Raw genomic sequence first — 45501 nt, 5'->3', positions numbered from 1 at the left:
CGCCCAGCTCAAGTCATGGCGAATCCTGCGGAAGCTGCGCTGCTGCCCCCACCGCGCCGGCCGCCTCGCCAAAGCCATCCACACCCTGCAACTCCGCGAGACCGCATCACACTGAAAAAGGCTCAGTTCATAGACGGCACCGTCGGTTTCCATGACACCAGGTTCGCGGGAAGCACAGTCAACTTCCAGGGGGCCCAGTTCGTGGGCGGTCCGGGCGATGACTTCATGTACAGCGCTGCCGAGTTCCACCGCGCCCGGTTCGAGGCCGGCGAAGTCGACTTCAGGGCCGCCCACTTCGAGGTGAAAGGAGCCGACTTCAGGGAGGCCCACTTCGGGGGGTGCGTTCTCAGCTTCGACTCCGCAACCGGAAGTCGTCCCCGCGAATTGCCGTCGCACCTGGCTCCGCATCTTTCATAAGACCGTGTCTTGATTGGTGATGGCTTGTTGGATCGGTCGCGGCGAGATTCAACGAGCGATTGGTCCCTGACGAGTTGTGGGAGTTGTTCCAGCGGGTGACGCCGCCTGCGCCGACCCGGCCGCAGGGTGGTGGACGGCGCCGGGCCGATGAGCGCGACGTGCCGGCGGCGATCGTGTTCGTGGCAACGACCGGTTGCACCTGGCGGCAGCTCCCTCCGATCTTCGGTGCGTCCTGGCAGACGGTGCACCGCCGGTTCACCGAGTGGATCCAGGCGCGGCTATGGGCCAAGCTGCTTCGGGATCTCAGCGGCCAACACCCATGACGAACTCGGGCTCGAGCCGCTGGTGCGCAGCATCCCGCCGGTCCGCTTCCGGCGCGGGCCACGGCGTCGACGTCCCGCAAACTGCAGCCCGACAAGGGCTACGACCATGCCGACCTGCGCAGGTTCCTGCACGACCGGGGCATCGTCACGCAGATCGCCCGCCGCGGTGTCGAACGCTCGGATCGCCTTGGCCGACACCGCTGGGTGGCCGAGCGCACGATGTCGTGACTGAACGGCTTCCCCCGCCTGCACCGCCCCTACGAAAACAAACCCGAGCACTTCCTGGCCTGCGCCGGCATCGCCGCCACCCTCATCTGCAGCCGTCGCCTCGCCAATCGAGACGCCGTCTAAACCCCGCCACCACGGCATCGACCACACCGTCCACTGGCAGAACCGGCGAGGCCGGCACCGAGGACGGGTCCGCTGGTACCACCAGCGGACCCGCCTCCGCTGCCCACTCGAACACGCATATCCGCAGCTCATCTAACGAAATGTTGCTGCCGTACCAGCGGTGGCCTCGGGTTGGGATGGTGTTGTGCCCCGCGACCCCGACCGAACTGATGGTCTATCGGGAGGCGAGGTATTCGCGCAGGGTCAATGGTGGGCGACCAGCGAACTCCTCGATTGTCTCGGTGACGCGGAAAAGCTCGTGGCCGGATCCGATGGCGGCGAACATCGTCCACAGATGGGTCAGGTGCTCGACCGTTACCTCGTCGCGGTAGATCGACATCGCCTGCTTTGCCCAAACGTTCGGGTCGACGTCGGCGTAGGGGACGTCGAAGGTGGAGGCTGCCGTACCGGCTGTGAGGATTTCACCCGCCAGCCAGAGCACGGGGTCGACAGGGCCCTGGGTGCGCAGCACACCGGCGGCGACGCGGGCGACGTCCTCGGCCGCGATCAGCGGGACCACGGTGGCCGGGGACCCGAGCGGCAGGGCCAGTTCGCCACGGTCGCCGATAGCGACGCGCAGGTTTTCGAAGAACACCGCCGCACGCAGATGCACCGCACCGATACCGGCACGGTCGAGAGTCTGTTCGGCCACCCAGTGCCGGCGCATGTGCGGGGTGCCGGCGTCGCGCGCCGAACCGAGTTGAGACACCGCGACCACCCGCTCCAAACCCGCGTCGCGTGCCGCGGCGGCGAAAACGGCCGCCGCATCGAGCATTCCGGCGGTTACCGGATAGGTGAAGTAAGCACGCCGCACGCCCTGCAGCGCAGGCAGCACCTGGGTGATCTCGCGCAGATCACCGACGACGACCTCGGCGCCGAGGTCCTTCAGTTCCGCAGCAGGGGCATTGTCGTTGTGTACGAACGCGCGCACCGGAAGGCCCGCGCGGACGAGAATTTCGGCGACCATGCGGCCTGTGCCACCTTGACTGCCACCGCCGGCACCTGTGACGAGGATGGGTTCCATTCCTGTTCTCCTACGGCTGTTCTGGTAGTTCGAGTGTGAATGCTCCATGGTCGACGAGAGCGGTTAGGAAATCGGTCGCGTCGAAAGCCTCTGCAGGACTGGCGACTCCGCTCTTGGCGCGGCCCTCGGTGAGCCGGACGGCTGCCTCCACCGAGGCCAGCGCGGCGGCTCGCCACAGGTCGCGGCCCCGCAGGCTGCCCGCCGCCGAACCGTGCGCGGCGAGAACCTGTGCGGCGACGGTGAATTCGCTGGCGGCGCGCGCATCGGCCGTAACGTGTTCGCTGGTGAATGCCTGTTCCTCCGCGAACGTGTTGGCGGTCAGTTGGGCCTCCACCGACCGGGTACGAGTATGCCGGGGTACGGTGACGGCCTCCGGGAACGGCACTGGAGCGATCATGGGCCGCGGGCCGACCGGAGGCGGAAAAGCGAACACGGCACTGCGCGGCTCGACGAATCCGGTTTGCAGTGCGCCATCGGCGAAACCGATTCGCTCGGTATCGGCGAACAGCAGGCGCGCCGTCTCCACGGCACCGTGTGTCATCATCCAATTGCTCACGGCGTAAGCCACTGTGATGCGGTCGATCTCGGAGACACCGCGCGCGACGGCACCGGCGAGCAGGTCACCTATACCCCCGTAGAAGCTCACGCTGGGCAGCACGGTGACGCCAGCGCTCTGCGCGCGCGCGGGAAAAGTATCGAACAGGTGTTTGACCGTATGTACCTCGACAGAGTGATCGATATAGTGGCAACCGCCCTCGACCGCGGCCGTGGCAACCGGTAGCGCGGTGGTGGCGAAGGGGCCCGCGCAATGGATGATGACGTCGGCCATCTCGGCGAGAGTACGCAAGGCTGCGGGGTCGTCGAGCCCCGCTGGCAGAATCCGCTCCTGCCCCAGCGCGGCGAGCGCAGCAGGATTCCGGCCGGACAGGACGACATCCTTTCCGCGGGAAAGGAGTTCGGCGGTGACGAGACGACCGGTGTGGCCGGTGGCCCCATAAATGGCGAAAACGGTCATTGACATTAACTCTCTCTTGGTTCCAGGTGGCGGCCATTTGTGTCTTTGGAGCGCCTGTCGCGCGGTTTGATGATGCAACCCTACGCAGATAGTGGCGGACAGTATTTTCGCGAAACACCTAAGGGGCTGCGGACGTGACAGGTCGACCTTCTGCATCAACCAATTGCATGGCTCAGATTCACCTTGCCTGCTCGTAGAATGGCACGGGGAGCGAGCAGTTCCGTCGGAGTGATGAGGCGTGAACCAAATCGGTAGAGGTGAGAGGCCATTTCCTTGTCGCGGGCGGCGGCAGAGAACATGAGTCGCTCGGCGACGTTGAATCCTCGCGCCTTCGCATATCGCCGGATCTGGGCTTGGTGACCGCGAAGTGCTCGGGTGTGGCGAGCGCCGTAACGCTCCAGCGCGGAGTCGAGCTCCTGCTGGTCATTCAAGGAGTTGGCGACGGCGTCGACAAGCCATTGAGCGGACAACAGGGCCCATGACCCCCCGATCCCCCAGACCGGGTCGGTGGCCAGGGCGGCATCACCGATGAGAGCCAGACCTGGCCGCGACGGTTCCCGCTGGAGCAGTGGGAAATTCGTGGTACCGATGATCTTCGAGATCCGCTGGGCGGCCTCGATGCGGGGAGCATCGGGAAGTGCGTTGATGTAATCGCGAAACGACGTCGCGAGGTCGGCATTGAAGGCAGAGAGGTGGTCGGCTCTGTTGGGGGCCGCGACGATAACGCGGATCCCGTCCTCATTGACGAACGAAAATGCGCAGTCCGGGCCCATGAACCAGGCGCGGCTGAGACCGTCGTCCTCCGGGAAGTCGCGAAAGTAGGAAAAGAACCCGAACCGCAGATTGCGTGATTTCCTGGTCCGGATACCCGCTGCCGCGGCTACCGCGGAAGAGCGGCCGTCCGCACCGACGATCAGGGGCGCGGTCAGATCGATCTCCTTGCCGCGGTGGGTAGCTCGAACCCCGTGGACGCGTCCGTCACGCTCGAGCACCGCCGTCGCCGCATGGCCGAGCATGAGGTCGACACCGGTCGCGGCTGCGGCGCGGCGACGCAACAGCGGATCGAGAGTCTGCCTGCGCAGGTTCAGGCCAAACGGCACCGTGCCATCACGTTCCGGCGTGATCCAGCCCCATTCGACCCACCAGGATGCGTGGTTCGGTGCGGCGCCCGCAGCCCACAGCGCTGCGACCAGGTCGAGCCGTTCGAGTACCGGCATGGCGCTGGCGTGCAGGGAGTGGGTGCACAACACCTTGTACGCGTCCACCGATGATCGCTTCTCCAGCAGCGCGACCCGGGCGCCCATCGATGAGAACAGCAGCGCCGCAGTGCACCCCGCCAAACTTGCGCCGACGATCGCCACGTCATAGTCGTCCTGTGCCACAGGCACCTCCTCAACGGTCCTACATGTCTAGACACCTCGAGCAAGCCAAACCGATCGGTGGCGCGGCGACTGTTTTCGGATCGGCACGCGCGACGTAGGTGGAAATCGGCGGTGCAGCATCAGCGACTGGCAACCACATCGCGACCCGCAGCGAGCCGGCGCAGCGTCGATAGGTGATCGAGCACGAGGATCTGGGCGACGGCGGCGTCGACGTGCTCGCCGTGCGCTTCCCGGTGGTCGCCCGGCTCGATGAGGAGGTGAAGCGGGCACTGGACGGCAAGATCGTCATTGACGTCACCAACCCCGAGTCACCCGACTTCATGTCCCTCACCATCGGGCACACCACCTCGGCGGGCGAGCAGGTCGCCGAAGCACTGCCCGGGGCCAGGGTGGTCAAGGCCTTCAACACCGTCTTCGCCGCCAACACGGCCACTCCAGACCTCGGCGGCAGGACGCACCTCCTGCCCGTGGCCAGCGACGACGACGCCGCCAAGAAGACCGTCCTCGACCTGGGTGCGCAGCTCGGGTTCGACCTGGTGGACGCGGGGCCGCTGGCCAACGCCCGCTACCTGGAGCCGGCCGTGGAACTGCTCGTGCACCTGGCCTTCGGCTCTGGGCTGGGCACGGGCATCGGCCTCACTCTGGCCCGGGCGGCGTAAGGGGTCCCGGACAGCGGGCCAAGTGGCGGGGCGGGCTTCCGGTACGTGATCGTCGGCCGGGGCCATCGCGCGCTTTCCGGCGGCGACCGGCTTGAGGACGGTCTCGGTCAGCCAGGACAGGGCGCCGGGGCCGATGCAGTCGGAGGCGCGTGCCCCGGTGGTGCGTAGCCGCCCGGCCCGGTGGGCTTGGATGGCGTCGGTCCACATCCGTGCCCGTGCCCGTCCCTTCCTGGTAGCGGCGGTGAGCGGCACGTCCTTGGTGATCGGCTCGGTGACGGGGGTGTAGCCGTACAGGTTGCCGGCGTTGGCGAGCACCGCGCCGGTCGCTTCGGCGGCGGCCAGGACGGACCGCCACGGAGGTGGGGACTCCTCCGGCCAGCGCCAGTAGGGCGGTGCGGCGCAGGTCGGCGGGGGCGCTCGCGTCGGCGGCGACGCGCTCGACCGCGGGGTCGTCGGGGCCGGTGCCCCGACGGGTGAGCACGCGTACGCGCTAGCCCCGGGCGGCAAGCAACCGCGCCGTCGCGGTGTCGACCGGCTCCCGGGTGCTCGCAGGCGAGCTGACGGCCCGCGACATCACCCGGCCGGGGACCTGGAGGTCGAGTTCATCGGCTCGGGCCGACCGGCCTCCGGGGAAACCGCGCATCGGCTTCTCCGCCCGGACGACGATCGGCCGTCGCGACTTCGGTGTCACCTTCGGCCTGGTCGCCGGCGGCAGCCGAGATCATCATCGCGGACAGGATCGACATCGTGCTGGACGTCCAGGCGTTCCGGGCTTCTTGAGATGCCGGTTCCACGCCCGCTCGCCCTGACCTCGTCCGGACGCCGCGGCGGCGCCGGCGGGTCAGGCGGGGGCGGCCCGGTAGCGGCCGGGGGTGGTGCCGTACCGGCGTTTGAACGCGGCGGCGAACGCGATGTCGGAGGAGTAGCCGACCTGGCGGGCCACCGTGAGCAGCGGTGCGTTGGCCTCGCGTAGCAGCCGCGCGGCGATCGTCATGCGCCACCAGGTCAGATAGGTCAGCGGGGGCTGCCCGACCAGCGCGGTGAACCGGCCGGCGAAGGCCGCCCGGGACAGTCCCGCCCGCGCCCCGAGCTCGGCCACCGTCCACGGCCGGTCCGGGGCGTCGTGGATGGCGGTGAGGGCGGCCGCGATCGCCGGGTCGGCGAGCGCCGCCGTCCAGCCGGTGGCCGCCGGGTCCTCGGCGCGCTCCTCGAACCAGGCGCGCAGGATGTACAGCAGCAGCGTGTCCAGCAGCGCGGGCACGATGGCGCCCGCGCCGGGGCGGGGCCGTCCCACCTCGGCGCCGAGCAGGTCGACGGCGGCGCGCAGGTCGGCGTGGCGCCCGATCCGGGCCGGCAGATGGGCGACGGGCGGAACCTCCGACAGCAGGGGATGCGCCCTGCTGCGGTCCAGCAGATAGGCGCCGCACAGCACGACGGTGAGGGCGCCGTCGCCGCCCGCGGGGGTCTCGGGGCGGCGGACGTCGAAGTCGCGCAAAGGGCTGGCGGGGGCGTCGGCCAGCCCGTGCGCGCCGGTGTCGCGCAGGAACACCACATCGCCCGCGCCGAGCTGGTGGGGCGGCGCGCCGTCGGGGGGAAGGAGCCAGCACGATCCCTGCAGGACGACGTGGAACGCGCAGCCGTGACCGCCGGCGAAGCGCATGCCCCATGGCGCGCGCAACCGGTGGCGGTTGGCGTGCGGTCTTCCGGTGCGCATGGCGGTGATCGCGTCGCTGAGGACGTCCATGGCGAAAGTCTAGAACATGAGACGATCGATTGGTCATGGTGGATGATCACTTATTGATGGTATCGATCGCGCCTTTCTAGTGTGTGAGCATCCACCCGCTGCGACGCGGGTGCCGACTGAGGGAGCTCACCATGACCAAGACCGTGCTTTTCGACGAACTCGGCGGGCCCGAGGTGCTCCGCCTGAAGGAGATCGACCTCTGCGACCCCGGAAAGGGCGAGGTCCGCGTCCGCGTCGACGCGATCGGCCTGAACCGGGCGGAGGCGCTTTTCCGGTCCGGCACCTATATCTATCCGCCCGACTTTCCCGCGTCCCAGCTCGGATATGAGGCCGCCGGCGTTGTGGAGGCCGTCGGCGAAGGCGTCGAGGACTTCGCCCTCGGCGACGCGGTCAGCACGGTGCCCCGTTTCCTGATGACCGAGTACGGCACCTACGGTGAGTCGGCGATCCTGCCCGCACACGCCCTCGTGCGCCGTCCCGACGGGGTCGACGCGGTGACCGGCGCCGCGACCTGGATGTCCTACACCACCGCCTACGGCCTCCTGGTGGAGTTCGGCGGCGTCCGTCCCGGCGACACCGTGCTCATCAACGCCGCGTCCAGCAGTGCCGGGCTGGCGGCCATCCAGGTCGCCAACCACATCGGTGCCGTGCCCATCGCCACCACCCGCACCAGCGCCAAGAAGCAGCGACTCCAGGACGCCGGCGCCGCCCACGTCATCGCCACCGAAGAGGACGACCTTGTCAAGGAGGTCCACGCCGTGACCGACGGCCGGGGCGTCCGGCTGGCCGTCGACGCCATCATGGGGCCCGCGGTCAATACCCTCGTCCAGACCGTCGTGCCGGACGGCAACCTGCTGTTCTACGGCTGGCTGGACCCCACTCCCGCGCCGATGCCCCTGGCACCCGACTTCCAGGGCCGCAACATCCGCACCTACGCCTTCACCGAGCTCACCCTCGACGCCTCCCGCCTGCACCGCGCCAGGCACTTCATCGACGCCGGCCTCCGCGCCGGTTCCCTGGCCCCCGTGATCGACCGCGTCTTCACCCTGGACGACGTCGTCGAGGCCCACCGCCACCTGGAGTCCAACACCCAGTTCGGCAAGATCGTCCTGACGGTCGAGCGTTAGAGGACGCCGGACGTCCCCGGCTCCACCACGGCCGCCGCCGGGACGAGCGTGGCGGAGCCAGGGGACGCGTAGAACGAAGAGGACGGGCAGGGGAGAGGGCAAGTTCTCGTAGAGGCGGAATGAATTGGCGGTCCATAGGGAGGTCGAATACCCTCCAAACGCTCCTGGAACGCTCACGGAACATGGCATCGAAGTCGAACTACGCTGAACACCATTCGGGATCTGTGCTGGGCTGATCGACCGCGGCGTCGAGGTCACCGACGAGCGTATCCGGCGCACGCATGCGCCAGGCATCGGTGATGAGCTCTTTCAGATGGTCGAGGTCCACTCTGTCGAGCCCCAGCATGACCAGAGGGGATCCGGTCGTAGGCGGGTGTGGCGAAGAAGCGTTCCGGCTCACCGAGCAGCCACGCCTGCTTCTCCGCCTCGTCGCCGACGTACAGTACGCCGATGTCGGTCTCGCAGAGCCTCTGTTGTATGGATCACGAGTGCTTCTCCGCTGCGCATCCGCACTGCTGGTCCGCAGGACTGTGACGCGGTCACTGACCTGCACACGCGCTCGCAAAGACATGCCGGTTCGAGGTGAGGGGGCTTGCGTCGTCCTCACCTCGAACCGATTCCGGCGCGGTCAGCGGCTCACGGCCAGCAAGGCCGGACGCGGGTCTCAATGCCTCCGCAAGGTGTCGCCGGTCGGGGCGGCCAGGGTCTTGCCGTCGGGGGTGAAAGCCAGCCCGCCGGCCCCCTCCGAGGAAGCCCTCGATGGTCGCGATCTCGGCTCCGGACAGCATCTGGGCGGCTATTCCAACGCCGACGAGCGGGACGTTGCGTCGCCGGATCGACTTGCTCGTGCCCTGCCCCGAAGGCGACGCACCCATTATGACTGCGCTTCTTTCCGCGGTGGATCCGCGGCGGATGGCCAGGTGGCCGATCGACTTCGACGAGGCCTATGAGTACTTTCCGCAGGCCCTCAACGACTCCATGGAGCTAGGATCGCCAGCCGAATTTCGACGCGTTGGAAACCGTCTCCTCGCCGCGGAACACACCTGCATGGCGGCGGGCGAACTCCGTGAACGTGGTCGGCCTCACACCGAACTTCTGATGGGTGCTCAGGTCATGAACTGGCTCGGCTGGAGCACGGGCCACGACGTACCTGGCGGACAGGTAGCGCTGGGTCTGCTCGTGGCTCCGGATTGGGTCTCCAGCATCTTCGGGCCGGCACTGGAGATCATCAGCACCCGCTCCACCCGGCCAGCGCACCCTGGATCTGACCGCCGGACACCGTGATTCGCCCCTTGCCGAGGCCGGGCACTCACCGGCGGCCGGCTCGACCGGGCACGGGCTCGCGCCGACCGTTGGGACGAGATGTTCCGCGTCGACGGCGTCACCGTCTCTCGTACGGCCCCTGCTGGCCGGGGTTCGCCGTCTTGCGCGGGTCCTGCCCTCACCCGTGAGGCCCGCGCGGCCGCACTGCCGTGAGCCCCGAGAAGGTCGGGCATGCGATCCGGTGCCGCCGCGAGCACGGGTGCGGCTTGGACTCCTCGCCCGGGTCGGCGTCCTGGATCGGAACCGGGACGCCGACCCGGCGGGCCGGGGGATCTTCTCAGCGAGCGCTGGGTTCGAGGCGCGGCTCGTGGACGGGGGGCGGATCGTCCGCGGGCTCGACCGACAGGTGCGGCAGGCGCCGGTCCAGCCATCGGGGGACCCACCAGTTGGCGCGGCCGAGCAGATGCATGGCGGCGGGAACGAGGACCGTCCGCAGGATGAAGGCGTCCAGGGCGACCGCGGCCGCCAGGCCGATGCCGAACTCCGCGATGACCCGCTGACCGCCGGCGGCGAACGCCGCGAACACCGCGATCATGATCGTGGCCGCCGCGGTGATGACCCGGCCCGTCTCGGCCTGCCCGACGTTCACGGCCCGCCGGTTGTCGCGGCTGCGCAACCACTCCTCGTGCATGCGGCTGACGAGGAACACCTGGTAGTCCATCGACAGCCCGAACAGGATGGACAGCATGATCACCGGCAGGAACGACTCCACCGGCCCGGAGGAGCCGAGGCCGAGCGGCGAGACGCCCCAGCCCCACTGGAAGAAGGCGACGACCACGCCGAACGAGGCTCCCGCGGCCAGCACGTTCATCACCGCCGCGATGACCGGCACCAGCAGGCTGCGGAACGCGGCGAGCAGCAGGATGAAGCCCAGAGTGATGATCACGCCGAGGAAGAGCGGCAGCTTTCCGGCCAGGACGTCGGCGAAGTCGTCGAACATCGCGGTCTGGCCGCCGACGTAGACCCTCAGCGTGGTGCCCTTCTCCGCCGCCGGGACGACGTCGTGGCGCAACCGCCCGATCAGGTCGGAGGTCTGCTTCGACTGCGGCGACGTCGTCGGGATCACCTGGACGACGCCGACCGCCGAGCCCGGCGGCATCGGCATCGCCGCGACCCCCGCCACGCCCTTCGTGCGGGCGACGGCCGAGACCAGTCGTCCGAGCGCCTGCCGATCCGCCGGCGCGGGGGTCCTGGCGACCAGTTCCAGCGGCCCGTTGAAGCCGGGCCCGAACCCGTCCGCGAGCAGGTCGTACGCCTGCCTGGACGTCGTCGACGCGGGATTGTTCCCCGCGTCGGACGAGCCCAGGCGCAGGGACAGCACCGGCACGGACAGCACACCGACGAGCACGACCGCGACGGCCGACAGCATCCCGGGCCGCCGCTCCACCATGCGTGCCCAGCGCTGCCACACGCCCGCCTTCCCGGCCGGACCGCCCGCTGCGGCGGTGCCCGCCAGGCGCCGCCTCTCGCGGCGGCTCAGCGACCGCATCCCGAGGAGGCCGAGCAGCGCGGGGAGCAGGGTGACCGCGGCCAGGACGGTGGCCACGACCGTGGTGGCCGAGGCGACCGCCAGCCCGTCGAGGAAGCCCATCCCGAGCACGAACAGCCCGAGCAGCGCGATCACCACCGTGCCGCCGGCGAACAACACCGCCCGTCCCGAGGTGTCGATCGCCCTCACCACCGAGTCCTCGACCGGCATACCCGACTTCAGCCCCGCCCGGTGCCGGGTGACGATGAAGAGGGCGTAGTCGATGCCCACACCGAGCCCGATCAAGGCGCCCAGGATGGGGCCGACCTCCCCGATGGTCATCGTGTGGGTGAGCATGCCCACGGTCATGAGCCCGGTTCCCACCCCGGCGACCGCGGTCAGGATCGGGACGAGCATGGCGAACAGCGAGCCGAAGGCGACGAACAGCACGATCGCGGCGGCGGCGACGCCCACCAGTTCGCTGCTGCCCGGGGGAGTCTCCTCGACCCGGCTGATCGTCCCGCCTCCGACCTCGACGCGCAGGCCCGCGGTCCGCGCACTCTTCGCGGTGTCCACCACGTGCTGCACATCCGCCTTCGGCAGCTCGTTCGACAGCCGGGTGAAGGTGACCTGCGCGTAGGCGATGCGGCCGTCACCGCTGACCTGCCGTTTCCCGGCCGCGCTGTAGGGGCTGGTCACGGACGCGACGGACGGCAGCCCGGCGATCCGTTCCATCGTCGCGGTCATCCGCCCCCGGACCGCGCCGTCCCGGACATCGCCGCTGCCGGCCGTCTGCCAGACGAGCGTGGCGCTGTCCCCCGACTGCGCGGGAAGTGACGTCCTCAGCAGATCGACGGCCTCGGTGGACTCGGTTCCGGGAACGGAGAACGTGTCCTTGTAGGCCGACCCCATCACGTTCGAGGTGACACCGATCAAGGCGAGGGCGCCCAGCCAGAGAAGGACGACGACGAGCCGATGTCGATAACACCAGCGTGCGAGAGCCGACAATGTGAGCTCCTATGTTCGTTGGAAACTCCAGTGTGAGCTCGCGGCCGGTGTGGATTCGTCCGTCCGACGAAGGGTCCCGGACTACCGCGGTTGCGGTAGTTCTCCGCCCTCGTACTGCATGAGTAGCCTTTCGGCAAAGAAGCTCGAATAACAGATGGCATGCGAAAATACGGTGCGGCTGGAACGGTGACGCGCAGTAAGCAAAAAGGGATCGATGGCGATCAGGGCAGGAGTCCGGGTGGGCGCGCCAGCCCCGTCTCGTACGCGATGACGACCAGTTGCGCCCGGTCACGGGCGCGCAGCTTGGTCATGGCGTGGTTCACGTGGGTCTTGGCGGTGGCCGGGCTGATGCCCAGTCGATCGGCGATCTCCTCGTTGGTCCGTCCGGCGGCGACCTGGACGAGTACATCGCGCTCCCGGCCGGTCAGTTCGGCGAGCCGTTTCCGCGCGTGCTCGGAGGGCTCGAAGGCGGGGCCGGCGAGAAAGCGGGTGATGAGGCCGCGCGTTGCCGCTGGAGAGAGCAACGCGTCGCCCCGGGCGACGGCTCGGATCGCTCTCTGCAGTTCCTCTGGTTCCGCTCCTTTTCCGAGGAATCCGCTCGCGCCGGCGCGCAGGGCCGCGAACACGTACTCGTCCATTTCGAAAGTGGTGAGCACGAGGATCCGTGTGGCGGCCAGGGCCTTGTCGGCGGTGATCTGGCCCGCGGCGGCCAACCCGTCCACTTCGGGCATTCGGACGTCCATCAACACGACGTCCGGTTTCGTCGCCCGGGTCAGCTCGACCGCTTCCCGGCCGTTCGCGGCCTCTCCCACGACCATCAGGTCGGGGGCCGAGTTCACGATCACCCGGAAACCGGCCCGTACAAGGGACTGGTCATCGGCCAGCACCACGCGGACGGTCACCGCGGGGCCGTCCGGCCTGCCCGTTCGCCGCTGTCCACCGCGTGCCCTCATCTCCTCTCGCGACGGCCGAGTACGGAGTGCCGCCCAGTGTAAACCCGAACAGTGGTGTTCGGATTATGGGATGGAACACGTCGGAGCGGCCGCCTGCGCATCACCGGGCGGATGCCACGCCGACGACCTGGCGGAGCATCGTGCGGTCGGTGACCGCTTCGAGCATGGCGTAGGCGAGGTCGGCGCGGGAGATCGTCCCGGCGCCCGGAAGGCTCCCTCCCGTCTTCGTGCGGAGCCGCTGCGTCCGCGGCCCGTCGGTGAGGCGCGGAGCGCGCAGCACCGTCCACTCCAGGTCGCTGGCGGCCAGCAGGGCCTCCATTGCGGCGAGGTCGGCGTACGCGTCCCGGAGCAACGCGTGGAGCATCGGGCGCAGGACCCTGCGCAGCAGCAACGAGTCGCCCTCGATCGGGCCCCCGACGGGCATCGCACTGATCGCGATCAACCTGCGCATGCCGGTGCCGGCGGCGGCTTCCACCAGGGCGCGGGTGCCGGCGGAGGCGATCCCCGTCTGCTTGCGGCTCTTGGGCCCCAGTCCCGACAGCGCCGCGTCCCGTCCTTCGAGCAGTGGACGCAGCTGCCGCGGTTCGGTGACATCGGCGGTCACGACGTCGAGCGCCTCGCGCGGCGGCACGTCGAGGCGGCTCGGGTCCCTCACCACGGCGGTCACCTGGTGGCCGGCGTCCAGCGCCTGGCGCACCGCCTGCGTGCCGGTCCCTCCGGTGGCTCCAAGGATGGTGATGTTCACGGCGTCTCCCGCCTTCTGCCCGGAGAACCGCGCCACGACCTTCCCGGGGCGGCTCACGGATCGAATTACTGAGTTGAAACTCAGTATATATGCCGCGCGGGAGGGCCCTGAGGAGTGGGTGGGCTAGCATGGCAGCGCCATGACCACGCAGACGCCGAAGCGCCGGGGGCGGCCGTCAACGGGCGCACGTGAGGCGATCCTCAGGGCGACCCTGGAACTCCTGCGGGAACAGGGCGTGGCCCGGTTCACCACCCCCGAGGTCGCCCAGCGGGCCGGGGTGTCGGAAGCCAGCATCTTCTATCACTTCAACGACCGGGTCGGCCTGCTGCGCGCGGCCTTCCAGGCGGGGTTGGACCCGTTGAGGGAACAGAGCACCACGGGGTTCGACGACCCCGACCCCGAGGTCATGCTCGATCGGCTCACCGGGGCGATCGAGGGCTTCCTGGACCAGTCCCTCCCGGTCCTGATGGCCGCCCAGTCCGACGTCGAACTGCGCGAGGCCCTCGCCGACTACCTCGACGAGCACGATCTCGGCCCGCACCGCGGCGTCAACCTGGTGACGTCCTGCCTGCTACGGGAGCAGCGCGCGGGCCGGTTGGCGGCCGACGGCGATGCGCAGGCCGTGGCCATGATGCTGGTCGGCAGCAGCTTCCTGCGTACCGCCCAGAACCAGATCATGGGAACCGAGCGTCCCCTGCCCTCCCGGCAGCGGATCAATGCCGCGATCACCGCGATGCTCAGGCCGAGTGGCGACTGACCCTGGTTCCCGTGCCTTTCAGTGAGTGAAGCGCACCGGGTGCGATGAAGTCCTCCGAGCCAGAGAATCACCGCGATGGCAGCCCCACGCAAATACCCGCAGGAACTTCAGGACCGGGCCGTGCGGCAGCCGGCCCCGGACGAAGTAGTCATGCTGGTCGACCGGCTGCGTGACCGCTTCGGGGTCGAGCCCGTCTGCCGGGTCCTAGACCTGTGCCGGGCACCTACTACGGCCGCAAACGCCGCCAGGGCGGGGTGGACTCCACCGTCCTGCGCGCCCACCAGCACGCGGCCGGAGCCCGCCGCCACGGCGACGAACAGGTCGACCCGCCTGGGGGAAGGACAACCGAGCCCGACGATCACGTCTTTGGACGTTCGCGGGGGCGGGCTGTCGACCAAGCTGCACCTGGTCTGTGAACAGGGCCGAAAGCCGTTGTCGCTGGTGGTCACCGCCGGGCAGCGGGGCGATCCTTCCCAGTTCGAGGCGGTCATGGCCGGGATCCGGGTCGCCCGCGTCGGCGGCGGGCACCCGGCCACCCGGCCTGAACGGGTGCGCGGGGACAAGGCGTACTCCTCCAGGGCGAGCCGGGCTCACCTGCGGCGGCGGGGCATCGCGGCCACGATCCCCGAACCGGCCGACCCGGCACCGGCTGCGCCGCGGGGCCCGCGGTGGCCGGCCGCCCGGGTTCGATCCGGTCGATCACCGCGAGCGCCACGCCGTGCAGTGCGGCATCAACCGGCTCAAACGCCATCACGCGGTCGCCGCCCGGTTCGACAAGCCCACCGTCCGCTACCTGGCCGCCACCGTCCACATCACCGCCATCAACGAATGGCTCTGATCAACTTTGAAACAGGCCCTAGGCGAAGGAGCGCCGTCAAACAAGCCCGACGCAGCTGATCCGGGATAGGAGGTGGAGATCCCCGCCGGAACACAGCGGCATCCTGCGCTCTTCCGGGGGCGCCCAGGTGGGCCGCCGATCGCCGTAGACGCGACTCGGCTGCGGCTGCCAGACCGGCTTCGACAAGCAGCGGTACAAGAAGACGACCCCGTCAAACGGCTGATCAATCGCCTCAGGAACCTCGGGCTCTGGCGTCCCGCTGCGTCAGTCGGGGATGGACAGGACCGCCTTCCCGCCGCTGAGCTTGCGGTCGCCCAGCAGCTCGATGGCGGTGTTCAGCTCCGACCAGCAGTCGCTGAATCCGATCGTCGGGCGCAGCCGCCCTTCGCCCACCAGATCCGCTAGCACCTGAAGGTCGCGATCGACCGGATCGGTCGAAGCATAGGACATGTAGTTCTGAATCCGTGCGCCCTCGTGCCCGATGAAGTCGTACACGCTCACCCGGCCGGCCTCACCGGAGCTGGAGCCCAGCACGACGATCGTGCCCCCGGGCGCGATCTTCTTGATCGCGCCCGTGAGAGCGGTGCCGCCGACCGACTCCTGGATCAGGTCGAACAGGCCGGAGGCCACCTCGATGTCGGGCACGACCTCCTCGGCGCCGAGTTCCTGCAACTGCCGACGGACCTCTTCCGCACGCGTCGTCACGGCAGTGACCTGTGCTGCACTCCGGGCCGCGAGCTCGATCTGGAACCGGCCTACCGCACCGTTCGCCCCGGTGATCAGCACCCGCCGGCCCAAGAGGTTCCCCCCGGTCCGCAGAGTGCGCAGTGCGGTCAGCCCGGCAATGGGAAGGGTGGCCGCCTGCTCCATCGATACCGAATCCGGAAGAACCGCAAGGCGCTCGGTGGGAACCGCAGCGAACTGTGACCAGCCCGCGCCCTCGACGAGGCCGACGACCCGGCTGCCAGAGGACGGGCCGGAGCCGTCCGCCGCCGGCTCCACGACCACGCCCGCGATGTCCTGACCGGGCCGCCACCCCTCCGGGCGGGACTTCAACAAGGCGAGCTCGCCCCGGTTGACGGAAAACGCCCGGATCGCGACCAGTGCCTCGGCGGCTTCCGGCTTCGGCTCCTCGACCTCCCCGAAGCGAGTAGGCGCGATATCTCCGGGGGTGTTGATAACTGTACGCATGTCCGGCCTCCATGAGAGAATGTAGGTCGGTTCAAATTAATCAGATTCGATGTTCTCATCAAGTATTATTGTGCTATCGCTGCGATCACCGGCCTTGATGGATGAGGGGGAGTTGATGATGGATCTCCGGCAGTTGGAGTTCTTTCTCGCGCTTGCCGAGGAACTGCATTTCGGGCGCGCAGCCGATCGTCTTCACGTGGTGCAGCCGTCGGTCAGTCAGCAGATCCAGCGGCTCGAGCGCAGTCTCGGGGTCAAACTGTTCGACCGGACCTCGCGTCAGGTGCGGCTGACCGTGGCCGGAGCGCGGCTCGTCCCCGAGGCCCGTGGGATCATGTCCGCGATCGATCGCGCGGCAGCAGCGGTCCGCGATGACGGCCGGCATGTCTTGCGCCTTGGCACCGCCGACGTACTGGGCGAACGGCTGGACGTGCTGCTGGAGCTGTTCGCCCGCCGGGTGTCCGACGCCAGGATGAGTCTCGTACAGGCGACCCCGCGCGAGCGGTTGGAGCGCGTGCGTGACGGCGCTTTGGATGCCGCTCTGATCAGGTCGGCTGCGCCCAGCCCCGGGGTCCGGCTGCGGCCAATGTGGGAGGACGGCCTTGTAGCCGTGCTACCGGCGGGGCACCGGCTCGCCGCCGAACCCCGTTTGAGCCTGCGCGAGCTGCGTGACATGCCGCTCCGGCTGGTGCCCCGTGACGCCAACGCGACATTCGTCGACAAGGTGCTGACCTCCTGCCGCGCAGCCGGTTTCGATCCGCGACTCGATCATCCTTTTACCAATCTACAGGACACTTTGGTGGAGATAGGTTTCTCTGCCGATTCATGGACGGTGCTGCACCGGACAACGGCGAGAATAGTTTCAACCCGGCGTGTCGCCGTCCGGCCTCTCGATGACGATGGGCTGCGCATCACGACTTCACTGGTCACCGCGGAGCAGCCGCGTCCTGCTGCGCGCATCCTGCTCGACGCCTGTGCCGAGGAACTCACCGGCCGGCCGCCGGTGGGCTGATTCGCGCTGACGGTCCACTCGATGCGGACCGGTCTTCCCGTTGCCGCACACGTCGGGCAGGTCGGTGACCAGGTACCACAAGATTCCTTTCAGTGCCGTCCGGTGACCGGCTCACTGGCCTCCGCGGGCGGGGCCGTGGGCAACACTCGGTCCCATCGCTTAGAGCGTGTCTCACGTGGTGCTGTGAAGGTGCTGCTCCTTGCGCCGTGTCTCACGGTGCGTCGCTATGCTCGCCGCGTGGGCGAGATCGTGGTGGTGCGTGATGGCTTTGGGCCCGAGGTCCTGCTTGTGCATGGCGGTGCCGGCCCGCGGACGACGTGGGGCGCTTTGGCTCCGCTGGCCGATCGGTGGACGCTGGCATATGTCCATCGCCGTGGCTATCCGCCGAGTCCACCACCGCAGGAGTGTCAGGACTTCGAGGTGGACGCCCTGGACTTGGCGCCGCTGCTCGTCGGCCGCCCGCACGTTGTCGCCCACTCCTACGGCGCCCTCGGGGCGTTGATCGCGGCCGCCGCCGCGCCGGGCAGCGTGCGCTCGCTCACCCTGATCGAGCCGCCGCTCCACTACCTTGTCCCTGACGATCCCGAGGTGGCGCGGCTCGATCGCATCGGCGATGCGGTCCTCACCCACGGGATGGACATGGACCCGGCCGAGTTGCGCGAGTTCCTCCGTCTCGCGGGCGCGCCCGTCGGTGACGGCCCGCTCCCCGAGAACGTGGTCGCCGGTGTTCGGCGGGCGCAGGGTGGTCGGCCGACCAGTCAGGCGCACCCACAGCTCGACGCGATCCGTGACGCCGGCGTCCCAGTGCTCGTCGCGTCCGGAGACCACGCGGCCGCGCTCGAGCGGATCTGCGACGCTCTGGCGGATGTGCTCGGTGGCGAGCGCAGCGTGCATCCGGGCGCTGGTCACTTCGTCGCCGCAGCACCGGGCTTCGCCGAACAGCTTGAGGCCTTCCTGCGCAAGAGCGTCACGTGGCAAGCTTCTTCCAGCAGGTGAGCGTGGCGGCGAGGGTGAGGCGCGATGCGCGGCGTGACACCGCGGCGGCGCAGCCAGGCGCGCAGTTCAGCCGAGTCGTATCCCTTGTCCGCGCGGGCCTTGTCCGGTCGGCGGCGGCGCGGTCCGCGCCGGGAGCGGATCAGCGGCAAGGCCATGAACAAAGGCTTGAACGCCTCGATGCCGGCGGTGTTGGCCGCCGAGAGACCGACCACCAGCGGCAGCCCGGCGGCGTCGGACAGCACGTGGAGTTTGCTGCCTCTCTTGGCCCGATCGACCGGATTGGGGCCGGTCAGCGATCCCCCTTTTTCGCCCGGACGGCGGCGGCGTCCACGATCGCCGCAGCCCAGTCGATCTGACCCTTGGCTCCGAGCTCGTCCAGCATCGCCCGGTGCAGCCGGGGCCACAGCCCGGCCCGGGTCCAGGCGGTGAACCGGCGATGCGCCGTGGCCGGTGAGACACCGAACTCGGCCGGCAGGTGCCGCCAGGCACACCCGCTGGTCAGCACGTACACGATCGCGGTGAACACCGCCCGATCCTCGACCGGCCTGGTCCCGCCACCCTGGCCGCGCGGGGCGAACCGCGGAATCAACGAGGCGATCAGTTCCCACAACTCGTCCGGAACCAACCTCAACGCCAGATCGGATGCCACAGTCTCAGAACTCGAGTCCGATACCGAAGCTGCTCACGCCGAGTTGCCCGCAAGCTGACCGTGTCGACGGAGGTTCAGGCAGGGTTGGGTCCCATCGAGGAGGTCGCCGGGCGCACCGGGGGGCGCAGGGCGGGGGCGTCGGGCGCGAAGAAGAGCTGGTCGAGGTGCTCGATCGCGTAGTCGATGGCGCCGAGTACGACGCACTCGTCGCCGAGCATGGATCCGCTGAGCTTCGGCATGCGCAGGCAGACCCGTTCGAGGCGGGAGCGCAGGGGCGGCAACAGGACGTCCGCGGAGCGGGAGAAGCCCCCGCCGAGCACCACGATCTCCGGATCGAGGAGCAGTACCGCGGCGGCGGTGCCGATCGCGAGTTTGTCGGCGAAGCGCGCGACGGCATCCTGGGCCGTCGGATCGCCGTCGCGGGCGGCGGCCAGGGTGAATCCGGCGGCGTCCTCGGGCGGTAGGCCCTCGGGGACGATCGCGGAGTTGTTGAGGTCCTCCGGCCCGTCCCGCCAGCCTGCCTCCGGGAGCATGACGATCTCGCCCGCGGCCGCCCCGAAGCCGCGGTGGAGCCTGCCGTCGATGATCAGGCCGGTGCCCATGCGGCGCCCGATGTGCAGGAAGACCACGTCCCTGGCGTCGCGGGCCACGCCGCGCCTGGTCTCGGCCAGGGCGGCGAGCCGGCTGTCGTTCTCGACCAGCACCCGGCAGGGGAACATCTTGCCGAGCAGGCCTTCGAGGTCGAGGTCGCGCCAGGCCGGGATCGAGGCCGACATGATGACCCGGCCTTCGGCGTTGACGAGCCCGGTGGTGCCGACCGCCACCGTCCACAGGTCGGTCATCGTCAGCCCGCTCAGGCCGAGGCAGGCGGCGGCAGCCTGCTCGATCGCCGCCAGCCGGTCCTCGAGTGGCGCGTCGGGGTGCGCTGGCCGGCGCGTCTCGGCGAGGACGTTGCCGTCGAGGTCGGCGAGGGCGGCGCGGATGTGGTAAGCGCCGATGTCGAGGCCCATAAGGTGCCCGCCGTCGGCGCGGAACCGGTAGCGCCGGGCCGGTCGGCCCATCGTGCCGGACGCCGGGGGGATCTCCTCCACCCATCCCATGGCGCTCAGCTCGTCGATGACCTCCTTGGTGGAGGGCCGCGACAGCCCGGTGCGGTCGGCCAGCGCGGACAAGGTCGCCGCCTCGGCCCCGCGCAGTGTCTTTATCACGGTGAGCGCGTTGAGCTGCCGCAACCGGGACAGGTCGCCGCCCATCGGCGGCATCGTCGACATCAGAAGGTTCCCTTCGAAATCCAGGAGTGAACTCGGCAACGACCCACGGGGTCAGCCTAGGTCGGGCGCAAGCCGTGCGCAAAGTACCCGTTGCCATCCACCTCCGGTCAGTGTACTAATGATGGTCTCCTCTATAACTCTCCTGGAAGTGAGAGCATCCGATGCCGTTCACCGATGTCGGAGAGATCACCCGTCTCTCGCCCCGGACGCGGGTTTTCGAGTTCGGCTGGCAGTCGTGGAGCCCGACCGGCGCTTACCGGCTCGGCGAGACGCCGCCGCGTCCCGCGGACGACAACGTGCAGACCATCTGCTATCGCCCGGAGACGCCCGTTCCGGCCGGGGCGTTCCAGGGCGAGGGGCTGCTGGCGGTCGATCCCGGTGACGGTGCCCCGGTCTCGGTCTTCGCGGGGCCCGGCCCGGGGGAGGTGCCCTCCGTCAGGGCCCGCGAGGCCGGCGACCGGCTGGTCGTGTCGTCCGACGGCCCCGTCACGCGCCATGTGGTCGACGGCGGTCTCGACACCGCGTTGCGGTGGTGGGCGGAGAGCATCGCCGAGGGTCATGTCACGGACCACTTCCCGGCCGTGCCACCGATGTGGTGCTCCTGGTACGGCTACTGGGACAAGGTCACCGATGCCGACATTCTCGACAACCTGGCCCTCGCCGGGCGGCACGGCATCGAGGCCGACATGTTCCTCATCGACGACGGTTACGAGGCCGAGATCGGCGACTGGCTGGATCTCCGCCCCGGCTTCGGTTCGCTGGAACGGTCGGTCGGCGCCATCCTGGAGTCGGGCCGGCGCGCGGGCATCTGGGTGGCGCCATTCCTCGTCGGTCGGCGCAGCCGAACCTTCCGGGACCATCCCGACTGGCTCGTCGGTGACGCGCACGCGGGCGTGATGTGGGATCAGGACCTCGCGGTCCTGGACGTCACCCATCCCGACGCCGCAGCTCACCTGGCCGGAGTCTTCACGCAGTTCCGGGCGCTGGGTGTGAGTCACTTCAAGCTCGACTACCTCTACGCAGGGGCGCTGCCCGGGCGCCGGCACGAGGACATCGGCTCGATCGCCGCCTACCGGCGGGGCCTCGAACTGATCCGCACCGCCATCGGCCCGGACGCCGGGCTGCACGCCTGCGGTGCGCCCATGCTGCCGAGCATCGGCCTGGCCGACATCATGCGCGTCAGCCCCGACACCGCGCCCCGGGTGCTGCCGAAGGCGGGCGACCTCAGCCAGCCGTCGCAGCTCGGTGCCCGGCTCACCGGAGCCGCACGCGAGTTCCTGCACGCCCGCTGGTGGGTTAACGACCCCGACTGCATCATGGCCCGCCCGGAGGTCGAGGCGCGCGAGCAGTGGGCCGAGCACATCGAGGCAGGGGGCGGGCTGCGCGGATCCGGCGATCCGATCGTCGCGCTGGATGCGTGGGGCCTGGAGACGACCCGACGGCTCATGGTCCCGACACGGACGGAGCCGTCGTGACGAGCAGCGCGGGTCACCTGCCGGGACGGGCCGATGCGGCAAGCGGCACCGAGTCCGACCGGGCCGCCGTCTCCGAGTCCGCCCTGGTCCCCGGGTCGGCCGCAGAGCCGGCCCGCGGCCGTCCAGTGCTCGGACGAGGGACCGGTCCGCGCCGTCGCCTGCGGCACAGGAACTGGTACGCCTACCTGTTCGTCGCTCCGAGCCTGTTCGGAGTGTTCGCCTTCCTGCTGCTGCCCCTGCTCATCGTGCTCGGGCTGAGCCTGTTCCACTGGGAGCTGCTGTCCAGCCCGTCCTTCGCCGGCCTGGCGAACTACCGGCGGCTCGCCGGGGACGGCGGGACGTGGCACTCGGTGTGGGTGACCGTCCTGTTCGTGCTGCTGAGCATCCCGGCGCAGACCGTTCTCGGCCTGCTGCTGGCGCTGCTGCTCAACCAGCGGGTCAAGGGCGTGGCGTTCTACCGCGCGCTGTTCGTCGTGCCGTGGATGGCCACACCGATCGTGATGGGCCTGGTGTGGACCTGGATCTTCGATCCGCGGGACGGCGCGCTGAACAAGCTGCTCGGTGTCGCCGGGGTGAGCGGGCCGGACTGGCTGACCGACCCCTCGTGGGCGCTGCCGTCCGTCGCGCTGGTCAACGTCTGGCAGTACAGCGGCTACACCATGCTGTTCTTCCTGGCCGGGCTGCAGGGCATCCCGCAGGAGCTGTACGACGCGGCGGCCACCGACGGTGCGAGCCCGGTCCAGCGGTTCTTCCAGATCACCCTGCCGCTGCTGAACCCGACGACGTTCTTCGTCACCGTGACGAACCTGGTCGGAGCGTTCCAGATCTTCGACACCGTCTACGCGATGACCGACGGCGGGCCGAGCGGCAGTACGGAGGTGCTCAACTTCAGGATCTACGAGACGGCCTTCCGGCAGTTCGACTTCGGCTACGCCTCGACGCTGGCCGCGCTGCTGTTCCTGCTCATCCTCGCGGTGACGCTCGCCCAGGTCCGGTTCTTCGCCAAGCGCACCACCTACGACCTGAGCTGAGGAGGGACCATGGTCAAGCGCACCGCGCTCTACGCCACGCTGGTCGCCGGCGCCTTCGTCTCCGTCTTCCCCTACCTCCTGGTCGCGCTGACCGCGCTGAAGACGCCGCGGCAGCTCAGCAGCACCGAGCCGTGGGAGCCCGGGCTGCCGCCCACCTTCGCCAACCTCGACCGGGTGCTGCACTCGGGCTTCGCCGGCTACCTCGGCAACACGGTGCTGATGACGGCCGCGCTGACCGCCGGGCAGCTGGTGTTCACCACCTTCGCCGCCTACGCGTTCGCGCGGCTGCGGTTCCGCGGCCGCGACGTGCTTTTCTGGCTGTACGTGGCCACGATGATGGTGCCCAGCGCGGTCACCATGATCCCGCTCTTCCTGATCATGCGCGAGCTGCACCTGGTCAACACCTGGTGGGGGCTGCTCGCGCCGTACCTGCTCGGCACGCCGTACGGGATCTTCCTGATGCGGCAGTTCTTCCGCGCCCTGCCCGCCGGGCTGGAGGACGCGGCGCGCATCGACGGCGCCGGGCCGCTCACCATCCTGCTGCGCATCGTCCTGCCGCTGTCGCGGCCCGCCCTCGGCACGCTCGCGATCATCACCGTCATCTCGTCCTGGAACAACTTCATGTGGCCGCTGATCATCACCAGCGGTGAGGACACCAGGGTCGTCACGGTGGGGATCGCCGGGCTGAAGGGCTCCATCGGCGTCGACCCCAACCAGATGACCGCCGCCGCCCTGATCGCCCTGGTGCCCATGGTCGCGGTGTTCGTCGCCTTCCAGAGATACATCGTCCGCTCGGTGGTCCTCACCGGCCTCAAGTAGAAGAGGTCAGCCGCAATGACATCCCCCCGAATCCGTACGATCGCGGCCGTGCTCGGCGCCGCACTCCTGCCCACCGCGACGGCCTGCGGCGGCTCCGGCGACTCCGGAGGCTCCGTCACGCTCACCTACCGCCTCTGGGACGACCAGCAGAAGGCCGGCTACCAGAAGGTGATGGCCGCCTTCGAGAAGGCCGACCCCGGCGTCCACGTGAAGATCGAACAGCTTCCCTACGACCAGTATTGGACGAAGATGACGGCCGACGCGGTCGCCGGCACGGCGCCCGACGTCTTCTGGATGCAGACCTCGCAGTTCCCCGGGTTCGTCACCAAGGGGGTCCTGGCCGATCTGAGCACTCTCAAGCTCGACACCGGCAGGTACAACGCCAACGTCGTGCAGTCCTACACCTACAAAGGCAAGCTGTACGGCGTGCCGAAGGACTTCGGCATCGTCGGCCTCCTCTACAACGAGGACCTGTTCAAGAAGGCCGGCGTGACGATGCCGGACAAGCTCACCTGGACGCCCGACGGCTCGGGGACCCTGCTGGAGACCGCGCGCAAGCTGACGGTCGACGACAACGGCAAGCACCCCGACCAGCCGGGATTCGACGCCGGAAAGGTGAAGCAGTACGGCTTCGCGTCCTGGAACCACTACCAGACCCAGTGGATGAACTGGGTGAGCTCCAACGGCGGCAAGCTGGTCGACAAGCCGTTCGGCAAGTACGCCTTCAACGACGCGGCCTCGGTGCAGGCCCTGCAGTTCGGCGTCGACCTGGTGAACAAGTACCACGTGGCGCCGCCCGCCGCGCAGACCAACCCGCCCAGCGACAAGATCAACGAGATGTTCAAGCAGGGCCGGGTGGCGATGTTCCCCGCCAACAACGCGCTGCTGCCCTTCGTGGCCCCCGGCGCGAACTTCAAGATCGGCATCGCGCCGATGCCCGCGGGTCCGGTCGGACGCGTGGTGAACATCAACGGGCTCTCTGAGGCCGTCTACGCCAGGAGCCCGCACAAGGAGGCGGCGATGAAGCTGGCCCGCTTCCTCTCCGGTCCCGAGGCCCAGAAGATCATGGCGGACGGCGGCTACGTCTTCCCCGCGCTGAACGGCCTCTCCCAGGGCTACGTCGACTACTGGAAGCAGAAGGGCCTGGACGTCTCGCCCTTCCTCGAGGAGTCCCGGGGCGCCACGTTCAACCTGCCCGTCACGACCGGCTTCACCGCGTTCGAGAACAAGCTCAACCAGACCTTCAACGACATGTATCTCGGCAAGCTCACCCCGCAGGAGGCCGCCGACCAGGCCGTCCGCGACGGCGACGCGCTGGTCAAGTAGTCGAGGAGCCTCATGATCACCCGGCGTTCCCTTCTCGCCGGGGGTGCAAGCCTGGGCATCGCCGCCGCAATGGGTGTCCCACCCGTGCGCGCGGCGGCCCGCCGCACCCCTCTAGGCGATGTGTTCCGGCTCGGCGTCGCCTCCGGAGAACCGTCCCCCGACGGCGTCGTCCTGTGGACCCGTCTCGCCGCCGATCCGCTGGCCCCCGACGGTCTCGGCGGCATGCCGCACCGTCCCGTCCCCGTCGACTGGCAGGTCGCCGAGGACGAGCGGTTCCGCAAGGTCGTCCGGCGGGGCACGCAGGTCGCGCGCTCAGAGTCCGCGCACAGCGTGCACGTCGAACTCGACGGCCTGCGGCCCGGCGCCGAGTACTTCTATCGCTTCAAGGCCGCGGGGCAGGTGTCACCGGTGGGCCGGACGCTCACCGCGCCGGCGCCCGGCACGAGCGGCCGCGCCCTCAGCCTCTCCTTCACCTCGTGCGCCGACTACCAGGTCGGCTGGTTCACGGCCTACCGGAGGATGGCGGAGGACCATCCGGATCTCATCGCCTTCCTGGGCGACTACATCTACGAGTACGGCGACTACAAGTACCCGGTGCGCGATCAGGCGGGCGGCGAATGCTTCGACCTCGCCGGGTACCGGCTGCGGCACACCCAGCACAAGACCGATCCGGAGCTGCAGCTCGCGCACGCGATCGCGCCGTGGGTCACCGTCTTCGACGACCACGACGTAGAGAACGCCTGGGCGGGCGACGTGCCCGAACAGCCCGACCCGCCGTTCCTGCCCAGACGGGCCGCCGCGTTCCAGGCGTTCTACGAGAACATGCCGCTGCGCCGCGCGCAGAAGCCCGTCGGCGCGGCGCTCCACCTGTACCGCACGGTGCGGTGGGGATCGGTCGCCAACCTCCACATGCTCGACACCCGCCAGTACCGCGACCTCTACGCCTGCAACGACGGCAAGTCCGGGACGATCGGCCCCGACTGCACCGAACGCCTCGCTCCGAACCGCACCATCCTCGGCCAGGAGCAGGAGGCCTGGCTCGCCGGTCAGCTGAAAGAGTCCGGCGCCACCTGGGACCTGCTGGTCCAGCAGGTCTTCTTCATGGAGATGGACTGGACGAACGGCGAGGCGAAGGGCTACTCCAACGAGGGCTGGGACGGCTACACCGCCAGCCGCAACCGCGTGGCCGCGGCGATCGACGACAACAAGCGCAACGGGGTCGTCCTCACCGGTGACGTGCATTCGCACTGGGCGGGCGAGGTCAAGCGCGATTACCAGGACCCCGAGTCCAAGTCCGTGGCGGTCGAACTCGTGAGCACGTCGGTCACGTCTGCGGGCAACGGCCTGGACGAATACCCGAACACCGCGCAGCTGCTCGCCGAGAACCCGCACGTCAAGTTCTTCAACGGGCGGCGAGGCTATGTCCGCAGCGTCATCTCCGGACGGGAGATGAAGGTCGACTTCCGATCGCTTCCCGTCGTGACCCAGCCTTACGCGCTCGCCTACACCTCCGGCTCGTTCGCCATCGAGCCGGGCGACCCGAGCCTCCACCCGGCCTGACAGGACGATCATGCGCAGACGCGTGACCGCCGCCCTAGCGGCGGTGCTCCTCGCCATGTCCACCGTGCCGCAGTCCGGCGCGATGGCCCGCTCGGCGGCGCCGCCCGCCATCGACACTCCGCCGATGGGCTGGAGCAGCCGGGCCCTCGGCTGCTCGGTCGCCGACGCCTCGGTGCGCCAGGCGGCCACCGGCCTGGCGGCGCTCAAGGCCGCAGGTTACCGCTACGTGATCATCGATGACTGCTGGGAAGCCGGGAAGCGTGACTCCTCCGGACGGCTGGCCGCCGACCCCGGCCGCTTCCCCGACGGGATGAAGGCGCTGGTCGACGCCGTCCACGCCGCGGGCCTGAAGTTCGGTCTCAACCTGTCCGCGGGCACCAAGACGTGCGTCGGCGGCGGCCCCGGCTCCTACGGACATGAGGCCGACGACGGCGCGCTCGCCAGGCAATGGGGCGTCGACTACGTCAAGTACGACTACTGCTCGATCCCGACCGCCGAGTTCCCTGGACAGAACTCCCAGGCCATCGCCCAGAAGCTCTACTTGCGCATGCGCGAGGCGCTCGGCGACGGGATCGCCTTTGCCATGAACAACGAGGACGGCAACAGCGTTCCGTGGCTTTGGGGCGGGCAGCTCTCGACCACCTGGCGGACGAACCTCGTCACCAAGCCGATCTCAGACTCCTACGCCGGCATGCTCGGGATCTGGGAGACCGCGATGCTGCGCCTGCAGTACGCCGGCCCGCACAGCTACGCCGACCCGGACCTTTTGCAGGCGGGGCTCGGCGGCATGACCGACACCGAGTACCGCACGCAGGTCAGCCTGTGGGCGATGGCCGCCGCCCCGCTGATCCTGCAGGCGGCTCCGGCCAAGGCACCCGCCGCGATCGTCGCCAACCCTCGGGTGGTGGCGGTCGACCAGGACCCGCTCGGCCAGCCGGCAGCCTTCGCCCGCACCGACGGCTGGTACCACGTCCTGTCCCGGCCGCTGGCGGGCGGCGACACGGCCGTCGCCCTCTACAACGAGAGCGACCGGGAGAAGACGATCTCCACCACCGCGAGCGAACTGAAACTGCCCGCCGCGTCTCGCTACCGCGTGGAAGACCTCTGGACCGGGACCGTCTGGAGCACCACGGGGGACATCTCCGCGGCGGTGCCCGCGCACGGCACCGTCATGTACCGCGTCAGCACGCGGCGGGATCCGTCCGCGCCGTTGCCGACCTACGAGATCGACCCCGCCACCGTCCTCGGAGAGACCCGGCCCACCACCGTCGAGCCCGGCAAGGACGACTCGCTGCTGACGCGGGTGACCAACACCGGGGGCACCGCACCGGTACGGAACGTCGCCGTCTCGCTGACCGTGCCCGAGGGCTGGAAGGCGAAGGCGGTGACCCCGTCCACCTCCGAGAGGCTGGCGCCGGGGGCGGCGTTCACCACCCGATGGACGATCACTCCGCCCGCTGGAGCCGCGCAGCGCGACTATCCCTTGACCGGGAAAGTCACCTCCGACCGCTGGAGGGGCGGACTCGACGGGAGCGCAGTCGTCCATGTGGCGACCGCCCCCGGCTCCGGTACGACCTACCTCAGTGACGTGCCGTGGGCGACGACGGTGAACCACCTCGGCCCGGTCGAGAAGGACATGAGCGGCGGCAACGCCGCCGCCGGCGACGGGCATCCGCTCACCATCGGTAGCGTCCGGTACGCCAAGGGACTCGGCGCGCAGGCCCCCGCCGAGATCGGCTACTACACGGCCGGACGCTGCACGACCGTCGAGTTCTATGCCGGGATCGACGACGAGGTCGACGCGCCCGGGGCCTTCCGCGGCTCGGCGGACTTCCAGGTGTGGGCCGACGGGGAGTTGGCCGCCCGCACCGGCGTCCTCACCGGCGACAGCCCGCCTCGGAAGGTCACCGCGTCCGTCAAGGGGGCCAGGTACATCCGCCTGGTCGCCACCAACGGCGGCGACAACGCCTATTTCGATCACACCGACTTCGCCGACGCGAAGATCACCTGCGACTGACGGGGGCATCGATGGTCATCCCGAAACCGGTAAGTCTCGACACACGTCCGGGGCGGCTCGTCCTCGACCGGCACACCACCCTGACCGCCGACCTCGCGCTCGCCGAGGTCGCCGCATGGCTGCGCGGCGAGCTGAGCACCGTCACCGGCGGCGAGCTGCCGTCCGGGCCGCGACCGGGCGGGATCACGCTCGCGGTCAGGGAGATGCCACCGGAGGCGTACCGGCTGAGCGTCGACGCCGGCGGCGCGCTCATCGAGGCCGGCGACGGCGCGGGCGCGTTCCACGGCGCGCAGACCCTCCGGCAGCTCCTCCCGCCCGAGGCGTACCGGAAGGCCGCCGCCGGCCGGAGTCTCCCGCTGCCCCACGTCCGGATCGAGGACCGGCCACGCTTCGCCTGGCGCGGCTGCCTCCTCGACGTCGCCCGGAACTTCCTCCCCAAGGCGGACCTGCTGCGCTTCATCGACCTGATGGCCCTGCACAAGCTGAACATCCTTCACCTGCACCTCACCGACGACCAGGGCTGGCGGCTGGAGATCAGGCGCTATCCGCGGCTGACCGGGGTCGGTGCGTGGCGCCGGGAGAGCCAGGTCGGATGGAACGGTCCCGGCGACGGGCGTCCCCACGGCGGCTACTACAGCCAGGACGATGTCCGCGAGATCGTCGCCTACGCCGCCCAGCGGCACATCACCGTCGTCCCGGAGATCGACCTGCCCGGCCACACCCAGGCGGCGATCGCCGCCCACCCCGAGCTCGGCAACCTCGACACCCCACTCGACGTCGCCACGACCTGGGGCGTCGGCCCGAACGTCCTCAACGCCGAGGAGCACACGATCGCGTTCTTCCAGAACGTCCTGGACGAGGTCGTGGAGCTGTTCCCGAGCCCGTACATCAGCATCGGCGGCGACGAATGCCGCAAGGACCAGTGGCGGGCGAGCCCGGCCGCGCAGCGCCGGATCCGCGAGCTCGGCCTGCGCGACGAGGCCGACCTGCAGAGTTGGATCATCGGCCGGATCGCGGGCCACCTCGCCGCCCACGGACGACGCACGGTCGGCTGGGACGAGATCCTGGAGGGGAGGGGCGCGCCCGAGCACACCGTCATCACCTCGTGGCGGGACGACCACGGCACCGTAGTCGCCGCCAAGAGCGGACACGACGTCGTCCCCTGCCCCAACACCTCGGTCTACCTGGACTACCGTCAGGCGCCCGGCGACCAGGAACCAGTGCCGTTCGGCACCGTCCTCACCGTCGACGACGTCTACGCCTTCGAACCGATCCCGCCCGCGCTCGCGGGAGACCGGGCGGCCCGCCACATCCTCGGCGCCCAGTGCTGCCTGTGGACCGAACTGATCGACTCCCCTCGGCAGCTGGACTACATGGCCTTCCCCCGGCTCGCCGCCTTCGCCGAGACCGTGTGGAGCACCGAGGACCGGGACCCGGCCGGGTTCCGGCGGCGGCTCGGCGCCCACCTGGACCGCCTCGCCGCACTCGGCGTGGAGTACCGTCCCGAAGCGGGACCGCTGCCCTGGCAGCGCCGCCCCGGCGTGGCCGGGCGTCCCGAGGAGGACGACGCCTGGCAGGCGAAGGTCTCCGAATGGACCCGTCCCCTGCGCGAAGGCCGTTGAGGCGGCCATGCCCGATCTCCACGATCTGCGGCTGTCCGACTATGCGCCGCGCCCGAGCGTCGCCATCCCCGGGAGCCATGTCCCGCGGCCGCGGTACCGATGCGTCGACGTCCACAACCACCTCGGCCGCTGGCTCACCGGAGACGGCGGATGGATGGCGCCGGACGTGGGCCGGCTGCTCGCGCTCATGGACGAGCACGACGTGGCCGCCATCGTGAACCTCGACGGCATGTGGGGAGAGGAGATGTCGGCCAACCTCGACCGCTACGACCGCGCCCACCCGGGCCGGTTCCTCACGTTCTGCCAACTCGACTGGGGCCTGCTCCGCGAACGCGACGGCGTCGACCGGCTGGTGGGCAGCCTCGAAGACTCACACGCGCGCGGCGCCCGCGGCCTGAAGGTCTGGAAGACGCTCGGCCTGCACTACACCGGACCCGACGGTCGCCTGGTCCTGCCGGACGATCCGCGCCTCGCCCCCGTCTTCGCCGCAGCCGGCGAACTCGGCCTGCCCGTGCTGATCCACACCGCCGATCCGGTGGCGTTCTTCCACCCCGCCGACCGGCACAACGAGCGGCTCGAAGAACTGCTGGCCCATCCGGACTGGCACTTCGACCGCCCCGGAATCCCGTCCTTCCAGCGACTCATGGACGCCCTGGAAGGCCTAGTCGCCACCCACCCGCGCACCGTCTTCATCGGCGCGCACGTCGGCTGCTACGCCGAGGACCTCCGATGGGTCTCGCGCATGCTGGACGAGCATCCGAACTTCCACATCGACATCGCCGGCAGGCTCGCCGAACTCGGCCGCCGGCCCCGCGCGGCCCGGACACTGTTCACCCGCCACCCCGACCGCGTCCTGTTCGGCACCGACGCCTTCCCGCTCTCGGCGTCCTCGTACCCCACCCACTACCGCTTCCTGGAGACCGCTGACGAGCACTTTCCCTACGCCCCCGACGAGGAGATCCCGCCCCAGGGCCGCTGGGCCATATCCGCACTCGACCTACCCGACGACGTGCTGGAAAAGGTGTACAGCGGCAACGTCTTGCGCCTACTCCACTAGCACAGGCCAGCGTGAACGCGGAGGCAGCACACAGAAGGGACCGGAAAGTGACCCAGGCAGGAAAAATCACCTGGCCCAATACCGGAACGCTGCGCGTCAACTTCCTCGGCGACTCCGTCGGCTACCGGGGATCCTTCGCCAGCACGCTGGAGAACTCCTGGCGGTATCTCATGCGGGCCCGCCTCGAGTCGGTCGGCCCGGTCGCCTACGGCAGTTACGACCACACCCACAATGCCAATGGCAACACCGTCTTCACCTCGGTCTCCAATGTCAGCGGCGGCGAGGACCTGACGTTCGTCATGCTGGGCACCAACAACGTCCGGGAGGCGCAGGAGTACAACGCCTTCTCCTCCGACTGCGCCTCTGCGCTGGACCGCGTTCGCGCCGCCGCGCCGGACGCGCTGCTAGTGGTCGGAGGAACATGGATGCCGAGCAACGGAGGGACATGGACCGACTGCGAGCGCGTCGCGCACTACGACGTGCTAATCGCGGAGCAGGCGCACAAGCACGACGGCACGTACGTCCCCTTCACCGACTTGTTCGACCACGTCCCGAACCGCAACCCGACGGGAGATCCGGCATTCGGCGGATACACCACCGACGGATTCCACCCGAACGACACCGGGCACCGAGCGATCTACAACCGGTACCGGATCGCGCTCAGCCTCTAGGGGTTTGAAAAGAGCAGAAGATGACTTACTCCGCCTCTAACATGGCGGCGTGAGAACCCCTCTGAGCTTGTACATTGATCGCAGCGAGTCGGCTTCACTCAAGTGTTTGCCGGAAAGGTTGTCGATCGTGAATGATTTTTTGGACGAGCCGTATCCGACTTGGCTGCAGTCCGGGGTCGGACAGGCACCTCCTGATCGGAGTGCCCGGCGCTGCAGATTCCCACTACTCGTAACCGTCAGCCTAGTAGTACTAGTTCGCGGGTCCCTTGCCGGTCTGCCGATGCTGATTCTGGCAGGCGGGCTGGAGCCCCCGTATCTGGTCCTTGCCGTTCGAGGGTTTAAGGGGCGTGCCGCCGCGGCATCACCAGCCACACTGGGCAGTGAAGGCTTTACACTCTCCCTGGATGGTCAGAGGTTAAATGTTCCTTGGCAAGAAGTGTACAAGGTGGCAATATTTCGCCAGCAGATCGGCTTCCGGGGAAATCAACTTGTGGTCACATCGCTGGCAGCAATACTCTATGCCGATTCACCCTATCGGACCGAGCCGTTGGTTGAACGCTTCGGCACGAACAGGGGCGTCTGGCTCGGTGAAATCACCACTGCGGTGCGAAGCGTTGTCGTAGTACTCGCTGCTGCACGTGAGTGGCTCGGTGAGCGGTTCGACGCCAAGCTTCGGAAGCTCGGCAATCGTTGACCGTCACGTATTGAGCAATCATTTGATTCGAGCAGCAAGGCATCGATCATATGGGCTGTATTCCTGCAGGCGAGGAAGTGCAGCTCGACCTCGTCCACACCTTTCTGTCATGGGCAGGTTTCGTTTTGGCTACCGCCTGTCCCGGGAGTATGCGGCTCGAATCCTCCGGAGCCGAGTAGGACCTTAGCGCCTTCATTCTCCTCGGGTCCTTGACGCTCTGTTGGACTTGACGGGCCTGGACAATCTCGGAGCTGGGGGGCGCCGGGGAAGGCAGCCGAGCAGGTCGGCACGCGCGTCTCCGCGGTAGGGTTGCTGCAGGTCGGCGCGGGTGGTCTCGAGGACGGCGACGGGTTGGCCCAACCACCGCGGTGAGCAGGGCAACCCACGGCACCGCGATCGACCAACCTGTCGAGGCGATCGCAGTCCAGCAGGCGGGGCTACCCGGTGAGGACAGTTCGTAGCGCCGTTGGCGGTGTGGTCCAACGCCCCGCCAATTCCCGCAGCACAGCTACTCGATGAACGAGTCCAGCAGTTGCGGCTAACACAGCCCGATTCTGAACCGCTCACCGCGAGGTGGGCCGACGTCAGCTTCGAAATCTACACCGGCTTGGCTGCACTCACGCGGTCAAGAAGGCTCTTTGGGCGCGAGCACCGCGATCGTCGCCGACCCCGGCGGCGTCGGATGGAGGGGTACAGAATAAAGTCCTAGCCCCACAGTGACGAAACGACCCCGGAGCTGGCAAGCTTCGGGGTCCTTGTCGTTACGGAGGCCAGTCTCCTGTGACTGCTGGGACCGGAGGGACAGGCGCGCAGGAAAGTTGCCTCGGCCCTTGGGTCTGGTTTGTGGTGGTGTGCCGGCGTCGTGAGTGCCGAGGACTCAGGCCGCGGGCGGGGTGATGTGCCCGGTGGGTGTCCAGGTGTCGAGCGGCTTGGGTGTCTTATAGCGGGCTCGGCGGTGGGGGCGCCCCTCGGGGCCGGGGAGTGTGGCGAGCCAGGCGTTGTCCTTGCGTTCGTTGGCGTGGGCCAGTTGGAAGGCCAACAGGAGGGTCTGCGCGGCGATGCCGCGGACGCGGCGGTTTCCGGCGTGCTCGATGCCTTTGTGTGCGTCTGCTTTGGCGTAGCCGTTCATGCCTTCGACGGTGTTGCGGAGCCGTCCGTAGATCTTTTGCCATTCCGGACTGCCGTAGGCCTGCGGCGGCCCGTCCTGCGTGCCGCCGAAGATCTCGGTCCGTCTCTCCGCCGGCGGTCAGTCCATGGTCGGCTCGTGTGGCGTAGGCAGGGCGTCCGGCAGGCCGAACGTGGCAAACAGCGCCGGGTCCTGGAACGAGGTGACCCGTGCGATGAGCGACGCCTCGATGGTGAGGACCTGGATCGAGTGCGCGTGGAGCATGCCGTCGCGGCCGCGTCGGTAGGTGGCGAGTGCGGGCTGGCCGTTGGCGGAGGCCGGTACGACACGGATGTCGGCAGGTGATTCGGGGAGCCTCGGTTCGAGGAAGCGCCCGACCGTCCGGCGTCCCGCGAACCAGATCGGTATCGGCGGCATCTCGTAGACGGCGTCCGCGGTGAGCAGCCGCATCAGCGCCGCGACATCCGCAGTCTGAAACGCTGCGGCGTACCGGTCGAGCAGGCCGCGCACCTGTGGATCGGTCGGTTCGGCGATGTCGTCCTCGGACAGTGCGGCGTGGCCGAGTTGCGCGCGGGCGCGTTGCAGCAGGCTGTTGACCGCCGCCGCCGAGACACCGAGCAGCCGGGCGACCTCGGGAGCCTGCCAGCGCAGCACGTCGCGCAGGATCAGCACCGCGCGCTGCCGGGGCGGCAGGTACTGCAGCGCCGCGATCAGGGCCAGCCGCATCCCCGCGCGGGAGGCGACAACGGATGCAGGGTCGGCCGGATTCGCCCCGTACAGCGTTTCCGGGATCGGCTGCAACCAGGGCACTTCGGACATCGCCGTGGACGCGGGCGCGTCCGGGTCCTCGGCGGGGCCGCTCAGCCCAGACGGCAGCGGCCGCCGGACACGGTTCTCCAACGCTCTCAGGCAGGTGTTGGTCGCGATCCGGTACAGCCAGGTGCGCAGCGACGCGCGGCCCTCGAATCCGCCATACGCCTGCCACGCGCGCAGCAGGATCTCCTGGACGAGGTCCTCGGCGTCATGGACGGAACCGAGCATGCGGTAGCAGTACGCCAGAAGCTCCGGCCGGTATGGATCGGCGAGGCGTGCGAAGTCCTCTCCGCTCTGCGTCGTCGCACTCGGCTGCCGCATGGTCCCCCCACCCTCGTCGCGCTTGCGCGTGCCGGTACCGGTCCGTCACCCATACAGATCCCCGGTGACGCGAAAACTCATCGCCCACGGCGCCGGCTCCGCTGGACCGGCCGTGCGCGCGATGCGGCGGGCCTGAAGCAGGGTGACCGATGAAGTTCCGCGGCGGCTCGTATCTGTACGGGTGACCGCGCACCGCCGTCCCGGCACCGCGCGACCGATGCAAAGGGGGAACCGACATGGCCGGCCTGAATCTCACGGCCAAACCGCCCGGCCCTACGCCTCAACGGGAAGGGCGGCCGTGGACGATGCTGGCGGTGCTCCTGCTCGGCCAGTTCATGGCCCTGCTCGACGTCACGATCGTCAACGTCGCGGTACCCACGATAGGCGCCGACCTGCACGCCTCCGGCGCGTCCCTGCAACTGGTGGTCGGAGGGTACACCGTCACCTACGCCATGCTGCTGATCACCGGGGCGCGCCTCGGCGACCTCTACGGCCGGCGGCGGATGTACTTGTGGGGCGCCGGCGTCTTCACGGTCACCTCGCTGGTCTGCGGAATCGCGCCGGACAGCGTGCTGCTGATCGGTGCCCGCCTCGTCCAGGGCGCGGGCGCGGCGGTCATGGTCCCGCAGATCATCAGTGTCATCCAGATGCGCTTCGAGGGCGCGGCGCGCGCCACCGCGCTGTCGGCCTACGGTGTCGTGCTTTCGGTCGGCGCACTGGCGGGGCTGGTCCTCGGCGGCGTTCTGGTCAACGCCGATCTGCTCGGCGCCTCATGGCGCCCGGTCTTCCTCGTCAACGTGCCGCTCGGCGCCCTGCTGATGGCGCTCATCCCGAGGCTCGTCCCCGCCGACGCCCCCCGCGGCACCCGCCGGCTCGACGCCGCCGGGCTCGCCATCGCCGTGCCCGCGGTGTCCCTGGTCGTATTCCCGCTGGTGCTGGGGCACGAGACCGGCTGGCCGGCCTGGACGTACCTGTGCGTCGCAGCCGGTGTCGCACTGGCGGGGATCTTCGTCCTGGTCGAGCGGAACGTCGCGGCTGGCGGCGGTGATCCGTTGCTGGACCTGGCCGTCCTGCGGGCGCCCGCGATCGCCCCCGGCATCAGCGCCCTGACGTGCATGCAGATCGCCTACGGCGGGTTCATGTTCACCCTGGCGATACACCTGCAGTCCGGCCTCGGGGACGGCGCGCTGCGCGCCGGCTCGACCTTCGCCCCGGTCGCGGCGGTGTTCGGACTGGTGGGCTTCTACTGGCGGAGGCTGCCGCAGCGCCTCCACCACCTGCTGTCCCCGGCGGGGCTCGTCCTGTGCGTTCTGGCCTACCTCGGCATCGCCGCCGGTTTCCACGACGGTACGCAGGACGGCCCGCTGCTATGGGCAGCGCTGGTCGTCTGCGGAATCGGCATGGGCCTGACGCTCAGCCCGCTGCTGGCCCAGTCGCTGCTCCGCGTGCCGCCCGCCAAGGCGGCCGACGCCAGCGGCGTGCTGACCACCACCATGCAACTCGGTCAGGTCATCGGCGTCGCCGCGTTCGGCACCCTGTACTTCTCCCTGGCCACGCCCTTCCCACCGCATTCCCTGGCACAGGCGCACTCCTCGGCGCACGCGATGTCCTCGGCGGCGGTGTGCATGGCGGTTCTGAGCGCCGTCGGCGCTCTCTTCGCGATCGCGCTTTCTCGCAACGTCCGGCGGGCCGGCATGGGATAGCGCACCCGGCACACCGTTGAGCCCCGCGAGCAGACACGAACACGAACCGAAAGATGGAGGATGCCATGAGCAAGATCAACATCGTGCGGTACGAGACCCGGGGCCCGAGTCCGCCGATGAGAACCAGCAGCTCATCGAGGGAGTCATGGCCGAACTCGCCCATGACCGCCCCGAAGGATTGCGCTACGCCGCGTTCCGCCTCGACGATGGGGTGACCTTCCTGCACGTGGTGATCAGCGAGGAAGGGGCGGACCCGCTGGGGCGATCCGCTGCGTTCAAGGAATTCCAGCGGGAGTTCGGTGAGCGCCAGGCCCCCGGCAGCCGTGCCCGCAACGCCGCCTCCCTCGTGGGATCGTACCGCTTCGGTTTCGGGACCGACGGCCAGGACGCGGCGGCCGGCGAATGAACACGCGGGCGACATCCCTTCCCGAGCCGGTGCCAGCGCGCACCGTCCGCGGCTCCGGCCCGGGTCTGGTGCTCTCCCACGGCGCGAACGGGAGCATCGAGCGCCAGTTCGGCCCCGTCCTCGACGGCCTCGCGGCCCACCGCACCGTCGTCGGGGTCGATCTGCCGGGCTCCGGGGCGACACCCCGATCCGAGGCCCCCCTGAACGCGGACGCGCTCGCGGACCAACTGGTCGCCGCCGCCGACGCCGAAGGGCTGGACACCTTCGCCGTCTCCGGCATATCCCTGGGGACCCCCATCGCGATCCGCGCCGCCGTCCGGCACCCCGACCGCGTCACGGCGCTCGTACTCACCGCCGGCTTCGCGCGGCCCGATGCCACATTGCGCCTGTTCAATTCGATCTGGCGCCGCCTCTACATGAGCGGGGACCATTCGACGCTCGCCGAGTTCGGCGCGCTCATGGCCTTCAGCACCCGCACCCTGGACGCCATGCCGCGCGAGCGGATGGACGCCGTCGTCCAGCGGATCGCCGGCGGGTTTCCCGCGGGCACACCCGAGCAGGCCGATCTCCTCGACCGAATCGACGTCGAAGACGATCTGCCTCGGATCCGCGTCCCGACCCTGATCGTCGTCACCATCGGTGACCGGCTCGTCTCCCCGGACCTGCAACGGGGGCTCGCCGCCGCCATTCCCGGGGCGGCGGTCGCCGAGATCGGCACCGGTCACGCACCCTTCGGTGAAGCCCCAGGCGAGTGGCTGGACGCCATGAACGCCTTCCTCCGTCCCAGTCCCGCAGAAGGCTGCGTTCGCCGGAACACCGGGTGAGCCGGGTCATCTCTGGAGGTGCATCCAGGGTCACGGGGTTCTGATCGGAAAACATCCGGGAGCGGGGGCCCAGTCCTGGGCCCCGCTCTTGGAGGCCCATCGGAACGACGAGCCGGTGCGCATCCAGGACCGGGCCGCCCCGCCGTCCACGGCGGCGGGCTCCATCCCGCGGGCAACTCCACGTAGACGCGCATCGGCCCAGCCGTTCCCACAACGGAGAGTGGAAAATGATCTTGCAGGGCGTGGAATCCAGCGGAGTGGGGGCTCGCATTGTCGCTGATCAAAGAGTTTCGTCAGTACCCCAATCCTTGAGGCGGCGGGCGCGCTGGTAGGCGGCCTGATCGGCGGTGACGGCGCGCTAGGTATCGCGTCCGCCGTTGCGCGCGGTTTCGCGTGAGATGGTCGGGGCGGCCCGGCCCAGCCGGCGCGCCATGGAACGGGCGGATTCTCCGGCCGCCATCCCGTGTGAGATCTCTTCCCGCTCGGCGCAGGACAAATGCTTGGCGGAGCGTCGCGGAGACTGATGGCGGATGCCGCCGGTCTGCGCCAGGTGTCTGCGGACGTGATGCGTCGGTGCGCCCAGCACGCATCCCATCGAGTTGAACGACTCACCTGCGCGTCATCGCTGCCAGATCTCATGCTGTTGAGTTGGCGAGAACCCGTGGTCCCGCACACGACCGTCCATCGCCATAAGATCAACTTATGGTGATGCACTGATCATTTGAGCCCAAGATGGTTTCTTGAAGGCATCAGGGGTGTGCTCATCGGAAATGCGACTTACCGAGGGCTGCCTGCAGAAGGTCTCGGATTTCCAGATCATCGTGGATGGCGGCCCAGCCATCATCCCAGCTGTGACGACGGTCATCGGAGAGGACTGTCTTGATCGTCGATCGGTGCCCGTCTAGGTGGTCGTCGATGTCAGCCAGGTAGCGGGCTGCGGGTTTGACGGTGGGGTGTGCTGTGCCGTCGAGGAGGTCCCGCACTGGCCGTATGAGGATGTGCCGGCCTTCGTCGGTGTCTCCGGTGATTTTGATGAGGGCGTGGGCTGCTTCCAGCGCCGTCCATGGTTCGAGCGATTGCGCGAGGAGCCGGAGGATGGGAACGAGTGGAGATGCATGCGTGCCGAGGTCGGCAAGGCGACGCGTGTCGTCGTGCCGGTACCTGTCGCCGAGCCGGAGCCGGAAGGCACGCAATGCCGGTTCGGGGTCACCAGTGAGCCGCCAGTAGCGATCGCCGACCGTCGATCCGTTCGGCCAGCCCGGGCAAGCAGCGGTCGTCGCCTGACCAGGCCAGCCCCCAGACGGCCACATCTGCTACCAGTGGACTTCTCGGGGCCTGCGCTTCGTCGTTGAGATGGTCAGCGAACAGGTCCGCGTCCTGACCACCGGGCCGGGCGTGCGCGGCGAGCAGATGAAGGGAGAACGTCCGCGTCTCAACGTCAGGATCAGCAGCATGATCACGTAAGGCCGGGAGGAGGCGGCGAGGGCGCCGGGAAACCGACAGGACATTGCCTGCGGCATGGATGGCGCCTTGCCTGCGCTCGGCTTCCGGATGGGCGAGCAACGCAAGACAGAGTTGTTCCTGGGCATCCACGTCACCGCTCAGCCCGTCAATCGCCCACCGGACTGTCCAAGCCGAAGGGCCGTAGAAGTGTTCGCTGCCAGACCAAGCCGACAGATCCCCGGATAGCGCGGTCATGATCGGTTCGATACTGGGCGCGCGGCCCGGCATGGCTTTTCTCGGCGCTAGTGTGGCGGCGAATCTGAGTTGCTCATCCGGTGCACTGGTGAGGTCGCGCAGCCAGATCAGCGTCTCGGGGAGCGTTACGGCAGTCAAAGACCCGGCGAGCGAGCCGATTATGAGAATCTGATCAAGACGAGTGCTCCTGTCTTGGGCGTGCCACCGGTCGCGTAGAGCGCTCACGACCACATCTGCGTGAGTGACAGCCTGCTCCAAAACCGACGCCGACGCCCGGCGCAAATGTGGATCTTCATCGTCAAGGAGCGCGATCAGCCGGGGGACAGCCGCCTCCCACGCCTCGGCCCAGCCGCCAGCAACCCTGAACGGCGCGACCTCGCGTGCAGTCCACGCGAGCCTCCCCACGATCTCCAGAAGATCACCACGGCACGTGACCCGGGTTGATTCGGCTGCCTCCATGAGGAATGGCAGTGCTTCGACGGCTGCTGAGCATATAGAACCACCCTGGTGGTAGAACTCGTTCAACAGTTCGTCCGCCGCCTCGGCCGCTGCCTCGGCCTCCAGCAGCGTGCGGAACAACAAAGGCAAGTCAGCCTCTCCGCTCAACGCGTATGTCAGCTCACGCCAGGGCACTTGATCAAGACCGTCGAACACCCCAGGAGACTATACGAGCAAAGCCGCTGTTGATCCTTGCTGGTCATGACCAACGCCGGCTCCCTTACTCGTTTGATGTGGTGTCCTTTAGAGACATTTTCGTCCTGTATCTGTGGTGTCAAGTGCCCCGCCAGGTGACAGTGGCTTCGCCGGTGAGGCGGCGGCTCGTCAGGTCGATCATTGCGACGTGGATCATGGCTTCGGATCGGGTCGGCAGGGTTTCGTAGTCGCGGGCCAGGCGGCGGTGCAGCATCAGCCGGTCGAACGTGCGCTCCACCACCCAGCGCCGCGGTAGCGGCACGAATCCTTTGGTGGTGGGGTCGCGGCGGATGGTTTCCAGGTCGATGCCCGGGTTGGCGGCGTGGTCGATGGCCTTGGTGCGGTAGGCGGTGTCGGCCCACGTCTTGGAAATCGTCGGGTATGTCGCGGCCACGCCGGTCAGCAGCTGCGTGCCGGCGGTGCCGTCCGGCGCGCTCGCCGCGGTGACCGGCACCGCCGGCAGCAGCCTGAGGGTGTCGGTGACGATGTGGCGTTTGCGGCCCACGATCTTCTTGCCGGCATCGGTGCCCTGGCCGGCGGTGGGCACGTCGATGGAGGTCTTGACGCTTTGGGAGTCGATGATGCAGGCGCTGGGCTGGGCCCGGTGCCCTTCCTGTTCGCGGACCAGATCGCACAGCCGCCTGGTGAGCCCCTTCGAGGTAGAGGCTGGCGAACAATGGTTCGTTCAAGTGCCATCAACGTCTCGGCTGGGGCGCTTTCGAGGGCGATGGTGAAGTTCTGCTAACGCCGTGGCGCAGCAGATTCGCGCTGGCCGTCCTGCGTGAGCGACTGCCCATTGGCGCACACGATCTGTCGACCGCGAGAACCGCGGCGGACGCGGTGGGTTCGGCCCATGCGTGGGGAAGCCTGTGGCGAACTCGGCGGTGGAGACGTCGGCGGTCGGAGTGCGGTGTGTCAGCCGGGGCGGGGCGCGCCTTTCCGTGAATTGGCTTCGGCGATGATGGCGCCGGCCAGGCGGCCGGTCTGGATGGCCATGTCCTGCGAGGACAGGGGGCGGTCGTTGTCGAGCCACCAGGTGATGGCCTGGACGAACATGGCGGCCACGAGGGACGGCACCAAGCCGCCGGTCGGCCCGGATGAGGGAATGTGTTCGGCGACCATGGCGGACAACGAGGAGCGCATCCTGACCGCGAACCACTGACTGCCTCGGTGGCTCAGCAGGGCGCCGTACAGCCGGTGGTAGTGGGCGACGTGGTCGAAGAAGGAAGCCCACAGTTCCAGGGCCGGTCTCGCGTCAGGGTCGGCGACCGAACCGCGCAGGACGTCCATCGCCTCGTCGAAGATCTCTTCCACGAGGTGGTACTTGTCGCGGTAGTTGCGGTAGAAGGCGGCACGGCTCACCATCGCCCGCTCGGTGATCTGGCCGACGGTGACGCGGTCGAAGCCGCGCTCCTCGATGAGTTCCACCAGGGCCTGGCGTAGCAGCGTGCGGGTACGAAGGACCCGCACGCTCTCCCGTGGTCGGGGCAATCTGACCTCCGCGATCGAGACAATCCGCGCCTGGTGTCTCGACTGGTGCGCTACGGCCGATCTGTGCCTTGTCGCCCGTGCGGACCGGTCACGACACTGACAGTCGAACACGTTGCGCCGGATGAGACATGTTGTCTCGGTCGATTCGAGCTGTCAATCGAAGGCCAGGTCGAGAGGCGACCTTCACCAAGGGAGAGAACGAATGCGAGCCGTGTACGTCGAGCAGTTCGGGCCGCCGGAGGCGCTGCGGGTCCAGGACGCCGATCCGCCGTCCCCGGCGCCGGGGCAGGTGGTGGTGGCCGTCGAGGTGGCCGGGGTCGTGTTCGGGGACGTGCTCGTGCGGTCGGGGCGGTACCCGTCCCCGCTGCCGTACGTTCCCGGGCTGGAGGTCGGTGGACGGGTCGTGCGGACCGGCCGCGGCACCGACCCGTCGTTGCGAGGCAAGCGGGTGGCGGCCACCACCAGCGGCATGCACGGCGGATACGCCGAGTTAGCGGTCGCTGACGCGGGCGGGGTGTTCGAGGTGCCGGACGGGCTGCCGCTGAAGGAGGCCGTACCGGTGTTCCAGGCCGGCGCGGTCGCCGCCGGCATGATGACGGCGATCCGGGTCGGCCCTGAGGACACCGTCCTGGTCACCGCCGCGGCCGGGCGGATCGGATCCCTCCTGGTCCAGATGTGCCGGCAGGCGGGGGCGCGCCAGGTGATCGCGGCGGCGGGAAGCCCGGAGAAACTGGCCGCCGCCTCCCTGGACGGTGCCGACGCACTGATCGACTACACCGACCCGGACTGGGCCGGCAAGGTCACTGCGGCGACCGGTGGACGCGGCGCCGACGTGGTCTTCGACGCCGTCGGCGGCGCCGTCCGCGAGCAGGCGCTGCTCGCCGCCCGTCCGACCGCGGGACGCATCGCTGTGTACGGGGCCACCAGCGGTGACGCTGCCATCGACAGCCTCACCGTGGGGCGGCTCGGCCTCAGCGTGGTCGGGGCGCTGGGCATCGCGTTCAGCCGTCCCGAGGCCGAGCAGCGCGGGCACGCCCGGCATGCACTGCAACTCGCCGCCGCGGGGGAGTTGAGGCCGCGCATCCACGCGACCTATCCGTTGGAGCGTGCCGCCGACGCCCACACCGCTCTCGAGCAGCGCGCCACGATCGGTGCCGTCCTGCTCACCCCCTGACGGCCACCAAGCCAACCGTCCCCGTTCCAATTTTGCACGGAGAGTAGTACATCCCTCATGGCTTTGTTGTTGTACGCGTTGGGCAGGTTCGCCTTCCGCCGCCGTCGGCTCGTCGCGCTGGCATGGGTGGCCTTGCTGGTCGCGGTCGGATTCGCCGCTGCCGCGGCATCCGGTCCCATCAACAGTCCGCTCACCGTCCCCGGAACCGAGTCACAGCGCGCGTTCGACCTCATCGAGCAACGCTTCCCGGGATCGGCGGCAGACGGCGCCACCGCGCGCGTCCTGTTCCAGGCTCCAGCAGGGCAGCGGCTCACCACCTCCGCCAATGCCGCCGCCGTGCAGCGGGTCGTGGGTGAACTGCGGTCCGGGTCGCCGCAGGTCGCGTCCGTGGCCGGCCCTTTCGACGGCTCCACCAGCGGTACGGGCGGCGGATCCGTCCGCCTGCTTGCCAAGGACGGTGCCATCGCCTATGCGGTGGTCTCCTATAAGACGACGGCGACCGAACTGACCGACGCGACGGTGAACGCGCTCAAGCGGGCGGCCCGGGACGGCCGCGACACGGGACTCCGGGTCGAGATCGGCGGGGACGCGCTGACACCGGTTCCCACCGCCGGGCCGGGCGAGGTGGTCGGGCTAGCGATCACCGCGCTGGTGCTGATGCTGACGTTCGGCTCGCTGGTGGCCGCAGGGCTGCCGCTGGTGACCGCGCTGCTCGGAGTCGCCATCGGGATCGCCGGCATCTCGGCCCTCGGCGGAGTTCTGCACCTGTCCAGCAGCACGGCCCTGCTGGCGCTCATGATCGGTCTGGCGGTCGGTATCGACTACGCGCTGTTCATCGTGTCCCGGTACCGCAGCGAGCTCGCTGACGGGCACCAGCCGGAGGACGCCGCCGGACGGGCACTGGGCACCGCCGGCTCGGCGGTGGTGTTCGCCGGCCTCACCGTGGTCGTCGCCCTGGCCGGACTGGCGGTGGTGAACATCCCCAACCTGACCAAGATGGGGCTCGCCGCCGCGGCGACCGTCGTCGTGGCCGTTCTGGTGGCGCTGACGCTGATCCCGGCCCTGCTCGGGTTCGCCGGGCGCCGCGTCCTGCCCCGCAAGGTCCGCAAGGGGACCCGGCGGCTCGCCGCGGCCTCAGACCGGGCGCGGCGCGGCCGCCGCCAGGACGGGCTCGGCGCGCGCTGGGCGGCCTTCGTCCTGGCCAGGCCGGTGAGCGTGCTCGTCGCCGGCGTGATCGGGCTCGCCGTGCTGGCCGTCCCCGCGGCGAGCCTGCGGATGGCCCTGCCCGACGACGGACATCTCCCCCCGGACACCACGCAGCGCAAAGCGTATGACCTTCTGGCGGACGGGTTCGGCCCGGGCTTCAACGGCCCGCTGACCCTCACCGTGGACCCAGCGGGCCGCGGGAACGCCGGCACCGCTGCGGCGCGCGCGATCTCGGTCGTCTCCGCCCTTCCCGGGGTGGCCGCCGTCACCCCGGCTCGGCTCAGCTCTTCGGGCGACACTGCGATGATCAGCGTGGTGCCCGCATCGGGACCGAACGACACCGCGACCAAGGACCTGGTCACCGCGATCCGCAAGCGCCGCGGCGACCTGCGTTCCGCCACCGGGGCGCAAGTCCTGGTGACCGGCAGGACGGCGCTCAACATCGACATCGCCCAGCGGCTCGGCGGCGCGGTGCCGCCCTATCTCGCGCTGGTGTCGGCGTTGGCGTTCCTGATCCTGCTCGTGGTCTTCCGGTCGCTGGTCGTCCCGCTCAAGGCGGCCGTCGGGTTCCTGCTGTCCGTCCTGGCCTCGCTGGGCGTGATCGTCGCGGTCTTCCAATGGGGATGGCTCGGGAGCGTCCTCGGCGTCAAGCAGACCGGCCCCATCAACAGCACGATGCCGATCTTCCTGATCGGGGTCGTGTTCGGTCTCGCGATGGACTACGAGGTCTTTCTCGTCAGCCGGATGCGCGAGGCGTACACCGAAGGAGCCGAACCCCGAGCGGCGATCACCGCCGGGTTCGCGCACAACGCCCGCGTCGTGACCGCCGGCGCGCTCATCATGATCAGCGTCTTCGCCGGCTTCGTCGGATCGAGCGAGGCGATGATCAAAATGCTCGGCTTCGGGCTCGGGGTCGCCGTCCTCCTCGACGCCTTCGTCGTCCGCATGGCCGTCGTCCCCGCCGCGCTCGCCCTCCTCGGACGGGCCGCCTGGTGGCTGCCGCGCAGGCTCGCGGCGATCCTGCCCGACCTCGACATCGAGGGCACCCGCCTGCACGACCGTCCCGGCGAGGACGCCGCCGCCCATGATCCGAGCCTGGCTCGCATGTGATCTCCCGCCTCGTCAATGAGCCTTTTCCAGCATCAGTCTGAGCTGGCCAGATGGAGGCAGAGGGCAGCCTGGACGAGACCTGTGGTTCGGGCCGGTGAACAGCGGAGCCTGCGCAGAAGACGCCAGGACTTGAGCGCGGCGACGGCCTGCTCGACCAGCGCCCGGATCCTGGCATGAGACCGGTTGACGGCCTGCTGCCGCTCGGAGAGGTTCTCCCACCGCCCGCGGTAGGGGACGCGGACGGTACTGCCGGCGCCCTGATAGGCCTTGTCGGCCCAGCAGTTGATGCCGGTTTCGGCGAGGGCGTCGATGATGCCGTGCTCGCGGGCCGCGCGGACGTCGTGGACGGCGCCGGGCAGGGCCGGTGAAGCCCAC

41 protein-coding genes and 4 pseudogenes are annotated in these 45501 nt (G+C 69.2%); 25 read left to right on the top strand and 20 right to left on the bottom strand.

What is annotated here, in order from left to right:
- Positions 1–115, top strand: a pseudogene (locus tag J4557_RS46015) (IS5/IS1182 family transposase); the annotation flags it as partial.
- A gap of 361 nt (positions 116–476) precedes the next feature.
- Positions 477–1091, top strand: a pseudogene (locus tag J4557_RS46010) (transposase).
- Positions 1092–1305: 214 nt separating this feature from the next.
- Here the strand turns inward: J4557_RS46010 and J4557_RS46005 are convergent.
- From J4557_RS46005 to J4557_RS45995, 3 genes are all read right to left on the bottom strand, one after another.
- The gene (locus tag J4557_RS46005; RefSeq protein WP_208273745.1) at positions 1306–2154 is read right to left on the bottom strand and encodes an NmrA family NAD(P)-binding protein; all 849 of its coding nucleotides are present in this window, start codon (positions 2152–2154) and stop codon (positions 1306–1308) included.
- Between the two features lie 10 nt (positions 2155–2164).
- Positions 2165–3169 carry a saccharopine dehydrogenase NADP-binding domain-containing protein gene (locus tag J4557_RS46000; protein WP_208273743.1) on the bottom strand — a complete coding sequence of 335 codons (1005 nt, stop codon included), beginning with the start codon at positions 3167–3169 and terminating at the stop codon, positions 2165–2167.
- A gap of 155 nt (positions 3170–3324) precedes the next feature.
- Entirely contained in the window at positions 3325–4551 is a 1227-nt protein-coding gene (locus J4557_RS45995; RefSeq protein ID WP_208273740.1) for an NAD(P)/FAD-dependent oxidoreductase, read from the bottom strand.
- A 173-nt stretch (positions 4552–4724) separates the two neighbouring features.
- On the opposite strand from J4557_RS45995, the gene J4557_RS45990 reads away from it, so the two are divergent.
- Both J4557_RS45990 and J4557_RS52410 read left to right on the top strand, forming a co-directional pair.
- Positions 4725–5210, top strand: coding sequence for an NADPH-dependent F420 reductase (locus tag J4557_RS45990; RefSeq protein ID WP_208273738.1), 486 nt, complete (start codon positions 4725–4727; stop codon positions 5208–5210).
- A 524-nt stretch (positions 5211–5734) separates the two neighbouring features.
- The gene (locus J4557_RS52410) at positions 5735–6019 is read left to right on the top strand and encodes a YceI family protein (RefSeq protein WP_372442597.1); all 285 of its coding nucleotides are present in this window, start codon (positions 5735–5737) and stop codon (positions 6017–6019) included.
- Between the two features lie 32 nt (positions 6020–6051).
- Here the strand turns inward: J4557_RS52410 and J4557_RS45980 are convergent, their stop codons facing one another.
- The gene (locus tag J4557_RS45980; protein WP_208273734.1) at positions 6052–6954 is read right to left on the bottom strand and encodes an AraC family transcriptional regulator; all 903 of its coding nucleotides are present in this window, start codon (positions 6952–6954) and stop codon (positions 6052–6054) included.
- A gap of 131 nt (positions 6955–7085) precedes the next feature.
- On the opposite strand from J4557_RS45980, the gene J4557_RS45975 reads away from it, so the two are divergent.
- Positions 7086–8081 carry a zinc-dependent alcohol dehydrogenase family protein gene (locus J4557_RS45975; RefSeq protein WP_208273732.1) on the top strand — a complete coding sequence of 332 codons (996 nt, stop codon included), beginning with the start codon at positions 7086–7088 and terminating at the stop codon, positions 8079–8081.
- Between the two features lie 199 nt (positions 8082–8280).
- Here the strand turns inward: J4557_RS45975 and J4557_RS45970 are convergent, their stop codons facing one another.
- The gene (locus J4557_RS45970; protein ID WP_208273731.1) at positions 8281–8427 is read right to left on the bottom strand and encodes a hypothetical protein; all 147 of its coding nucleotides are present in this window, start codon (positions 8425–8427) and stop codon (positions 8281–8283) included.
- A 413-nt stretch (positions 8428–8840) separates the two neighbouring features.
- Here J4557_RS45970 and J4557_RS45965 point away from each other — a divergent pair, with 413 nt between their 5' ends.
- Positions 8841–9365 carry a hypothetical protein gene (locus J4557_RS45965; protein WP_208273730.1) on the top strand — a complete coding sequence of 175 codons (525 nt, stop codon included), beginning with the start codon at positions 8841–8843 and terminating at the stop codon, positions 9363–9365.
- 316 nt (positions 9366–9681) lie between these two features.
- Here J4557_RS45965 and J4557_RS45960 read toward each other — a convergent pair whose 3' ends face one another.
- From J4557_RS45960 to J4557_RS45950, 3 genes are all read right to left on the bottom strand, one after another.
- On the bottom strand, positions 9682–11880 hold the full coding sequence (locus J4557_RS45960; RefSeq protein WP_208273729.1) for an MMPL family transporter: 2199 nt from the start codon (positions 11878–11880) through the stop codon (positions 9682–9684).
- Positions 11881–12101: 221 nt separating this feature from the next.
- A complete protein-coding gene (locus tag J4557_RS45955; RefSeq protein ID WP_208273728.1) occupies positions 12102–12833 on the bottom strand; it encodes a response regulator in 732 nt (243 codons plus the stop codon).
- A gap of 100 nt (positions 12834–12933) precedes the next feature.
- Positions 12934–13635, bottom strand: a complete 702-nt coding sequence (locus J4557_RS45950) for an NAD(P)-dependent oxidoreductase (RefSeq protein ID WP_307800592.1) — start codon at positions 13633–13635, stop codon at positions 12934–12936.
- Positions 13636–13717: 82 nt separating this feature from the next.
- On the opposite strand from J4557_RS45950, the gene J4557_RS45945 reads away from it, so the two are divergent.
- Positions 13718–14335: a TetR/AcrR family transcriptional regulator gene (locus J4557_RS45945; RefSeq protein WP_208273727.1), complete on the top strand. Its 618-nt coding sequence runs from the start codon at positions 13718–13720 to the stop codon at positions 14333–14335.
- Between the two features lie 75 nt (positions 14336–14410).
- Positions 14411–15007: pseudogene (locus J4557_RS50490) on the top strand (transposase); the annotation flags it as partial.
- 430 nt (positions 15008–15437) lie between these two features.
- Here the strand turns inward: J4557_RS50490 and J4557_RS45935 are convergent.
- A complete protein-coding gene (locus J4557_RS45935) occupies positions 15438–16364 on the bottom strand; it encodes a zinc-binding dehydrogenase (RefSeq protein ID WP_208273722.1) in 927 nt (308 codons plus the stop codon).
- Positions 16365–16461: 97 nt separating this feature from the next.
- Between J4557_RS45935 and J4557_RS45930 the strand changes: the two genes are divergently transcribed.
- Together J4557_RS45930 and J4557_RS45925 are read left to right on the top strand one after the other, a co-directional pair.
- Positions 16462–17373 (top strand): LysR family transcriptional regulator, encoded by a 912-nt coding sequence (locus J4557_RS45930; RefSeq protein ID WP_208273721.1) that lies wholly within the window; start codon positions 16462–16464, stop codon positions 17371–17373.
- A gap of 237 nt (positions 17374–17610) precedes the next feature.
- Positions 17611–18369, top strand: coding sequence for an alpha/beta fold hydrolase (locus J4557_RS45925; protein WP_208273720.1), 759 nt, complete (start codon positions 17611–17613; stop codon positions 18367–18369).
- Here J4557_RS45925 and J4557_RS45920 read toward each other — a convergent pair.
- The 3 genes from J4557_RS45920 to J4557_RS45910 all read right to left on the bottom strand — a co-directional run bounded on the left by J4557_RS45920 (position 18279) and on the right by J4557_RS45910 (position 20289).
- Positions 18279–18773, bottom strand: a complete 495-nt coding sequence (locus tag J4557_RS45920; protein WP_307800591.1) for a transposase — start codon at positions 18771–18773, stop codon at positions 18279–18281. The genes J4557_RS45925 and J4557_RS45920 overlap by 91 nt on opposite strands.
- A complete protein-coding gene (locus J4557_RS45915; RefSeq protein ID WP_208273717.1) occupies positions 18659–19000 on the bottom strand; it encodes a transposase in 342 nt (113 codons plus the stop codon). Before J4557_RS45915 ends, J4557_RS45920 begins: the two co-directional genes overlap by 115 nt.
- A gap of 92 nt (positions 19001–19092) precedes the next feature.
- Positions 19093–20289 carry an ROK family transcriptional regulator gene (locus J4557_RS45910; RefSeq protein ID WP_243777412.1) on the bottom strand — a complete coding sequence of 399 codons (1197 nt, stop codon included), beginning with the start codon at positions 20287–20289 and terminating at the stop codon, positions 19093–19095.
- Positions 20290–20450: 161 nt separating this feature from the next.
- Here J4557_RS45910 and J4557_RS45905 point away from each other — a divergent pair, with 161 nt between their 5' ends.
- The 10 genes from J4557_RS45905 to J4557_RS45860 all read left to right on the top strand — a co-directional run bounded on the left by J4557_RS45905 (position 20451) and on the right by J4557_RS45860 (position 32561).
- Positions 20451–21764 (top strand): glycoside hydrolase family 36 protein, encoded by a 1314-nt coding sequence (locus J4557_RS45905; protein WP_208273716.1) that lies wholly within the window; start codon positions 20451–20453, stop codon positions 21762–21764.
- On the top strand, positions 21761–22795 hold the full coding sequence (locus J4557_RS52040) for a carbohydrate ABC transporter permease (RefSeq protein WP_208273715.1): 1035 nt from the start codon (positions 21761–21763) through the stop codon (positions 22793–22795). The genes J4557_RS45905 and J4557_RS52040 overlap by 4 nt, the downstream gene beginning before the upstream one ends.
- A 9-nt stretch (positions 22796–22804) precedes the next feature.
- A complete protein-coding gene (locus J4557_RS45895; protein WP_208273713.1) occupies positions 22805–23614 on the top strand; it encodes a carbohydrate ABC transporter permease in 810 nt (269 codons plus the stop codon).
- Between the two features lie 48 nt (positions 23615–23662).
- Entirely contained in the window at positions 23663–24940 is a 1278-nt protein-coding gene (locus J4557_RS45890) for an ABC transporter substrate-binding protein (RefSeq protein ID WP_208273711.1), read from the top strand.
- A gap of 69 nt (positions 24941–25009) precedes the next feature.
- A complete protein-coding gene (locus J4557_RS45885; protein WP_208273709.1) occupies positions 25010–26500 on the top strand; it encodes an alkaline phosphatase D family protein in 1491 nt (496 codons plus the stop codon).
- A 10-nt stretch (positions 26501–26510) separates the two neighbouring features.
- A complete protein-coding gene (locus tag J4557_RS45880) occupies positions 26511–28517 on the top strand; it encodes an NPCBM/NEW2 domain-containing protein (protein ID WP_208273707.1) in 2007 nt (668 codons plus the stop codon).
- Positions 28518–28528: 11 nt separating this feature from the next.
- Positions 28529–30139, top strand: a complete 1611-nt coding sequence (locus J4557_RS45875; protein ID WP_208273705.1) for a beta-N-acetylhexosaminidase — start codon at positions 28529–28531, stop codon at positions 30137–30139.
- A 7-nt stretch (positions 30140–30146) separates the two neighbouring features.
- Positions 30147–31196 carry an amidohydrolase family protein gene (locus J4557_RS45870; RefSeq protein WP_208273702.1) on the top strand — a complete coding sequence of 350 codons (1050 nt, stop codon included), beginning with the start codon at positions 30147–30149 and terminating at the stop codon, positions 31194–31196.
- A gap of 47 nt (positions 31197–31243) precedes the next feature.
- Positions 31244–31867: an SGNH/GDSL hydrolase family protein gene (locus J4557_RS45865; protein ID WP_208273700.1), complete on the top strand. Its 624-nt coding sequence runs from the start codon at positions 31244–31246 to the stop codon at positions 31865–31867.
- A 280-nt stretch (positions 31868–32147) separates the two neighbouring features.
- Positions 32148–32561 (top strand): hypothetical protein, encoded by a 414-nt coding sequence (locus J4557_RS45860; protein ID WP_208273698.1) that lies wholly within the window; start codon positions 32148–32150, stop codon positions 32559–32561.
- 877 nt (positions 32562–33438) lie between these two features.
- On the opposite strand, the gene J4557_RS45855 is transcribed toward J4557_RS45860, so the two are convergent.
- The gene (locus tag J4557_RS45855) at positions 33439–33690 is read right to left on the bottom strand and encodes a hypothetical protein (RefSeq protein WP_208273696.1); all 252 of its coding nucleotides are present in this window, start codon (positions 33688–33690) and stop codon (positions 33439–33441) included.
- Between the two features lie 117 nt (positions 33691–33807).
- Positions 33808–34821 (bottom strand): sigma-70 family RNA polymerase sigma factor, encoded by a 1014-nt coding sequence (locus J4557_RS45850; protein ID WP_208273694.1) that lies wholly within the window; start codon positions 34819–34821, stop codon positions 33808–33810.
- A gap of 305 nt (positions 34822–35126) precedes the next feature.
- On the opposite strand from J4557_RS45850, the gene J4557_RS45845 reads away from it, so the two are divergent.
- The 3 genes from J4557_RS45845 to J4557_RS45835 all read left to right on the top strand — a co-directional run bounded on the left by J4557_RS45845 (position 35127) and on the right by J4557_RS45835 (position 37754).
- Positions 35127–36524 (top strand): MFS transporter, encoded by a 1398-nt coding sequence (locus J4557_RS45845; protein WP_208273692.1) that lies wholly within the window; start codon positions 35127–35129, stop codon positions 36522–36524.
- 145 nt (positions 36525–36669) lie between these two features.
- On the top strand, positions 36670–36930 hold the full coding sequence (locus J4557_RS45840; protein ID WP_208273690.1) for a hypothetical protein: 261 nt from the start codon (positions 36670–36672) through the stop codon (positions 36928–36930).
- The gene (locus J4557_RS45835) at positions 36927–37754 is read left to right on the top strand and encodes an alpha/beta fold hydrolase (protein ID WP_208273688.1); all 828 of its coding nucleotides are present in this window, start codon (positions 36927–36929) and stop codon (positions 37752–37754) included. The genes J4557_RS45840 and J4557_RS45835 overlap by 4 nt, the downstream gene beginning before the upstream one ends.
- A gap of 376 nt (positions 37755–38130) precedes the next feature.
- Here J4557_RS45835 and J4557_RS50480 read toward each other — a convergent pair.
- From J4557_RS50480 to J4557_RS45810, 5 genes and pseudogenes are all read right to left on the bottom strand, one after another.
- Positions 38131–38280: pseudogene (locus J4557_RS50480) on the bottom strand (helix-turn-helix domain-containing protein); the annotation flags it as partial.
- Positions 38281–38515: 235 nt separating this feature from the next.
- Positions 38516–38947 carry a hypothetical protein gene (locus J4557_RS45825; protein WP_208273684.1) on the bottom strand — a complete coding sequence of 144 codons (432 nt, stop codon included), beginning with the start codon at positions 38945–38947 and terminating at the stop codon, positions 38516–38518.
- A 13-nt stretch (positions 38948–38960) separates the two neighbouring features.
- Entirely contained in the window at positions 38961–40106 is a 1146-nt protein-coding gene (locus J4557_RS45820) for a hypothetical protein (protein WP_208273683.1), read from the bottom strand.
- Positions 40107–40224: 118 nt separating this feature from the next.
- Positions 40225–40773, bottom strand: coding sequence for a transposase (locus tag J4557_RS45815; protein WP_243777414.1), 549 nt, complete (start codon positions 40771–40773; stop codon positions 40225–40227).
- 287 nt (positions 40774–41060) lie between these two features.
- Positions 41061–41615: a TetR/AcrR family transcriptional regulator gene (locus J4557_RS45810; RefSeq protein WP_307800590.1), complete on the bottom strand. Its 555-nt coding sequence runs from the start codon at positions 41613–41615 to the stop codon at positions 41061–41063.
- Positions 41616–41838: 223 nt separating this feature from the next.
- On the opposite strand from J4557_RS45810, the gene J4557_RS45805 reads away from it, so the two are divergent.
- Both J4557_RS45805 and J4557_RS45800 read left to right on the top strand, forming a co-directional pair.
- Entirely contained in the window at positions 41839–42810 is a 972-nt protein-coding gene (locus tag J4557_RS45805; protein ID WP_208273678.1) for a zinc-binding dehydrogenase, read from the top strand.
- A 57-nt stretch (positions 42811–42867) separates the two neighbouring features.
- A complete protein-coding gene (locus J4557_RS45800; protein WP_208273676.1) occupies positions 42868–45126 on the top strand; it encodes an MMPL family transporter in 2259 nt (752 codons plus the stop codon).
- A gap of 32 nt (positions 45127–45158) precedes the next feature.
- Here J4557_RS45800 and J4557_RS45795 read toward each other — a convergent pair.
- Positions 45159–45501: transposase family protein (locus J4557_RS45795; RefSeq protein WP_279576427.1), on the bottom strand; the 343-nt coding region annotated here is incomplete at its 5' end.

The sequence above is a fragment of the Actinomadura nitritigenes genome, assembly GCF_017573545.1.
Classification (GTDB): Bacteria; Actinomycetota; Actinomycetes; order Streptosporangiales; family Streptosporangiaceae; genus Spirillospora; species Spirillospora nitritigenes.
Note: the sequence above shows the minus strand (reverse complement) of the source record. Positions and strands in the feature narration are given on the sequence as shown.

What these genes read in the sequence shown, in the direction of transcription:
- J4557_RS46005 (WP_208273745.1), bottom strand. Translation starts at nt 2,154, where the DNA reads ATGGAACCCATCCTCGTCACAGGTGCCGGCGGTGGCAGTCAAGGTGGC.
- J4557_RS46000 (WP_208273743.1), bottom strand. Translation starts at nt 3,169, where the DNA reads ATGACCGTTTTCGCCATTTATGGGGCCACCGGCCACACCGGTCGTCTC.
- J4557_RS45980 (WP_208273734.1), bottom strand. Translation starts at nt 6,954, where the DNA reads ATGGACGTCCTCAGCGACGCGATCACCGCCATGCGCACCGGAAGACCG.
- J4557_RS45975 (WP_208273732.1), top strand. Translation starts at nt 7,086, where the DNA reads ATGACCAAGACCGTGCTTTTCGACGAACTCGGCGGGCCCGAGGTGCTC.
- J4557_RS45970 (WP_208273731.1), bottom strand. Translation starts at nt 8,427, where the DNA reads ATGCTGGGGCTCGACAGAGTGGACCTCGACCATCTGAAAGAGCTCATC.
- J4557_RS45965 (WP_208273730.1), top strand. Translation starts at nt 8,841, where the DNA reads ATGGTCGCGATCTCGGCTCCGGACAGCATCTGGGCGGCTATTCCAACG.
- J4557_RS45955 (WP_208273728.1), bottom strand. Translation starts at nt 12,833, where the DNA reads ATGAGGGCACGCGGTGGACAGCGGCGAACGGGCAGGCCGGACGGCCCC.
- J4557_RS45945 (WP_208273727.1), top strand. Translation starts at nt 13,718, where the DNA reads ATGACCACGCAGACGCCGAAGCGCCGGGGGCGGCCGTCAACGGGCGCA.
- J4557_RS45935 (WP_208273722.1), bottom strand. Translation starts at nt 16,364, where the DNA reads ATGCGTACAGTTATCAACACCCCCGGAGATATCGCGCCTACTCGCTTC.
- J4557_RS45930 (WP_208273721.1), top strand. Translation starts at nt 16,462, where the DNA reads ATGGATGAGGGGGAGTTGATGATGGATCTCCGGCAGTTGGAGTTCTTT.
- J4557_RS45910 (WP_243777412.1), bottom strand. Translation starts at nt 20,289, where the DNA reads ATGTCGACGATGCCGCCGATGGGCGGCGACCTGTCCCGGTTGCGGCAG.
- J4557_RS45905 (WP_208273716.1), top strand. Translation starts at nt 20,451, where the DNA reads ATGCCGTTCACCGATGTCGGAGAGATCACCCGTCTCTCGCCCCGGACG.
- J4557_RS45895 (WP_208273713.1), top strand. Translation starts at nt 22,805, where the DNA reads ATGGTCAAGCGCACCGCGCTCTACGCCACGCTGGTCGCCGGCGCCTTC.
- J4557_RS45885 (WP_208273709.1), top strand. Translation starts at nt 25,010, where the DNA reads ATGGGTGTCCCACCCGTGCGCGCGGCGGCCCGCCGCACCCCTCTAGGC.
- J4557_RS45880 (WP_208273707.1), top strand. Translation starts at nt 26,511, where the DNA reads ATGCGCAGACGCGTGACCGCCGCCCTAGCGGCGGTGCTCCTCGCCATG.
- J4557_RS45875 (WP_208273705.1), top strand. Translation starts at nt 28,529, where the DNA reads ATGGTCATCCCGAAACCGGTAAGTCTCGACACACGTCCGGGGCGGCTC.
- J4557_RS45870 (WP_208273702.1), top strand. Translation starts at nt 30,147, where the DNA reads ATGCCCGATCTCCACGATCTGCGGCTGTCCGACTATGCGCCGCGCCCG.
- J4557_RS45860 (WP_208273698.1), top strand. Translation starts at nt 32,148, where the DNA reads ATGCTGATTCTGGCAGGCGGGCTGGAGCCCCCGTATCTGGTCCTTGCC.
- J4557_RS45855 (WP_208273696.1), bottom strand. Translation starts at nt 33,690, where the DNA reads ATGAACGGCTACGCCAAAGCAGACGCACACAAAGGCATCGAGCACGCC.
- J4557_RS45850 (WP_208273694.1), bottom strand. Translation starts at nt 34,821, where the DNA reads ATGCGGCAGCCGAGTGCGACGACGCAGAGCGGAGAGGACTTCGCACGC.
- J4557_RS45845 (WP_208273692.1), top strand. Translation starts at nt 35,127, where the DNA reads ATGCTGGCGGTGCTCCTGCTCGGCCAGTTCATGGCCCTGCTCGACGTC.
- J4557_RS45840 (WP_208273690.1), top strand. Translation starts at nt 36,670, where the DNA reads ATGGCCGAACTCGCCCATGACCGCCCCGAAGGATTGCGCTACGCCGCG.
- J4557_RS45835 (WP_208273688.1), top strand. Translation starts at nt 36,927, where the DNA reads ATGAACACGCGGGCGACATCCCTTCCCGAGCCGGTGCCAGCGCGCACC.
- J4557_RS45805 (WP_208273678.1), top strand. Translation starts at nt 41,839, where the DNA reads ATGCGAGCCGTGTACGTCGAGCAGTTCGGGCCGCCGGAGGCGCTGCGG.
- J4557_RS45800 (WP_208273676.1), top strand. Translation starts at nt 42,868, where the DNA reads ATGGCTTTGTTGTTGTACGCGTTGGGCAGGTTCGCCTTCCGCCGCCGT.